Origin of the sequence: Metabacillus sp. 113a, assembly GCF_050107635.1 — a bacterium.
Lineage (GTDB): Bacteria > Bacillota > Bacilli > Bacillales > Bacillaceae > Metabacillus_B.
This window is the reverse complement of the sequence record NZ_JBNILJ010000008.1, coordinates 1-57,671: the sequence shown is the minus strand read 5'-3', so window position 1 is coordinate 57,671 and position 57,671 is coordinate 1. Positions and strand designations below refer to the sequence as shown.

The following is a 57,671-nucleotide window of genomic DNA, read 5'->3' as shown; positions in this document are numbered from 1 at the left end:
TGTTCGGTTTTTTTATTCTCGTCTACACCGGCATAGAAAGTCTCCTTCAGGCAAGGAAAAGCATGGAGCTGCGGAAGGCAAAGCCATGCTCTTTAAAAAAGTCCTATTTGACCGGTTTTTTCATGGCGCTGACCAATCCTCTAACGATCATGTTCTGGATTGGCATATATGGATCCGTTCTGGCAAAAACCGCTTCGGCCTATGAGAGTACAGAACTGCTCATATACAGTGGTTCCATTCTGCTGGGTTTGCTGTTATGGGACATTTCCATGGCTTTTTTTTCGAGCTTTGCACGTGGATTTTTGAATGACCGCACGCTACAGGCTATCACCTGCCTGTCCGGCTTATCTCTGATCGGATTCGGCCTTTATTTTGGCTATGAGGCCTTTATTCTTTTCACATAATATCGCCTCCCCCTGTCAAAAATACGAATAGACTGGGGGAATGAATATGGCAGAACAAAAGAAAGAAGAACAGCTTAAGTGGTGGCAGCTCTCCCTCATTGGGATCGGCTGCACAATCGGGACCGGATATTTTCTCGGCTCCGCCATCGGCATAAAAGCAACTGGTGCTTCAATTATCTTTTCGTTTCTTCTTGCGGCGCTCGGCACCTATATCGTTTATCATCTGCTTGCACAAATGACCGCACAGGATCCTCAAAAGGGATCGTTTTGCTATTACGCCGGGAAAGCGTTCGGCCGCTGGGCAGGCTTCAGCTGCGGCTGGAATTACTGGACGTCAAATATATTAATCATGGGCAGCCAGCTCACTGCCCTGTCCATCCTCTCCCGCTTCTGGTTCCCGAATGTCCCGATCTGGCTGTTCGCTTCCGGATATGCCATTCTCTCCATTCTTGTTGTGCTCGGAGGAACAAAGGGCTTTGACCGGGTGGAAAACATTATGGCCATTGCAAAAGTGGCAGCCATTATCATGTTCATCATTCTGGCGGCCGCCGCCATCGCCGGCTGGATTCCTGGCAATGCTCCTAATCCGTCGCTGCCGCTTTCGCAGGACCGGCTTTTTCCTGAGGGGTGGCAAGGCTTTGGATCGTCTCTCATCTATGCATTCTACGCTTTTGGAGGCATTGAAGTAATCGGGCTGATGGCTATGCAATTGAAGAAAAAAGAAGATGCCCCGAAAGCAGGCTCTGTGATGCTGATTTTGCTGACCGCTATTTATATAGCCTCTTTAGCACTCGCCGTCAGCATGGCATCTATAGGTGCCTTTAACGAAAAAGAGAGCCCGTTTGTGACGGCTCTCAGCGGCTACGATCTTTCCTTTTTCCCGCACGTTTTCAATGCAGCCATCATTATTGCGGGCTTTTCTACACTTACAGCCGCCCTGTTCGGCGTTACCACTCTGCTTGTAACGCTCGGAGAGGACGGGGATGCACCAAAGTTTTTTTCAAAAACAACGAAAGGCAAACGGAAATTGCCTGTCCCGTCTCTCGGGCTGGCCGTTGCCGGGATGCTCGCTTCCATCATTGCCTCCCTCCTCCTTCCGGGAAAAATTTATGAGTACATTACAACAGCGGCCGGGATTATGCTCCTTTACAACTGGTCATTCATTATCCTGTCGTCCTTAAAAATATTGAAGCTTTCCTTATGGGAAAAGCTGATCGCTGCAGCAGGCATCGTTTTGATAGCTGCCGCCGTCGCCGGAACCCTGCTTGAAAAAATCGGCCGCTCCGGATTTTTCATCAGTCTGCTTTTTGCCGTCATTATCGGTCTCATGTGTCTGGTGATGAGAAAGCATTGGAAAAAAGACCCCGCCTCCGGGTAAAAATTATTCGGCAGCTAATTAAAAGTGCCTTTCACCCTCTGCCCTGTCCTTTATAATGGAAAAAGGAGGGGGTTTTTGTGCATCCAATGGAGGTTCACAATCAACAATCAAAAACACAGCTGAACGCTACCGGACTCAGCTGTATGGTTTTACAGGAGAATAAAGTCGTTTATGAATCTTACAGCGGCATTCATGATTACGGACATCATTCCAGACCGGTGCAGCCGGATTCCCGGTTCAATATCGCCTCTATCCGAAAAGCTTATATAGGCTTTGCGCTCGCCTGGGCGTTATCGAAAGGGAAAATAAAACACATAGATCAGGAACTTGGCGGGTTTTTCCCTGATCTCCAAGCGGTGAAAGGCACCTCCATCCGGAACTTGGTTACCCATACCCACGGTCTCGCTGAAAAGGACAGCCGCATCGTTCGCACGTTTCTTCCCGGAGAAAGCTGGTCTTATAATAATACGGGAGTGGATTTATTAGTTAAGCTGATCCGTCTGACAACGGGGAAAACCATCGCCCAGATCCTTCATGATGAAGTGTTTTCGGTAACGGGGACCAAGGAAAGCGGATGGATAGCTGAAGAAGGGGACCGGGACGTATCCAACCCCATGAAAAATACGCAGCACAGCGTGACCGACGGCAGCCAAAGCAACCTGTATTGCAGTACACGGAACCTGGCCTGGTGGGGAAATCTGTTTTTAAACGAGGGAAATGCTCAAGGGAAGCAAATCCTGACCCCTGCTCTTTTTAAGCAGATGACAGCTGTCCAAAGTCCGGAAATACTTCCTGCAGGATTTGCGAGGCAAGGGTTTTTCTGGTGGGTGAAGGAGAAGGATTTCCCGGACCATGAACTTGGTTCCAATACTCCCGCCGGGTCCTATCAGCTGCTCGGCATCAGCGGCTGTATTTGTCTTGTCATGCCCAAATACAATGCGGTCGCGGTGCGGATGCTGAATCAGTCAGGGCAAAGCCCGGAGTTTGATTACCTCGCGGATGTAAGGGTATTTGGGGATTTGGCGGCTGGGATGGTTGAATGATTGGAAACAAAGAGGGAAGCACCATCTGGAAACCGGTATACTGAAGAAAATGATCTCTATGCGTAGAGGGGAGTTTATCGTATGTACGAACTTAAAACGAAAGAAACCAATAATAGCGTAATCGAGTTTATCGAAAATGTAGACAGTCCTAAAAAGCGTGAGGACGCCTTCAAATTACTGGACATCTTCACCGAAACGACCGGGTATGAAGGCAAGATGTGGGGCCCAAGCATCATCGGCTTCGGAGCCTATCATTACAAATATGCATCCGGGCATGAAGGCGATGCTCCCCTAGTCGGTTTCTCACCGAGAAAGGCAAAAATCAGCCTTTACTTTGCTACCGGGGATCCGAAAAGAGAAGAGCTGCTGAAAAGCTTTGGAAAGCATACATCTGGCAAAGCATGCGTCTACATCAACAAAATCGATGATATCCAAGTAGAGGTTTTAAAAAAGCTTATCTCTCAATCGGTTGATTTTTTAAAACAAACCTATCCCAATCCATAGAAAGGATTGGGCGTTAGCGATGCCATCATCGGAGTGATGTCCTTGATTATGAAAAAAAAGAAAGCAAAATACGTGCGGTTGTCAGGAGGAGATTCGTCTCCTCTTTTTTTATGGCTAAATTAACTGAAAATACTGTATGCTAATTTTAACAAAATCTGGAGGAGGAAACAGGATGAGAAAAGCAGTGACTGGAATGACCCAAGCACACAAGGGGGCCGGAATGCACTGACTCCCTTGCCTGTGCAGCCAGTGAAAATCTGCACACAAAAGGGGTAAAACCAATTGAATAACCGATTGAAGAAGTTTCTTTCTTATTACAAGCCTTATTGGCGTTTATTTACCACGGTAATGGTCTGTTCCGTTCTTGGATCCGCGATCTCCCTGGCCTATCCGCTTCTCACCCGATACATCACAAAGGATGTACTGGAAGGCATTGACGAAAATGCACTTCAGAACATCTGGCTTACAGGAGCAGTAATGCTTGTGCTGGCCGTCTTGCAAGCAGGCTTCAACTTTGTGATGGATTATCACGGGCACCGGATGGGAGCATTGATGGAGAGTGATTTGCGCTCTGAGCTGTTCAGTCATTATCAAAGCCTGTCCTTCCGGTTTTATGACCGGCAGAAAACCGGACAGCTGATGTCGAGTATAACGAACGACCTCTTCTGGTTATCGGAATTGTACCATCACGGACCGGAGGATATTCTGAAATACTCGGTAAAATTCATCGGATCCTTCGTCATTTTGCTGACAATCAACGCTTCATTGACGTTGGCTATTTTCGCCTTTTTGCCATTCATGGCTGTTTATGCGCTCTATTTTAACAAAAAAGTGAATCGGGCCTTAAAGCGGAACAAGCTCCGAATCAGTGACATAAACGCACAAGTCGAGGATAACCTTGCAGGAATCCGTGTCGTCCAATCGTACACTAATGAGAAACTTGAGCAGGAAAAATTCGAGTATGAGAATCTGCGCTTTCTGGAAAGCCGGAAAACCGGATACAGGTATGAAGCCTATTTCTTTAACGGTTTTGAACTGTTTATCCAGCTGATCAGCATCACAGTCATTGTGGCGGGAGGAACCGCTATTTTTCACTCCTCATTGGATCTCGCTGATTTAATCACGTTCCTGCTGTATGTCGGATTTCTGATTGAGCCGATTCAGAGGGTGACCCATGTGGCGGTTCTCTACCAGGAGGGCATGACAGGGTTTGAACGGTTTATGGAGATGATGGATAACAAGCCGGAGATTGAAGATTCCCCAGGGGCCGTTAAGCTTGAGCATGTAAGGGGAAGCATTGAATTCCGGAATGTCAGCTTCCGTTATGATAAAAACCAGCCAAACGTTATTGATGGACTTACGCTGCAAATTGCTGCAAGAGAATACACAGCACTCGTCGGCCCATCAGGGGCAGGCAAAACAACAATTTGTGCTCTCCTTCCCCGCTTTTATGACATTCAGTCAGGGTTAATTACAATTGACGGAATCAGCATTCAAGACATCACCCTTGCCTCTCTGCGCAAAAACATCGGCGTTGTCCAGCAGGATGTCTATCTTTTTGCCGGAACCGTGCTCGAAAACATTCGCTACGGGAACCGTGATGCGACAGATAAAGAAATTATCGAAGCCGCCAAAAACGCACATGCCCATGACTTCATCATGAAGCTGCAGAACGGATATGACACCGACATCGGCCAGCGCGGCGTAAGGCTTTCCGGCGGCCAGAAGCAACGGCTCAGCATCGCCCGCGTCTTCCTGAAAAACCCGCCAATCGTCATCTTCGACGAAGCGACAAGCGCCCTGGACAACGAAAGCGAAAAAGTAGTCAAAGACTCACTCGAACGGCTCGCTAAAAACCGCACTACCCTCGTCATCGCCCATAGGCTGTCGACCATCCGGAACGCAGAACGGATCATCGTGCTCAAGGAAAACGGAATCGCCGAACAAGGCACGCATGAGGAACTGCTGAAGCGGAATGGGGATTATGCGCGGCTGCAGGGAGTGCAGTAAAAAGGAGAAGAAATAATATGACAACATTGCCCGCCTGGGTATTCATCATCTATTATCTGTTCCTGCTCATCACACTTGGAACTGCCCTTTTCCGTCTGATACAGCGGAACGGCAAAGCATACTCCGCCTCAGCCTTCCTTGCAGCCATGACAATTCCGGCCATCGCTCTCCTCAACTCGATTGGACGGCTGGAAGGAATGAATGAAGGGCAGCATTTTATCAGCGCGCTTCAGACTGGTGCTCATTGGGCCGTTTATGTATTGGCCGGGTTTGTTTATTTGCTGGTTTGGTGGGTGCTGGTTTTTTCGAAGAGAAAAAACAGGCAGGTGGCCGTGCCTCAATAGGAGAAAGAGCGGACAGCTGGTGTCCGCTCTTTTTCCTGTTAATCTTATTCATTAAACAAACGGAGGAATCATTTAATGATTGAGATTAAATCAATAAAAGGTTTACTATTTACGAATCCTATAATAAAATATAGTCGTATTCAGATTGGATAGAATGAAGCAAACAAATAGAAGAGGTGCTTTTTGTGAGTGTGTATAGGTTCTAAATAGGAGAATTTAATGAATTGAATCTAGTGAAAAAACAGGGGATTCCTCCCTTTATTTTGCTGTGGGTTCATTTCAAACCTATGAAGATACCTGTACCTTTCATAAACAACGGACAGCACGGCAGGATCATGCCGTTTATTTGTCTGTACCTTGTGAAGGAAAAGCTGCGGGATCTCTGCAGCTTTTTTTGCGTTTAAAATTTGGCTTGTTCTTTCCATCTGACAAGGTATCTTCATTTGATTATAAAAATAATCATGAGGAGCTATAAAATGAATACAGAGACGTTTGATAAATTGCAATACAGCGAGTTAAAAGAAGTTATTAAATCCTATTGCACAAGTGGACTTGGCAAAAATTTGCTGGATAAGCTGGAGCCTGCCACAAGCATGAAAGTGGCTAAGACCCGGTTAAATGAAACATCCGAAGCCCGCTCGATTTTGGACGCGGACGGGCACGTTCCGTTCTCCGGTGTTACAAATATTGAAAGCCCTATCCAACAAGCAGAAAAGGGGATCATTTTAAACCCGGGTGAATTAATCAGCCTGTCTGACTTTTTAAGAGGATGCCGGAAATTAAAGAGGTTTATGCTGGAACGTGAATTTTTCGCGCCCGTGTTGTCTTCTTATGCACAATCCATGACTGAGTATAGGGAATCGGAAGAAGAAATCAACGGTGCGATCAAAAACGGAAGAGTTGATTCTTCTGCAAGCAGGAATTTAAGGAAAATCCGTGAGCAAATTGAGGAAAAAGAAGAGAAAATCAAAGCCCAGCTGACGAAATTTATGAACAGCAGTGAAAACAGGAAATACCTTCAGGATACCTTTATCAGCCGGAAAAACGACAGGTTCACCATTCCGGTAAAGGCTTCCTATAAAAATCAGGTGGCCGGTTCCATTGTAGAAGTTTCTTCTACAGGCTCCACCGTTTTTATGGAGCCGCACAGTGTGGCGAAGCTGAACGGCGAACTGGAACGGTTGAGGGCTGAAGAAGCAGTAGAGGAATATCAGATTCTGGCGACGCTCACCGGAATCATTATCGATCATCTTCCTGGCATCCGCATTAATATGGAGCTGATCAGCCAGTACGATATGGTGTTTGCAAAAGGGAAATACAGCCAGCAAATACGCGGGATTGAGCCGGAACTCAATGATACAGGCTTCATCAGGCTTGTACATTGCAAGCATCCGCTCCTGACCGGCCATGCCGTTCCGCTTGATTTTGAAATTGGGAACGGCTACCGCAGCCTGGTCATCACAGGACCTAATGCCGGCGGCAAAACCATCGTCCTGAAAACCATTGGACTGATCACCCTTGCCGTCGCTTCAGGATTTCATATTCCCGCACAAAGGGGTACAGCAATTTCAGTATTTGACAGGGTTTTTGCGGATATCGGCGATAATCAAAGCTTGGAAAATGCGCTGAGCACATTTTCCTCCCATATGAAAAATTTATCGGAAATCATGACCCAGTCCAATAATCATACCCTTCTCCTTTTCGATGAGATCGGCAGCGGAACCGAGCCGAATGAGGGGGCCGCCTTAGCCATCTCCATCTTGGAAGAGTTCTATCATATGGGCTGCATCACAGTGGCCACGACCCATTATGGTGAAATCAAACGCTTTTCCGAACTGCATCCGGACTTCATGAATGCTGCCATGCAGTTTAAACAGGAAACGCTCGAGCCCGCCTACCGGCTGATCATCGGGGAATCAGGAGACAGCAATGCCCTTTGGATCTCCAGGAAAATGAACATAAAAGATGCCGTTCTCAAACGAGCGAAAGCTTATATGGAAAATAAGGCATATCGACTTGATAAAGTGGATGACAACAAAATCAGGAAGCCAGCAAAAGCGGCCAGTCAGCTTCCTGAAGAGGTCATCGACTTTCAAAAGGGAGACAAAGTCACACTCCTTGAATACAACGACACCGGGATTGTTTACAAAGAGCGGAACAAATCCCGCAACGTGACTGTATTTTATAAGGGAGAAATGCATGAAATCCTTGATAAGCGCCTGAAGCTCAACTTCAAAGCGGCTGAACTGTATCCGGAAGGCTACGATTTGGATCAGCTGTTCACCGATTATCAGACGAGAAAGCTTGCCCATGATATTGAACGGGGATCAAAGAAAGCACTGAAGAAAATTCAAAAAGAGATGAAGAGGGATAAATAACAGGTTACAGAAGGGAATGGAAAAGAGCGGACATATTCAGTCCGCTCTTTTTGCTTTTTAAAACACACTCCTCACCAATCCTCCATCCGCTCTGAGTGCAGCTCCGTTAATCGCAGATGATAATGGACTCGCAAGAAATACCGTAAAATGGCCAATTTCCTCCGGCCGGATCAGCCTCTGAATAATTGAAGTCGGCCTGTTCTCCTTCATAAACTTTTCCTCTGCCTCCTGAACGGAGAGCCCTTCATCCGAATACAGGGATTCCAGCATGTTCTCGACCCCTGTTGTGAGGGTAGAGCCCGGCATGATGGTGTTAACCGTAGCATTCGTTCCCGCTGTTAATTCTGCGAGGCTCCTCGAAATGGAGAGCTGCATCGTTTTCGTCGCGCTGTAATGAGCCATTTCCTGTGACGGCATTACGGCTGCTTCACTGGCAATAAAAATGACACGCCCTTCTTTTTTAGCGATCATTTTCTCAAGGTATGTTCTGGTCAGCCGGACACCGCTCATAATGTTCACTTCAAAAAACTTCATCCATTCATCATCCGTAATATCAAAATACTCCTTCGGCTCAAATATCCCCAGATTATTAACGAGAATATCCACCTCCGGAAATTCCTCCATCAGCTTGCGGCACCCTTCCTCAGTCCCCAAATCCGCCACTCCCTTAAGAAAATCCCCTTCCGGAAGCTGCTTCTTCATCTGTTCAATCGTTTCCTCCACCCGGCTGCTGCTCCGCCCGCTGATGATGACGGAGGCACCCTCCTTTGCAAGAGCAAACGCGATTGCCCTTCCGATCCCGGATGTAGAGCCGGTAACTAACGCACGTTTTCCTGACAGCTGTGTGTCCAAATTGTATCCCTCCAGTTGTTTTTATTATTACTGTTATTCTTTCCCCCTAGGAGTAATTATTATTGGATCAGAGACCAATATAAACAAAAAAACCCCTCTAATATGTAAGAGAGGTCTAAGAAAAATAAATTTATTGTTCGATTTTTTCAACCGTCATACCCGGGATAGAGATATTTCCTCCCATTGTTGACTCGTAAGATAAAAGACCAGTAGATAGTCCCATAATGGTAATCGTGTCATCTTCAAGGACACGTGAAGTAACGATGGAAGAGTCAAATAGACCGAAGAGGATTGTATCGTAGTTATCATTAACAGCGAAACGAATTTGTGTATCTCCATCTCCTTCTATAACTTGTATTACTTTCCCTTTGAATTTAACTTTTTCACCCAGATAATCATCTGGTGTCCTCGCCAACTGATCATAGGTAATCCCTGTCTCATAGCCCTTCTTTTCTTCTGCTTCTAATCTTTTTTCTTCAGCTTCAGCAGCAGCTTTTTCTTCGGCTTCTCTTTTCGCTTTTTCTTCAGCTTCTTTTTCTTCTAAAACTGCAGCCTTAGCTTCAGCTTCTTTAATCTGATTATCCTGCTCTACTTTTGAAAGTTTAAAGAAAGGTGCTGCTTCATCTACTTTTGCTTGCAGTTGTTTGTTCTGTTCTTTTAACTCTGTAATTTGTTTATCTTTTGAAATTGACTGTTTTCCAAGATCTGTATTCTCAGCTTGAACCTCATTAAATTCTGTATCCGACGGCCCAACAGAACTTCCAATTACAAGCGCCACTACTGCTACCAAAATATAACGCCAGCGTTTTTTAATAAATTCTTTCACTGAATATTTCTCTCCTCAAATTAAAATAGGGACAGGAATTACTCCGGCCCTTAGAAATTATAACAATATAGGTTCTTTTTTACCACAACAAATTTCCTATAAGCAAAAAAACTTCCGGAGCAAAACACCCCGGAAGCTAATTTTTTATCGTTTATTGATTTCTTCCATGAGAAGCTTGTTGACCATCGGCGGGTTCGCCTGGCCTTTGGATGCTTTCATGATTTGGCCGACGAGGAAGCCGATAGCACGGTCCTTCCCGTTTTTGAAGTCTTCGATTGATTGCGGATTGGCATCGAGAGCGTCATTTACGAATTTACGGAGTGCGCCTTCGTCAGAGATTTGGACAAGTCCTTTGTCTTTAACGATTTTCTCAGCGTCGCCGCCGTTTTCGATAAGCTCTTTGAATACTTTTTTCGCGATTTTGGAAGAAATCGTACCTGCTTCGATCAGCTTGATCATGCCTGCCAGTCCTTCAGGAGTAAGAGCTGTATCTTCGAGCTCTTTGTTCTCTGCGTTCAGGTAAGCTGATACTTCTCCCATCAGCCAGTTGGATGCCTGTTTTGCATCAGCGCCTGTTTTGACGGTTGCTTCAAAGAAGTCGGACATTTCTTTCGTGAGTGTGAGGACCATTGCATCGTATGCAGGAAGTCCAAGGTCCGATACGTAGCGCGCTTTGCGCTCATCTGGAAGCTCAGGAATTTCAGCACGGATACGTTCTTTCCACTCTTCATCAATGTAAAGAGACACAAGATCCGGTTCCGGGAAGTAGCGGTAGTCATCGGATCCTTCTTTTACACGCATCAGGAGGGTTTTGCCAGTGGATTCATCAAAGCGGCGAGTTTCCTGCTCAATGATTCCGCCGGATAATAGCACCTCTGCCTGGCGTTTTTCCTCGTGCTCCAATCCTTTGCGGACGAAGTTGAAGGAGTTCAGGTTTTTCAGCTCGGCTTTCGTACCGAACTTCTCCTGACCGACTGGACGAAGGGAAATGTTCGCGTCACAGCGAAGAGAACCCTCTTCCATTTTACAGTCAGAAACACCTGTATATTGGATAATGGATTTTAATTTTTCAAGATACGCATACGCTTCTTCCGGCGTACGGATATCCGGCTCGGAAACGATCTCCACAAGCGGTGTACCCTGACGGTTGAAGTCAACCAGGGAGAAGCCGTCGCCCGTATGGTTCAGCTTACCCGCGTCCTCTTCAAGGTGAAGACGGGTAATTCCGATTTTCTTCTTTTGGCCGCCTACTTCAATTTCAATCCAGCCGTTTTCGCCGATTGGCTTATCAAATTGAGAGATTTGGTACGCTTTTGGATTATCCGGATAAAAATAGTTTTTACGGTCAAACTTCGTATCCGTTGCGATTTCACAGTTCAGCGCCATCGCAGCCTTCATCGCGAAGTTTACAGCTTCCTTATTCAGTACCGGAAGGACACCGGGGTATCCAAGGTCGATAACGGAAGTGTTCGTATTCGGATCCGCTCCGAAATGGTTCGGAGAAGCGGAAAAGATTTTTGAATTCGTTTTAAGCTCAACGTGGACTTCAAGTCCAATCACCGTTTCAAAGTTCATTCGTTTCTCACCCCTTACAGTTCAGGTTTTGCTTTATGATGGTCCGTCGCCTGCTCAAATACATGGGCAACACGGTAGATGGTGCTTTCGTCAAAGTGCTTGCCGATGATTTGAAGTCCGAGCGGAAGACCGTTTGAGAATCCGCAAGGGACGGAAATTCCAGGGACACCTGCAAGGTTAACCGGAATCGTTAAAATATCATTCGCATACATCGTAAGCGGATCGTCTGTTTTTTCACCGATTTTGAAAGCAGGAGTCGGAGTCGTCGGTCCAACAATGACATCGTACTTTTCAAAAACATCTTCGAAATCTTTTTTAATGAGCGTACGCACTTTTTGCGCCTTTTTATAGTACGCGTCATAGTAACCGGAGCTAAGAGCGAACGTTCCAAGCATGATCCGGCGCTTAACCTCGTTCCCGAAGCCTTCCGCACGGGTCTGCTTGTAAAGATCGATCAGGTTTTCCGCATTGTCTGTACGGTACCCGTAGCGGATTCCGTCAAAGCGGGAAAGGTTGGATGAAGCCTCTGAAGACGCTAAAAGGTAATAAGTCGCTAGCGCATATTTGGAATGCGGCAGCGATACTTCTTCCCACGTCGCTCCTTGCGCTTCCAAAACTTTAAGCGCTTCTAACACGGAGTTTTTCGCTTCTTCACTGACACCTTCGCCAAGGTATTCCTTTGGAACCGCGATTTTCAGGCCTTTAACATCGCCTGTTAAGGAAGAAACATAGTCTGGAACATCCACATTTGCAGAGGTCGTATCCATTTGGTCTCCGCCAGCGATTGCTTGAAGAAGATACGCATTGTCTTCAACGGTACGGGTAATCGGGCCGATTTGGTCCAAAGATGAAGCAAATGCCACAAGCCCATAACGGGAAACACGGCCATACGTAGGCTTTAATCCAACAACGCCGCAATATGCTGCCGGCTGACGGATCGAACCGCCTGTGTCAGATCCAAGGGAAAACGGAACCTCGCCTGCTGCAACAGATGCAGCGGAACCACCGCTTGATCCGCCTGGTACGGTTTCAAGATTCCACGGATTTCTTGTCGGCTTGAATCCAGAGTTCTCTGTGGAAGAACCCATCGCGAACTCATCCATGTTTAATTTTCCGATTGTAACGGATTCTGCCTGCTGAAGCTTTTGCACAACCGTTGCATTATAAATCGGCATGAAATTCTCTAAGATTTTACTGGAACACGTTGTACGAAGGTCCTTCGTCACGATGTTGTCCTTTACGCCGATCGGCATTCCAAAAAGGAGACCGAACTCATCGCGTGTACCGACTGCCTCATCCAATTGCTTTGCATAAGAACGCGCGCGCTCTTCATCAAGCGTCATGAACGCCTGTACTTTATCTTCTACTTCGTTAATCCGTTTATAGGACTCATCAACAAGGTCCGTAACGGTGATGTCTTTTTTATGTAAACGCTGCTTTAACTCGGAAATCTTATGGTCAAATAATGACACCTAGGTTTCCCTCCCTTATTCAAGAATGGTCGGAACGCGGATGTATCCGTCTTTCTGGTCCGGAGCGTTTTTCACAACGTCCTCAACCGGAAGACCTTTAGCCGGCTTGTCCTCTCTCATTACGTTTTTCATATCCAATACATGAGTCGTCGGCTCAACGTTATCCGTATCGAGCTCATTCAGCTGCTCTGCAAATGAAATAATGGCATCAAGCTGCTTCGAAAACATCTGAGCTTCCTCTTCTGTAATCGCAAGACGGGCAAGGTGCGCAACGTGCTTAACCTGATCAGTCGAAATGCGTGACATCAACTGTTCACCTCCAATAAAATCGTGCATACACAATACTCTGATGATAACAAAATTTAGTGCTATAAAGCAAGGCATTGCAGGGTCGGAACGAGGATATTGCGGGTGCCTGACGGCAGGACACGTGCCTGACCCGCTGTTCGCTAAAGGATAAAAGCTCCGGCACCGCCTCCGCAAACCCTTGATGCCTTTAGTTTCAGCATCCATCGTCTCTGTCCCCCGCTGCTTTAAAGGATGTGGGCCTGGCACGGTGCCGGACCCCACATCCTTTAAAGCAGAACGGGTCAGAGGCCAGTGCTTTTTTACCATTGCGGTACAAGGGATTGGAGAGATGGTGCCGGAGCTTTAGCGCTTTATCAGAGCGAGGGCCAGACCCCAAAAATAAAAAAACCAGGGGCAGAAGCTGCACCCCCGGTTTCCGTTATTTTTTGATTAAATGCTCGTCAATCACCCTGCCGTCACGGGCTTTCGCTACGATTTTGATGCCTTCTTCGCTTACCGTAACGCTTGAATAGATTTGTGTTTTTTCTTCAAAGTATACATCCATGTAATCCTGAGGGACGGCATCATAGAATTTGCCGCCTGTGGAACCGGCAATCAGGTAGGTGGTACCTTCTTGAGCCTGTTTGCCTTCCTTCAGTTTATGCGTCCGGACGTAGGCATGGTCATGGCCTGAGATGGCGAGATCGATGCCGGCCTCGTCAAACGCTTTCGGAAATACACTTTTGACTGCCTCTGCTCCGCCTTGCGGGTTGGAGTAGTATGGAGAGCGGTGGTAGGTGACAATTTTCCATTTCTTTTTCGATTTCGCCATGTCTTTGATGAGCCATTCAGCTTGTTTTTGCAGGCCGGCGGTGTCTGTTTCCGTGTTTAGAACAGCGAAGTGTGCGTCGCCGTAATCATAGGAATAGACGGTTCCTTCAAAGCCATCCGGCCCGTTGCCCGGCATGTTAAAGAGACTTTTGAAGGTTTGGACTCCGCTTCCGATGTTTTCGTGATTTCCAACAGTTGGCATGATCGCAGTGGATGGCGCAAGCATTGGATCCTTCATTGATTCGAAGAACGCGTTCCAGTGGGAGTAGAGATTGCCATCGTCAATCATGTCCCCGACATGCATCATGAAGGCGGCATCAGGATGTTCGGTTTTTGCTTTTTTGAACAGCTCAGTGTAGATGCCGAAGCCGGATTCGGTCTGGTTCGGCGGTGCTTGTGTATCCCCCATAAGCAGGAAGGTGAACGGACTTTTCACCATGTCTTTCGCAAAAATTTCTGCCGGTTCGCTCCAGCCTTCAGGCGTTCCGTCTCCGACTCTGTACATGTAAGTCTGTCCGGGTACGAGGCCCATAATTTCGGCTGTATGCACCTGCAGCTCACCTGCATCCATTGAAAGAGGCGCGCTTTTTGCATTTTTTCCAAGAAATCTTCTGCCGCTGAATCCGTCTTTCTCGTAATCTTCTTTTTTCGCGATTTGAACAACGGAGTCTTTAATCAGCGGTGAAGTTGTCCAAGTAACATTACGGCTGCCTGTTTTTCCATTAAAGGTGACATTCAGTCTTTCTGGTTTGCTGGTCCCAAGGTGGTTCAGAACGCTAATATCTTTTGTAAAACTGTAGCGGTCTTCCTTCGATGCCTGAATCACTGCTTTGCCGGGAATTAAGGTTAGCAGGCTCGTTTTCAGCGTTCCGTCCTCATTTGTTTCACCGAGTGTCCAGTCGCTGATCTCTGTATCTGACGCTTCGATCCAGCCTTCGATATCACCGGTTTTCACTTGAATCCATCCATTTTCTTCTTTCAAAACCAGAAGCTGGACCTTCTTGGAAACAGGAGCTGTCAGTTCAGATTCCACTCTCGGATCCTTCCTGATCTGCGCCATCTTCGTTTTAACTTTCGCAAGCTTGTAATCAGGAGACAGGACGCTTACTTCAGCGCCTTCGACTGCATTTCCGTTTTCATCTTTTACTGTCAGCTTAGAAGGAAAACCAACCGATGCACGGTCTGCTTCCACTGTAAAGTGCGCTTTTACGTCTTTTTCAATATTCGGGAGAAACAGCATGGTTTCTTCGCTGGTACCCGCTTTTTTCAAGCTGCCGGATAAAAATTCAACGGATGCTTTCCCTTTCGCAGTAACAGGAATGGATAACGGCAGGCTGCCAATCACCAGATCCCCATCCAGTTTGTTAAGACCTTTTAACTCAAGTTCAATCGTTCCGTCCTCAGAGATTTTATTTTTCAAGACCATATCGGATGTAATCGATTCAGACAGCTTCACTTTATTTTCGTCAGCCTGTAAGGATGTTTTCATTTTTACCTTCAGCGTATCCAGCTGCTCGGCTTTTTTTACTTCCAGTTTGACAGGAAACGCTGAACCGATATAAGCAGATTTCGGAGGGTCTGCTTTGAATCCTGCCTGACCGGCTTCTGTTTCAAATGTCCAGGATTTGTCCGCCTCGTTTCCAAAATTGTCCTGAACATTCAGCTCTGCTTTATGAAATCCATCAAGCATCGGAGCTTCAGGTTGATAAGAGATGGTTCCGGTCTTGGAATCGTATGCCGGCTGAACAGCCTTTCCATCTACCTTCATCGCGATGCGCTCAGGGTTGATCCCTGTGTCTTCATCCTTTGCAATGGCGGAAATCACAGGCTGGGCATCCTCCGTTTTCGTTCCGTCTGCAGGCTGAGCTGTGTCAATGACTGGGTTTACGAGATCATCATTTGTGTCGCCATATACAGCCCGGATGTTGTCCACATAAATGGTTCCTGCATCTTTGTTGGCGTCACTCGTTTCCATCAGTCTCACCGGCAGGTCCATTTTCAAAGGAAGCGCCTTGCCGGCCGGGATTTTCGCTTCAACGTACTTCCAACCGGTCCAGTTCATTTTTGAAGCAAAATCTAGCGCAAACGGGCTGTTGTTCGCATCCCTCATTTGAGCTCTGAGCCAGTGGTTGTTTCCGTCTCCATACACCCACATCCCTATAGACTCGGGATAGTCCTCAACTTGAATTGGCTGCTTTGGATGTGCGTATGCACCAGACGTTCCCGTTGTCCCGGTAAAGTCATAGTTCAGCTGCAGGGCATGGCTGCCGAACCGGGCGGGCTCAGGATAGGTTGTCTGTTTTATGGAAATGGAGTTGTATCGGGCACCGCTAAAGGTCCAATTAGAGAAATTCTTTTCAAAATCCTCCAGAATAATCGGCAATTTCCCTACCTGGATTGTCATCGAATCTGAAATCCCTCCGTGTGATACGGTGATTTTTCCCGATGCTGTTTTGCTGGAAGCTTTGAACTGTCCATTTTGATCAATGCTCCCAACTCCGCCTTCAATTTTCCATTCAAAAAGAGAAGGGTCGGCATCGACGTTTTTCCCGTCCAATAAGGCTTTCGGAGCAAGATTGATTTCATCCCCTTTTTTCAGCGTAAGGGCATCCTGGGGAAGCTTGATTTCGGTCAGCTTGTCTGTAACGGTGATGGCAGCTGTTCCGCTCGCTCCATCCTTCCCTGCCCGTACCGTTCCTTTCCCGGGTGTATTTCCTGCTGTAAACAACCCTTCTTCATCTACTGTCCCAAGTGAGGAATCCGAGACAGACCAATCCGGTTCTCCATTAAGCGGCTTAGGAAAGTATCCGGCGTCCATTCCTTTAGCATCCAGGTCCTCACGGCTTCCTTTCAGCATCAGCAGGCGGTCAGGCTGCATGGCGAGCTGGCTGAGTGCTCCCGGCTCAGCGGAAGTCGTAATTAAAAAAGAGTTAGCAACAGAGCGTTCAAAACCATCGGACGGCCGGTTTACAATACTCAGACCTTCCTCCCCCGGCTGCCGTGCCGCAAAAGTAGAGGAACCTCCCCCATCCAGGTTCAGTGCTTCCACCGCGCCAAGCTCAGCCATCATGTCACGTAATTCGAAGACGGTGATCCCTTCTGAATATCCAGGTGCCCGTCCATCAATGACCACAAAGAAAATCTCACCTTCTGCGTTCATGCCGACTGCGGTTCTTGGAGCCACTGCAGTCGTAAAATTGTCTGAAGGCAAATTGACCTTCTGACCTTTTTGAATGAGCTTATAATTTCCGCTTAGCCCTTCCTCCGCGTCCAGCCATTGCGGGGAAATCTGGGTTTCAATCTCCACTTCCTGTCCAGGCTTCAGTGACTTGACAATCTCACGGCCAGTTCCATGACCGGATAAAATAAGATTTCCGTTCTCGATCGCCTGATTTCCTTTGCCATCAATCAGCTCTTCAACTACCGCTTTCATTTTTCCCGGCTTATGTACATCTCCGGATACAACACTTAGCACTGCCTCTGTTCCGGATGTGTTTGTCCCTGTTGATTTAAGCGGAGCAGCGTATAAGGCAAGATGATTCGTTCCCCTGGCCCCATTCAGCTGGGCAATGTGATGGGTGGCACCATCGTCATGAAGCTTAAACTGGACACCTGGAATACCAAAGATCGGAGTCCCGTCTTTTTTCACGCCAAACGATTCCTTGTACCCTGACTTTAGAATTCTGCCATCATGAATAACCGTTCCATTTGGAATCCCTGTTGAGGTATTATAAAAATCACCGTTAAATGCTCCAATAACGACTTGGCCAGGCTTTGAAACGGCTGCTGCCTGCTGGCGGACCGGCTGCATGCCAAGGTCTTTGCCATTTGGCAGACCTACGTCAATGCCAAGCTCATCCTCATCCAGATCAACGTTCATGACGAAGGCTTCCTGTCGTCCGCGATTGCTTGCAAGTGTTACTGTCTCCTGCTCAACTCCCGGAGCAATATCTTTCTCCCATTGATCAATGACCGTCCCAAGTGAATAAGGCGCCTCCTCCGCTGAGACAGTGCCTGCCGGCAAAACCAGGCCTGCAGCTGCCGTCTGCATAACCAAAACAAAGGCAAATACAGCAGATAGAAACGTTTTTGGTTTTCTCATTGCTTCCCCTCTTTTCAAATAAATTCAGCTGAATAGCTGCCGTTCTGCTCCAAACGTATCACCTGAATTTAAGGCTTCCAGCAGACTTTCTTAAATTTTTTGTAAACTAATGAAAAATAAGGATATTAGACCAGAAAATTGTCATTGTGTTTGTCGAAAAACCAGGCCGTTTCCATCTTGAAACCAACGGAATACTTCGTTTTAATTTTTCAGAATTATTTTACTTTTATTTTTAAAAGAAATCGCTTACACTGACGTAAGGCTTATGGTCCTGCGGATTTTTCCAAATTCCGACACGTTTCAACTGCTTGAATAATGGGGATAATTTTGATAGGTTAAGAAACCGTAGGCTGCGAACGGTGCTCGACGCCATTTCACACTATTTAAGATTCAGCGATTTCTCCTTTCTTGATCAATTCCTTCCCGGAAAAAAGACCCGGATTTATCTAACAGCATGTTCGTTATGACCCATCTGGACTTCCAGATGATAAATCTGCGCTAATTTTCCTGAAGGTATGCCGGGTCAGCCGGCGGAAAGGACTGAATTCTTAATAGGGGTGAGCAGGTTCACTTTCCTTGCTCAATTGAAATGACGCCAAAAGATGGATGCCCGCTTTCCTATAAGCGGAAACAGCGTATGTCTGGATTCAGCGTGCGGAGGGATGGTTCATCCCGTGTGGAAGGTTCTGAGCGGTTTGCTCGTTGGCAAAGGTAGTCGCAAAAAAATGACAAGATAGGAGAGATATTGTGGAATTTGAAGTTTATATATCCTTAGCTCTCTACTTCATCATGATGCTTGGGATCGGTTATTATGCGTTTAAGCAATCAACCGGCGATGTAGAAGGCTATATGCTTGGAGGCCGCGGGCTTGGCCCGGCTGTAACAGCATTATCCGCCGGAGCTTCAGATATGAGCGGATGGATGCTGATGGGTCTGCCGGGGGAAATGTATTCGACAGGACTCGCCGCCATGTGGATCGCAATCGGCCTGACATTGGGAGCATATGCAAACTATTTAATCCTTGCACCAAGACTTAGAACTTATACAATTGTAGCGAATAATTCGATTACAATTCCGGATTATTTTGAAAATCGTTTTCACGATAAATCCAAAATGCTCCGCCTTTTTTCTGGAATTGTCATCGTGATATTCTTTACCCTTTACTGTTCAGCGGGTATGGTATCAGGAGGAACGCTTTTTGAATCCTCCTTCGGTCTGAATTATACGACCGGCCTTTTTATTACAGCGGGTGTAGTCATTGCCTATACGCTGTTTGGAGGATTCCTTGCAGTCAGCCTCACAGATTTCGTACAGGGTGTCATTATGTTCCTTGCTCTCATCTTAGTTCCCGTCGTGGCACTGATTGATTTAGGCGGTTTTGGAACCACAGTGGATCAGGTAAGAGCAATCGATCCGAAATTGTTTGATGTATTCCGCGGTACAACGGTTCTTGGAATCATCGGATTTCTTGCATGGGGTCTTGGTTACTTCGGCCAGCCGCATATCATTGTACGTTTTATGGCCATTAATTCCATTAAGGAATTAAAACCGGCACGCCGGATCGGGATGGGCTGGATGATCGTTTCCATCGTTGGAGCGCTGATGACTGGTCTTGTTGGGATTGCCTATGTAAATGCTAATGAGATTAACCTGAACAATCCGGAAACCATTTTCATTAAATTTGCCGATGTACTTTTCCATCCGCTAATTACCGGTTTCCTTCTATCCGCTATCCTTGCAGCAATTATGAGTACAATTTCTTCTCAGCTGCTCGTTACGTCCAGTGCGCTGACAGAAGACTTTTATAAAACATTCTTTAAAAGAAATGCGTCGGATAAAGAATTGGTCCTAATCGGCCGTCTGGCTGTCCTCGTGGTAGCCATCATCTCCATTCTGCTCTCGCTTAAACCAAGCGGAACCATTCTTGACCTGGTCGGGAACGCATGGGCCGGTTTCGGTTCTGCATTTGGGCCAGCGATCTTGCTCAGCTTGTATTGGAGACGCATGACGAAATGGGGAGCTCTTGCCGGAATGATCACCGGTGCAGGAGTGGTTCTTATCTGGCTGACTATCCCAGGTCTGACAGACGTCCTGTATGAGATGATTCCAGGCTTCTTCATGAGTTTGATTGCCGTTATCGTGGTCAGCCTCATGACTGCCAAACCGTCTGAAAAAGTAATAGACAGCTTTACCGAAATGGAAACAGTACTGGCCAGAGAAACTAAATAAACGTATGTTTAAAAGCCATTCACCTGCACAGTGAATGGCTTTTTTGCAAAGAAAGAGCCCGGCTCATTGAACCGGGCTCTTAAGTCTGGAAAATAAATTAAAGCATTTCAGAGGTAGTCTTGGCTTGCATATGAAGGACAAGATAGTCAGGTCCGCCTGCTTTTGAGTCGGTTCCGGACATGTTAAATCCTCCAAATGGCTGATAGCCTACAATCGCCCCTGTACATCCGCGGTTGAAGTAAAGGTTTCCTACATGGAAATCTTCTCTCGCCTGCTCGATATGGTCACGGTTATTTGTAATGACCGCGCCAGTCAAACCGTACTCGGTGTTGTTCGCAATTTCAAGCGCTTCGTTGAAATCCTTCGCTTTCGCAATGGCTACGAATGGACCGAAGATTTCTTCCTGCATAATGCGCGATTTCGGATCGGCATCCGCCACAACCGTCGGCTGAATGAAGTATCCGGTGGAGCTGTCTCCTTCTCCGCCTGAAAGAAGACGCCCTTCGCCTCGTCCGATTTCTACGTACTCCATGATTTTGTCAAATGCAGACTGATCAATGACAGGGCCCATGAATGCTGTACCGTCAGTAGTATCCCCGACCTTTAGTTCCTTTGTCAATTCAACGACGCGGTCTACGACTTGATCATAAACATCCTCGACGATGACTGCACGGGAGCATGCAGAGCATTTTTGTCCGGAGAACCCAAAAGCAGACTTCACGATCGATTGGGCTGCCAATTCAAGATCCGCCTCTTTATCCACAACTATCGTGTCCTTTCCGCCCATCTCAGCAATCACCCGCTTCAGCCAGGTTTGGCCTTCGCTCAGCTTGGATGCACGTTCATAAATACGCAAGCCGACATCACGGGACCCTGTGAAGGAAATAAAACGCGTGCGCGGGTGATCGACCAAATAGTCTCCAACCTCGGCTCCGCTTCCAGGGATGTAGTTGACTGCACCTTTCGGAAGACCTGCTTCTTCCAGAACTTCTATGAATTTAGCTGCCACAACCGGGGTCGTGGAAGCTGGTTTTAATAGCACCGTGTTGCCCGTTACAAGAGCCGCTACCGTCGTACCCGCCATAATGGCAAAGGCAAAGTTCCATGGAGAGATGACAACACCTACACCCAGAGGGATATAGCTGTAGCGGTTGTATTCGCCCGGACGGCTTTCCACCGGCTGGCCGTCTTTCAGCTTCAGCATTTGACGTGCATAATACTCCATAAAATCAATGGCTTCAGCCGTATCAGCATCCGCTTCATTCCATGGCTTTCCTGCTTCTTTTAATAAAAGCGCTGAAAACTCATGTTTGCGGCGGCGTACAATGGCAGCAGCACGGAAAAGAATGTCTGCACGCACTTCCGGCTTCGTCTTGCGCCATGTTTTAAACGCTTCATCAGCAGCCTGCATCGCTTTCTCGGCGATGTCGCGGTTTGCTTTTGAAACCCGTCCGATTACCTCATCTTTTTTTGCTGGATTTATCGAAACGATTTTCTCATCTGTGGAGATGCGCTCCCCATTCACAATCAAATCGTAATCTTTCCCAAGATAGGATTCTACTGTTGCCAATCCTTCCTCGAATCCGCGTTTATTCGAATCTACCGAAAAATCTGTAAACGGTTCATGCTTGTAAGGTAATACCATTGAAATACGCCTCCTTATTAAAATAAAACGGTTACAAATCTATTTTAACTGATAATTCCTAACCATACAAACATAGAAAGGATTCTATCAATTTTATTTTACTGGAAAACTGCAGCTGATAGGCAGGATATCTTTAAAGGCATCTGAATTGGCTGATCGTTTCGTTAAATGATGCTCCTTCGTTCAGCAGCATGCACGGTGGTTTTGACTCGCCTGGCGGTTTATAGTCAAGGGCAGCCGCCGCGGACAAAGAGAGATTGATTCTTGCAGCCGGACACAATCATCAGACAGAACCTTCGCGGAGAGACGAAAGATCATGTGAAGCGGATCCCCGCCCGGACGCCCTGAATCTTTGTGCCAACCATGTCGAATCTTCCCGAAAAATCGATATCCGTTTCGTTTCCGTCGATATAGTGGTGAAATCCACCGATATATCTCAAATAGCACCGATATATCTCAAATAGCACCGATATAATCAAAAAATGGATCGATATAACCAATCCAAGAAGACCGCCTAAGCATTTACTAAGTGGACTCGCCTGTTTTACCCCTTTGCCATACCAGAATGGCTGCTCATTTCACTAAATCGAGGCCTAAAACGGAAAATTTAACTCATAAACTGCCTGCAAAGAGCGCTTTTATAAATCTTAACTAGCTAGAGATGAGTTTGGTTATCAAACACATACTGAATTGGTCATTTTCCATGTAAAAATTCCAGAGCGAATCTGACAGATGTGGGCGAGCAAGGGAACGAGTCTAAGGAATTCAAAAAAGCTTTTACGCATGAGCTTTAACTATATTAAGTTTAATAAATAAAGAGGATAGCAGCCCCCAAAAAATAGCCTAGGAAAAATCGGTCAGGCTTACTGTTCCATCAGCGCCACCTGCATCACGACTCGAGGATTGTTCGGAAATCCCCCCCCCTATAACCATCGCAAAGGAGTAAGACTTAACAGCCTCTTTACATGGAGCTGTTCAAGCAGGCCGGATACTCCTCCTTCAGGATGCTCATTCGAAGCCTATCGATGAATACCCCATTTCTTAGGCGGTCCTGCCTTAATATCCCTTCCTCTTTATAGCCCATTCTCTTATAGGATTTGATAGCCCTAAAGTTGTCTGCTTCTACTCTAAGCCATACTTTGTTCAGCTTTAGCTCATAAAATCCGTATTCAAGCATCTCTTTCATAGCCGCTAATCCGTAGCCCTTCCCCCAGCAGCCTTTGTCTCCGATGGCGATCCCCAGCTCTGCATGGCGATTGAGAGCATCGATATGTTTAAAGTCTATCCAGCCAATGTGTTTGCCTGATACTGTGATAATGGCCTTTTGGTCATAGCCATTTGTTTTGGTGATGCAGAGCCTGATCCATTCCTCTGTCTCCTTTTTGCTGAACGGCGGATACCGGTCCGGCATATTCAAATAGGCTGTTACTTCCTGATCGAGGCACCATTGATAGCGGTCCTCCGCATCTTCAGGTTCCAGTTCTCTAAGCTTGACACCAGGCAGTTGAGCATCCATTGTTCCATCCCCTTTCTTAATGGTAAAAAAAGGACCAAATCCCGGTGGATCTGGTCCTTTCCTCTTTAATAGAAAACTTTAGTGATTACTTAAAAATATGCGTAACTGGCTTCTCATCCCCGGCCTTTCGGACAATCAGGGCTTCCTGGCCGCTGGTGGAGGTGATGTTAACTTCCAGATCAATGTAGTCCTGCGGAAAGTATTGGCTGATTTTTTGATTCACGAATTGAGTGAGGGCGATCACTTCAGCTTTCCCATAAAATTGCATAGGAATTTCAATTTTGAGTGATTTCATTTCATCATCTTTGTAATGAGCTTTGCCGATTACACCTGTGTAATTTGGAAAGTAATCTCCTATATCTTCTTTAAAGCGCTCGAACGTATCTGCATCCTCCGGCTTTTGCTGGTTGGCTTCAGGTGATGGGAAGAATTGATAGCTTTCATTAATGTCTTTCCACCCCTCCAGGCTGCTGCTTCCGGCTTTCGCTTCGGTTTGCGCGATAAATTCTCCCGGAACAATTGAGGATTTTGGTGCCTGCTTATACAGGGCCACCCGGATCGGAACGTCTGCGATTTCCTTATTTTCTCTGGCCTGCTTGACAATCTCTGCAGCAATTCTCTCGCCTTCCTGACGGATTTTCGCATCATCAAGGGCTGTTTCCCTGGCGTAATCATTTTCCTTGTAATAGTGGACGGAATTAAGCGCCACGCCTATAACAACGCCGCTGATTTTAACCGTTTTCTCATCCACTTTTTTCAGGTAATTCTGCTCGAGTACGCTCGCAAGGTATTTAGGTGTATCTGTTGCGTTAAGATCCGTGATCGCAGGGTTCAAGCCAGTATTTTTATACTCTTGCTTATTTTTCTTTGCTTCATCCTGCTTCGTTTTAAGCGCGGCTCCATCATATTTATACCGAAGCCAGCCGCGCACCTGATCCTCCGTCAAATACTGGCCTTCCTGGTAATAAAAATCCTGGTCAGAGGGAAACGATTCCTGGGCAAAATCCATCAGCCCGGTTTCAAATTTATCCAGATCAAGCCTTGTATTCAAATTGTCAGCTGTCAGACCTCTTGCCTTCCCTGGTTCAAAGGGCAATATCACACTGTAGTCCGAGTCCGATGTACTTTTAGGAATAATCGCCTTTTTTTCCTGGCTGTCCGTTTCCTGAACGACTTCGTTATCATCGCCAAAGCTGGGGGCGCATGCACTTAGCATGCTGCACGCCACCAGTACGGCTATCCATTTTTTCAAATAATGCCACTCCCTGCTCTCCTATTTCTTTAGTGCTTCTATCATTTTTGATTCATCCCAGACCTCTATGCCGAGCTCTTCCGCTTTTGACAGCTTGCTTCCGGCCGCTTCCCCTGCAATGACAAGATCTGTGCTTTTGCTTACGCTTCCGGTTACTTTTCCGCCCAATGCTTCAATCTCAGCTTTCGCGTCATTTCGGCTTAGCTGTTCAAGCTTTCCTGTAAGAACAACGGTTTTGCCCGCAAAGTAAGAGTCCATTTCTTCCGGTGCTGCAAGCTTCGGCCCTTTATAGGCCATGTTCACCTCATGGCTTTTCAGCTCGTCCATAAGCTGAATGACCTCAGGTTTTTCAAAATAGGTGACAACGGCATCCGCCATTTTATCGCCAATTTCATTAATGGCGAGCAGATCTTCCCGGCTTGCTTCCATAAGACGGTCCATGCTTTCAAAGTGTTGAGCCAGGGTTTTCGCCGCCTTGGAACCTACGTGGCGGATCCCGAGCCCGAATAAAAGCTTTTCAAGCGAATTTTCTTTTGATTTGGCAATGGCTTTCAGCAGATTTTCGGTGGATTTTTCCCCCATCCGTTCAAGTGCAAGAAGCTGATCCCTTGTCAGCTCATACAAATCGGCTACATCGGTAATCAAGCCTTCCTTGAAAAGCTGGGCAATGACCCGCTCCCCGAGTCCGTCAATGTTCATGGCATTCCTTGAAACAAAATGGATGAGCCCTTCTCTCAGCTGGGCCGGGCACATCGGGTTGATGCACCTTAGCGCCACTTCCCCTTCCATTCGGACAAGCCCGCTTCCGCATTCCGGACATTCCTTTGGCATCAGGAACTCTTCTTCATCACCCGTGCGCTGATCGGCCAGAACATTGACCACTTCAGGAATAATGTCGCCTGCCTTTTTCACAATCACATAATCTCCAAGCCGGATATCCTTTTCCCTGATTAAATCCTCATTATGAAGGGATGCACGCTGAACAGTGGTCCCGGCTACACGGACCGGTTCCAGAATGGCTGTCGGTGTTATGACTCCCGTCCGGCCTACATTCAGCTCAATATCAAGAAGCTTTGTCATCACTTCTTCGGCAGGAAATTTATAGGCAATCGCCCAGCGGGGACTTTTGGATGTAAAGCCAAGCTGCTGCTGCTGGCTGATTGCATCGACTTTAATGACCACCCCATCGATTTCATAGGGCAGAGAGCTGCGCTGCTCCTGTATGGCATGAAGAAGATCAATGGCTTCATCGATGCTTCCGCAGTTTTTTCTTTCATGGTTTGTTTTGAACCCAAGTTCATCGAGCAGATCGAGACCTTCGCTTTGTCTTTCCACACCGATTTCTTCAAGCTCTCCAATACCATAGACGAAAATATCAAGATTTCGTTTCGCTGCAATTTTCGGGTCAAGCTGTCTCAGAGAGCCTGCTGCTGCATTGCGCGGGTTTGCAAACGGTTCTTCCTGCAGCTCGATTTTTTTCTCATTGAGGCGTTCGAATGATCTTTTGGGCATAAATGCTTCACCTCTGACCTCAATGGAGAGGGCTTTGCTGAGTCTGAGAGGAATGGAGCGGATCGTCCGGAGATTATCTGTTATATCTTCTCCGATTGAGCCGTCCCCTCTGGTTGCGCCCTGAACAAAAACGCCGTTTTCGTAGCGGAGTGAGACGGCCAGACCATCAATCTTTAATTCCACTACATATTGAACGTCATCCCCTGCGCTTTGGCGGACACGCCGGTCATAATCCCGTAGATCCTGGTCATTAAACGCATTGCCGAGGCTCAGCATCGGTGTTTTATGTTCAACCTTGCTGAAGCCCTCTAAAATATCTCCCCCAACCCGCTGGGTAGGTGAATCAGGCGTTTTCAGCTCCGGATGCTGCTCCTCCAGATGAATGAGCTCATGAAGGCGCTCATCATATTCCGCATCAGGCACACTTGGCTTGTCCAGAACGTGGTATTCATAATTGTACCGGTTTAAAAGCTCATGCAGCTCCTGAACCCTTTTCTGGGATGATTGATAATCGGTCATAATCCCAACCCTTTCCTAAAGCATCCTGATTACACTTTTTTGATCGGTGCGAATGCCGCCAGCAGACGTTTGATGCCGACAGGACTCGGAAATGCAATATCAAGCTCCTTGCTGTCTCCATCCCCTTTTACGCTGACAACTGTACCGGTGCCCCACTTTTTGTGCTCGGCTTTATCCCCGACACCCCAGGCGAAGCCTTCTCCGCCTGTGGAGGCCTTAACCGGCTGCTTGACCTGGGCCATACGCTGGCGGTCCCGCTTTGTGTTTCCAAACGGTGTCGTCATCGCTTTTATGTTCTCGTTTAGGTTTTCCAATAATTCCTCAGGTATTTCCGCAATAAAGCGGGATTCCGGATTCATGTTTGTCCGGCCGAAAAGTGTACGCATTTGCGCGTTCGTCAAATACAGTTCCTCTTCCGCTCTCGTGATCCCTACGTAGGCGAGACGGCGCTCTTCCTCCATCTCCCCTTCTTCCATTAGAGAACGGCTGTGAGGGAACACCCCCTCCTCCATTCCCATCAGGAATACAACAGGAAATTCAAGCCCTTTTGCGGAGTGAAGAGTCATGAGAACAACAGCATCCTGCTGCTCCTGTTCCTCTTCGCTGAGCGAGTCGATATCAGCGATCAGAGCAAGGTCGGTCAGGAAAGAAACAAGACTTTTATCCTCATTGTTTTTCTCGAAATTCTGGGTAACCGACAGGAACTCATCGATATTTTCCAGACGGCTTTGCGCTTCGATGCTTTTTTCCGTCTTCAGCATTTCTCTATAACCGGATCTTTCGAGGATTTCTTCCGTCAGCTCTGTAACTGACAGATAGTCCTGCATGCCGGAAAGATTTCGGATCAAGTCTCTGAACTCCGCCAGAGCATTGGCCGCCTTAGCCGGAAGTCCGATAAAATCTGCTTCATGTGATGCCTGGTACATAGAGAGGTCATTATTGGCTGCATAAGCGGCTACCCGATCCAGGGAGGTCGCGCCAATTCCCCTTTTCGGTACATTCACAATCCTTGCGAAACTGATCTCATCATCTGGATTGGCGATCATTCTTAAATAGGCCAGCAAGTCCTTAATCTCTTTTCTGTCATAGAACTTGATGCCTCCGACAATTTGGTATTGAATGTTTGATTTTAGGAGGATTTCCTCCATGACCCGGGACTGGGCATTTGTCCTGTAAAGAATGGCACAGTCGGAAAACTTTCTCTTCCCCTGATCGTAGAGTTCCTTTATTTTCCCGGCTACAAACTGTCCTTCGGCAGACTCGCTGTCAGCCCGGTAGTATACGAGCTTGGGCCCATCCTGATTTTCGGTCCACAGGTTCTTCGGCTTCCGGTTGGAATTGTTCTGAATCACTTCGTTGGCGGCATTCAGTATCCGCTTCGTGGAACGGTAATTCTGCTCAAGCATAATGACTTCCGCATTCGGATAATCTTTTTCAAAGGAAAGGATGTTTGAAATATCCGCACCGCGCCATGCATAGATCGACTGATCGGAATCCCCTACCACACAAAGATTCCGGAAGCGCGACGCCATCATTTTCACAAGCAGATACTGTGCCCTGTTCGTATCCTGATACTCATCCACGTGAATGAATTGAAATTTCCGCTGATAAAACTCAAGCACCTCCGGAACCCTTTCAAACAGCCGGATGGTTGTCATAATCAGGTCATCAAAATCAAGCGACTGATTCTTAAGGAGCTTTTTCTGATAATCACTGTATATATCGCTTACGATCTGCTCAAATATGCCGCCTGTCTGGGACTTTGCATATTCTTCCGCATCAATCAATTCATTTTTCGCACTGGAAATGGATCCGAGAATCGCTCTGGGGTCATATTTCTTCGGGTCAAGATTCCGCTCTTTAAGAATGGATTTCACGACCGATAATTGATCCGCCGAGTCCAGAATTGAAAAATTCCGGTTGACTCCGATCCGGTCAATATCTCTCCTTAAAATCCTTACGCACATAGAGTGAAAGGTCGAGATCCAAATATCATCTGCTCCTGGACCAAGCAGACGGCCGATCCGGTCTTTCATTTCCCGCGCTGCCTTATTCGTAAATGTAAGGGCAAGAATGTTCCATGGCGCAACCCGTTTTTCGGCCATTAAATAGGCGATCCGATGGGTGAGCACCCTTGTTTTTCCGCTTCCCGCACCTGCCATAATCAAAAGCGGGCCATCTGTTGCTTTTACAGCTCTCGCTTGCTCTTCATTTAATCCATTTACTAGCTGCTGTGCTATAAAATCCACTTTTTCCACCGCCTAACCAAACGTATGTTCTTTCTACTATAGTATCGATAACCTGTCCTTTTTGCAATCAGCTTTTTACAGCACCGACTGTTAGCAGGGCCGCTTTTAAATCATCATAAATGACATTTCCTACAATGATTGTATCTGCAAATTGTGCCATTTCAGAAGCTTTTTCAGGAGTCGTAATTCCTCCGCCGTAAAATAGCTTCGTGGTGCCGAGCACAGAGCGTACCTCCCGGACCCATTCCGGATCCCCGTAAGCTCCGCTGTATTCCATGTAAAAGACCGGCAGATGGAACATATTCTCTGCCATTCTCGCGTACGCCTTTACATCCTCAAGCCCGATGGACGCATCTGCATCAGCAACCTCTGCGGCCTTACAGGCAGGATTTAAGATGCAGTAGCCTTCCACCAGCATTTCATTCCAGTCCATCAGCTCGCCAAATTCCTTAACAGCCTCTTTGTGCAGATTGACAATCCACTTCGGATCGCGGCTGTTAAAAACCGTCGGGATAAAATAAAGATCAAATCCCGGAACGATTGCTTCCAAGGAGGAAACCTCCAGCACACAAGGCACGAGATATCTTCTTACCCGCGCCATTAAATTCAGGATTTCTTCCTCTTCCAATGAATCGCTTCCGCCAATAATGACCGCATCCGTCCCTGATTCGCAGATCTTCTCCAATGCCTCGTCCGAGATTTGCTTTTCCGGGTCCAGCTTAAACGCGTGGCGCCATTCTTTTACATCGTACATCATGTACGCCTCCCTTTTAACCATTTCATTATTATATCAAAATTACCATGGATGAACACCTATCGGAAGGGACTCCCCGTACACTCTTGCAGGCCAGGTTAGACGCTCACGTTTTTGAAAACCGAAACTCAGGCACGGCGCCAGGAAAGTGTCTGTCCTTCTCATAAGCAGTAAAGCCCCTGCAAGCAAAAAAGACACCTCAGCGGGTGTCTTTTATGATTCGTTCGGTTGTTTATGGATGCGCTCAAGCGCCATTGTGTACGCGTCGTTCCCGTAATTCAGGCAGCGCTTTACACGTGAAATCGTTGCCGTGCTCGCTCCTGTTTCTGTCTCAATTTTATGATACGTAAATCCCTCACGAAGCATCCTTGCGACTTCCAGCCGCTGGGCAAGAGACTGAATTTCATTTACGGTGCACAGATCATCAAAAAAGCGGTAGCACTCGTCCATGTTTTTCAGGGAGAGCACTGATTCAAATAATTGGTCAAGCTCTTTGCCGCGCAGTTTATCAATTTGCATGCAGTCATTCTCCTTTTTAAGAAATTATCTATGGCATTGTCATGTGTAAGGTTTTTTTAGAAAAACAGTCGACTTATAACATTATTCGTTTCACTTTCTTATTTTAACGCATTATCGACGGAAAGAGTATCGTTTTTTTCTTCACATCAAAAATCCCGCGCGGTGTAATCCGCACATACGGCAAATGGGTCGATGAGAGGAAAAACAGGGTATAGACCGGGTCTTCAAACGGATAGCCTCTTTCTTTAAGGCATTCATGAAATTCTGTATATTGGCGGGCCATTTCCGGCAGCGGGGCAACGGAGGCTGTTCCGTTTAATTCCAGCGGCATTTCAAAAACCGTCCGGCCGTTCTCAAACACCGTAATCCCCCCGCCGATTTCGACCATCTGCTTCCAGGCGGCAATCATGTCTTCTTTATTTTTTCCAATCAGCAAAATATCCCCTGTTGCGGAAAATGAGCTTGCGAGCCCCTTTACATTTCCAAACCCTTTCAAAACGGTGTTGATTCTCCAGTTTCCTTCCCTGTCAATCAATGCAAGGAAAGCTTCGTCCTGATTATCCGGCAATTCGTCTGCAGCCAGATCCAGGCTGACGGAGTATGGCTGGATAATCACTCCGTTAACCATGTGAAGCCCAAGCGGCATGGAAAACTGGAGGTCATCCATCGTCAGACCCCAGTTGGCTGTGAGAGGGGCAAACCCCAGATCCTGCCATGGCAAATCCGTTTTATCTTTTTGCAGATCCGCGTTTTCCCACTTAAGCCACTCGCCCTTTGCCATTACATGGACCGGATTCGGCTCTGCCGGATCTTCCAAAAAGTTCAAGGTTGCATACCGGCCGGCTGTCACGGAACCGAGTAAATGGTCCAAACCATAATAACGGGCAATGTTAAAGCTTGCCATATGATACGCGTCAATCGGGTCTATACCTTCTTCAAGAGCCATTTTTATTAATGGATTGGTCACGCCGTCCGTGTAAAATGCAGGTGTCGCTCCATCAGTTGTGAAAAATAAGTGATCATAGGAAGCGATCGGCAGCTCCTTTATTTCTTTTAGAAGCTTTGGCAAATCAGGACGGATGGACGAGTGCCTTAAGGCAACCGTATATCCGGCAAGCAGCCTTGAATAAACCTCTTTTCCGGACATCGCCTCATGGTCGGCATCCACTCCGAACAGCTTCATTTTCGTCAGCGTCTGTTCAGATGCTCCCGGGAAATGCCCTTCCACCCGCTTGCGTTTCTTTTTCGCCTCCTGAATCCGGTCGAGCATCAAATCATCACCTGCAGCGAGGGACGGCCATCCCGTCAGCTCCCCTCCCTGTAAGACACAGTCTTGGTCGAGCCAATCGGAAACCCGGTCAGGGGAAAGAATGAAATCCTCCTCCGCCACTTCAGATTGCAGATCAAAGCGGGCCCACCAATAATGATGGTAAGGCTGATGGTGGAAGTGCTTCAGCAAAGTAAGCGCTTTCTTTTGGTCTTTTTGAAAAAGCAGATTTAAATTATCGCTAATTAGAGCGGTTGTCCCATACTGGGCCGCATAGCGTGACAGGGTCTGGGGATTATATAACTGAAAAGGATGGGCATGCGGCTCTATGTATCCAGGAACAATGTAAAGCCCGCTGCACTCCGTAACTTCTGTCTGATCGATTCTTTCAGGCATCCTGTCTCCTATATAAACAATGCGGTCATCATAAATCCAGATGTTTCCCCGGATCCATTGTTTGAGGTAGGAATGTAAGATCGAAGCGTTTTTTAAAAGCTTCGTCGGTGCAGCCAACCCGTCTATGACATCTACATGCATTCGGATTTGGTGGTTCTTCCATACAGACCTATTTTCCGGCATCGATGAATCCTCCTTCTGGAACGATTAGGCAAACGCTTTCATAATTAGCTGGGTGCGCTCTTAATTTCCCTTTTCATGTTAACACAATTAGCACGTTACTGCATGAAAGAACCAGACATTTTAAAAACTTTCCACAATTTAAGGAGGACTCCAGTTGATCAGACCCAATATCGGCATTGTCAATGCCCTCGTCCGCATTACTGTTGGTTTAACACTTGTAGCCATTGCTTCCGCGAAATTCTCGAAAAAGCCTTGGAGAGAATCCCTCATCCTGCTGATTATGCTCGGCGCTATGAAGGTGGGCGAAGGAATTTTGCGATTCTGCCCCCTTACCCTTCTATACGACCAAGCGAAAGAAAATACCAGCAGCCAGGATGGGGAAGCGGATACGTACAACCCTTCCTGAGTTTAGGCCCTTTCTGCATTGAGGTGATCAATTATGAATTTTTTCCTGGAATATATAAGGGACATGTTTTTTGTCTATGCTTCCGTCATTGGAGGAATTGTAGCGCTTGTGTTTGTTTTTGTACGGCGGAAGCGGCGGGTTAGGTGAAAACCTATAAAACCATTTTTTTAAAAAACGAAGGGAATTTAATCCTTCGTTTTTTTGCATAATAGGTCGAGAGTTACAGCTTCTTTTACACAGACAACTGGAGAAAATTATTTTATCAGAACTTCCCTTTATCCTATTAAAGAGCAATTATTTTAGTCCGATATACCTATTATATAACCAGGTATTTAGAGGGGGTTTTACGTATGGCGATTAAACAGGTTTTAAGTGCACATGCAGTCTTAACTGCTTTAGAAACACATTTGGCCATGATTGAATTTAATCTGGAGAAAGAAGTGATCTGGGTGAACAGCAGCTTTGCTTCGGCACTCGGTTATTTGCCTGAAGAGATGACCGGAATGAAGCACATGCAATTTTGCACGGCAGACTTTCACAGCAGTCAGGAGTATGAGGGATTATGGGCGAATTTAAAAAAGGGGGTAAAGTTCCAGGAAAAGATTGAGCGGGTAAGCAAGAACGGCAGCCTTCTATGGTTTGAGGCAACGTATATCCCAGTTGCAAACGAAGATGGTGACGTCACAGCTGTTTTAAAAATAGCAACAGATATTACTGAACAGGAAAACAAGACCGTAAAGATTATTACGGATTTGAAGAGGATGCCGGAGGAGCTGGTAGATCTGGTCGTTGCTAATACAAATCAAAGCATTGAGGCTGTGCAGGCTCTGAAAAAGCAAACACACTTAATCAGCGAGACCTCCAAAACCATCAGCCATATTTCATCTCAGACCAATATGGTTGCTTTGAACGCGGCGATTGAAGCAGCACGCGTCGGCCAGCATGGAAAGGGCTTTAAAGTAGTGGCAGATGAAATTCGCAGACTGTCTACAAATGTGGATGAAGCCATCGGAAAAGTGAATGCAAACGTGGAACACATCACAAGTGAAACAGAAAAAGTCAGCGGCATCGCAGACAGCCTTCAAGAGATTATTAAGGAAACGAAAACGAAATTTTCCGCAACCATTAGTCAATTCGAAGGAACGGCTTAATAGAAAAGTTTATTCTGGCATCAGTTGAATTTTGCTGGACTGCTGCTGCCCAACTTTTTTCTGCGATGAAAAAAGGGTGAATTGAATGCGGTTCTTTACCTATAAAAGAAATAACGGAGGCTTTATCCCCCCTATCCTTTTCAGCCTGCAAGTTAACATTAACAAACACATTACAGGATTTACCACACCTGAGCCTTTCCTCCAAACTAACCACCTCGGTTAATTGTTAATAGAACAGAAAAGAAGTGCTCAGAGCAATGCTCTGGGCACTTCTTTCTCCGTACCTTTTTTGGAGATTCCTTTTGTCGGTTGCCCGGCTTTGCCTCCGTCCCCCGCTCTGCTAAAGCACTAAATCTCTGACCCCACTCTGCATGGCACCTTGCAGGGGAAAGGATTGCAGGCTCCCGCCTCCGTCCCTGATTTTGCTGAAAATAAATGGGGTCGGAGGAAGGGATAGGCACCTAACCTAACCCGGCATCACTGCCCCGCCTAAAAAATTTAAAACGCGATTACCCAATCCGACTTTGAAGCCCCTCAGCTGGATGAAACCTCTGCAAAGGAAGCGAGCGGATTGCTGACTTTTCCGAATTCCGAAGCATGCGGCCGGTCTTCTCCGTCTGCATACCCGTAATCCACCATCCTGTTCCGGTTGAGGCAGAGCTTGGTCAGCGCCGGTGTGAAAAAGTTAAACAGCCGGAACCGTTCCTCGAGCTGGGGAAATTTCTTTTGGTAGTCTTGAATAGCTTTTGCGAGAAGCGCCCAGAATTCGTGTTCACTGATCAGCTCCCGTTTGACCATTGCATTCGAAACGTAGCGCAGATGGCAGACGAATAACCCTGTAAAAATGAACTGGGTCAGTCCCTCCGGCGGCTCGCTTCTCAGCACCTTTTTCAGTTCTCCTGAAAGGGCTGCAAGCTCTGGAAATGGCTGGTCGCTGATATTTACATCATCTACAAAATCTTTAACAGCCAGACGATGAGGTGCATAGTCCTTCAAAACGAGAATCGTATTCTGGCCGTGCGGAGAAAAGACCGTTCCATACTGATACAAATAGTGAAGCAGCGGAGGCATGACGGTCTGATAAAATTGATCCAGCCATTGCGCCGGCTGCAATCCCGATTTTTGGATCAGACTTTCGATAAATGGCTTCCCGTTTTCATCTTCATAAGTCAGGGCTGCAAGGGTAATGGCACGTTCGTCCTTTTCAAGGTATGTGTAAATACTCTCCCGCCAAATCGTGCCAAGCATTTCGAGATACTGATACGGGGCTTTTTCCAGCCTGCTGTAGAGACTGTGATCGACATTGATGCTTGCAATCTCCCCCGGAAGGATGACTCGGCATTCGTCCCGCAAAAAGGGATCGCGGTCAGCAATTCCTTTTATATGCTCCGTAATTTCTGGAGCAATGACGGTTCTTTCAGCCGGAAGCCCTCTGTAAACAAGCGTGTTCAGGATGCTCATCGGCAGTTTTACATGGTGCCGGCGCTGATCCGTTGTGTTCGAAAACGTTCGGATGGACTGCTGCGGCAAATACGTGTCCGTTCCTTCCCCGAGAAAGACAATCTGATTGAATGCTAAATCTTCTGCGAATTGCTGAATAATCACATTATTCCATTGCCATTCATGTACCGGCATATAGAAGTACTGACAAGACTCAAGCCCTTTTTCAGCCAGATGCTGATGAAATTTCTGCCACACAGCCTCATCCAGCTCTTGTTCAAGCAGCCGGCTGCAGTTTAAGCCTTCCACCGCCTGGAAGCGGGCTCTTGTTTTCCGAACAGCGATCCATAATAGCTTTGTTTCCCGCTTCTGCTCGGGAGCATATTTCAAGTAATCTTCATAATCAAAGCCAATTCTTCCTTTATTGTATGTAATCCACGGATGCCCTGTCATTTCGCCCTCCAGCTCTTCGTACGGAAGCTCTGTCAGCTCATCGGATGTTTTCGCTTGGGCTAAAAGGTGAACATCGGCCAGAAGCGTGCTCTGGAATTCCTTGATAAGGTGTCCACACGTTTCTGCAGACATCCCGATAAGAGGCTTTAAATCCAGCAAAAGCTCTGTGGCACTAACCTTTTCCCCACCCCCGTTCCCGCAATGGACCTCTATTGAATCCGCCTGGATGTCATAGCTGTCGAAAAGGCGCTGATACCCGGTAAAGCGATAGAATTTCGTTTCAGAAACCGGCAGCTTAAAGAGCAGCTTTCCTTCTTTTTCTTCCTGTTCAGGCTGTATCATGTCTTCGTACATATACTCCGCAAACATTTTTGCCGCAAGACGTTTATTCACCTTTTCCCAGGCGTCTCTATGCAGGACTTTTTCCATTGAAATCTCCTCCTCTTCAAATTTGCGGGGAAAAGGATTGAAACACATTCCTTTCCTGTAGGGGATAGATTTCTTTCCCCGCTATTTTATTGATAATCACTGCATTCCGATAGGCTCCGAGACCGAGATCGGGAGCCCCGACGCCGTGCGTATGGATTTCGCCATTCTGTATGAAGATTTCATTCCTGCCCGTTTCTGAAGTTTGCAGGCAATAGTCTCTGGAGATTTTCAGCTGCCCCAGATGATCCCGGTCAATCAATTCATCGATTCCTTTTAAAAAGGCAGGAGGTGCCGGTTTATATCCGGTTCCAAAGATGACATATTCACTCTCCAGCTCTGACTCCTCCCCCGTTACTGTATGGCGGCAGCGCAGTCTCCAATTGCCGCCGGCTCCCTCCATGCTGAAAAGCTCCTGCATCGCATGCAGGGAGAGAAGCGGATCCTTGCCGCCGATCGTCTCCTCATAAATGGCTCCATAAATATCCGAAATGGTTTCAGCGCTGATTCCTTTATAAAGCAGGTCCTGTTTTTCAAGAAGCCTGCCCTTTTGATCCCCGGGAAGCTGATAAAAGAAATCGATGTAATCGGGAGAGAAATATTCCAGTCCAAGCTTGGAGTACTCCATTGGGAAAAAGCCCTTGGATCTTGTCAGCCACCTCAGCTTTGTTCCGGGTCTACGGTTTTTCAGCAGATCATAAAACACCTCCGCTGCACTCTGGCCTGACCCTAAGACTGTGACGGTATCTGCGCTGCTGGCGCCCGTTCTCTCTTTCAGATAATCCGAAGTATGAAAAACGGTCCCTCCTTCGTTCTCACGGAAGGCTTTTGGGACGGCAGGCTTTGTGCCGATCCCCACCACCAAATGACGGGCAGTATAAACGGAGGACTCGCCAGTATTCAGATCCTTTACCCAAACCTCATAGGCTCCGTCTATATGACGCACGTTCTCCACCTTCGTGCCAAAGCGGCATTGCGGAAGCTTTTCCGCTGCCCACCTGCAGTAAAGGCTGTACTCCTTCCGCGGTATATGAAACGACTCCAGAAAATAAAACTGGTACAGCCTGCCCTGCTCCTGCAAATAGCGAAGAAAGCTGAACGGGCTTGAGGCGTCAGCCATGGTGACAAGGTCGGCCAAAAATGGCACCTGCAACGTCGTCCCCTCGAGCAGCATGCCTTCATGCCAGGTGAATCCATTTTTCTGATCAAAAAACATCGATGTCAGGCCGCTTCCTTCTGATAGTGCAGCGAGCCCAAGGTTAAACGGACCGATGCCGATGCCAATAAAATCAAGCTTTGACATGGTTCCACCTCCTTTCAAACTCTTCTCTACTGCAGAACATCAGGAGACCGGTTTTATCCGGAAGCTGAATCGGACCGACGGCTTCAAAGCCGCACTTTTCAAAGATATGAATCATCTTCTCGTTGCGGATATCCGGTTCTGCAATGATTTTTCCCGTTTCCGGCACCTCAAGCAGACGGGCAGCGGCTGCCCGGAGCATGGGAAGCGCCAGCCCCTTCCCGAGGTATTTTTCCTCGCCGATCAACAGGTGCACACCCTGATCCCATTCCTCATATTCGTAGGTTTTGCCCACGGCATCCCCTTTTACCCAATACGTTTCCCAATAGCTAACGGGCTCCCCATTCAGCATCCCGATGGACAGGGTCTGATGTCTGTCAGAAAGTGCCTGCTGCAGATGCTTCCGAAAATCCTCCTCAGGCATATTGAGTTTCCAATAAGGGATCACATGCTCCTTGTGCATCCATTTAAATATCCGCTGAAAATCTCTTTTGTACTCCACAGGGCGAAATGAGATTTCCCTGTTATCACACCGGGTCATAGATACTCCCCTCCGAATGGAAGATCGGGTTCGGCACTTTTGTATAGACAGATTGGGCGGCCATCTCTCCGACGAGCTCGTCCATATCATGAAACCGCGTAAGCAAATTTGCTTTGCAAGGCAACTCTCTTTCACTTAAAAAACCGGCAAGGATTTTGGAGGTTTTCCCGCTGCTGGCATACCATTCTTCCATTCTTGTTTTCAGGAACTGCAGCAGCCGGCTCTCCGGTATCAGGCCCGCTGTCCCGAAGGCGTTGATGACTCCAAACAAATGATTGTAGAAAAAATAATAGCGCAGGCGTTCATCAGCGACCTTCTCTTCACAGATTGTTTCGCTTTTTTCGCTTAGGTCCGGCAGCCACTGCTTCAGCTTATGTGCTTTTGATTGGCTGTAATAATAGCCCTGGTTATCGCGGTAATAGAAATGCTCAGGATATCCATCCTTCAGCCGGACGACTCCGTTCTGCTGATGGGCCTCGAGTGCGAGTCCGTATGTTTCATAGAGCCACATAACCGGATCAAACGTAATCATTAAATAGCGGGAAAACCAGTCCAGACTGACCTCCTCCAAAGTCCTGTTTTCTGCGGAAGCCGCTTTGCGGATAATGGATGCGAGACGGCTGTTTCCACCGTAGGCATGATCCTGGCAAAGTCCTGCAACAACTGCCGCTCCTTTTTCATTTCCTTCAAAGAACGGATTTTCCCTGATGACTACTTCAAATCCCGACTCTGCTTCGCCATTGCCGATCGTTATATACGCCGGGTCACGGAGAATTGAGAACCCGGGGAATAGATCGGCGAGCTCCTTCCCAAGACCCGCATCCAGAAGCCGTGAAATTTCGACCCCGCGGTGAAGCTCTTTCCTCTTGCTGACCCGAAGGGAATTGGTCAGCTTTACCGGTACGGAAAATTTATACATCCATTTAGAGTGCGGGCTGTAAACCGTCCTCAGTGAGGAGGTGGCGGTGAACTTGCTTCCCAGTTCACCGAGATCGGTTAAATCCCCCGATTTGATAAGCTCTTTTACCGACTCCCGTCCAAGAAGCTCCTTTGCCTGCAAAGGGTGGACAGGGAGCAGCACCCTTCCTTCAGGAACTTCAACTCCTCTGTTTACAAGCTCTTGTTTCAGGATGTCAGCAGCTGGCACATCCATGCTGGAATCCTGCTGGATGATTTCAGGTGCAGCTGAGAAATAATGAAGAGGGAACTCGCCCTTCAATTCCGGGGAATAAAGGCCTTCCTCTTCCTCCGTTATCCCTTGTTTGCTTTTCGGAACCGGATGAAGGAGGTGGCCGAAAAGCAGGGATTGCTCCGCTTCAATATAGGAGAAGTCATCGCTTTCAAGCTGTCCGCTGTCAGTCTCCCGCTCCTCCACGTAGCGCTTCACGTTCCTTGCGCTCAAAATCGCACGGAGCATAAACTCATCCTCGGCGTCCTCTCTGCCGTTTTCAAGGAGCCACTCCTTCGTGATCAAACTGATGAAGGTCACGTAATCGAGGGGAATACCCCCCTGCTGCTGCTCGCATTGGATTGGAAAATGAAACAGATGCCGCTGTGTTTCCGACCAGTACTTTACATCCGCGGTGATTTTCAGCTGCTGATGCTTCAACGGAATCGCGACGGCAGCATCCTGAGATCCTTCATAATTGCCGGTTTCTCTCATATAGCAATTCAAAACGCCTTGTATAGCCGCTTCTTCTGCAATTTGTTTGCTGGTTTTCAAGCCTTTCCCTCCCTGAATGCTTTTATTTTGGAAAGGACGTATTCAATGTCCTCTTTTCCGGAAGCCGGATTTAAAATGGTAAATTTAAGATGGGTGCTGCCTTGAACCTGTGTTTTTGCTAAAACCGCATCCCCCTCATTGAGCAAGGATTGATGAATGGTATAGTTGAGCCCGCCGACCTGTTCCTCCGGGTATCCTTCGGGACGATACTGAAACACAACAGCCGTAAGCTCAGGCTTCGGATTGACGGCTTTAAAATCCGGATCGTTTTCCAGCCGCTCTGCCGTCCAGCCAGCCAGTTCAGCTGCTCCATCAATCAAGCGGGCAAACCCTTCTGTACCCACCACCCTTAAGCTCATATAAAGCTTCAGTACATCAAACCTCCTTGTTGTCTGGATGGATTTTCCGACAAGATGCGGAAGTCCTGCTGCTTCATCCTCCTCAGGATTCAAATAATCTGCATGGTGCTGAATCAACCGAAAATGCTGTTTGTTTTTCAACAAAAATGCCCCGCAGCTGATGGGCTGGTAAAACAGCTTGTGAAAATCGACCGTAACCGAGTCTGAGAGCTCGATTCCCTCAAGTTTGTTACGCTGCAGGCTGCTCAGAATCAGCGCTCCTCCATATGCAGCATCGGTATGGAGCCAGATTTGGTGCTCCCTTGCCACCCGCGCAAGCTCCGGCAATGGATCAATGCTGCCGAAATCCGTCGTTCCGCATGTAGCGACGATGGCAAAGGGCAGCTCCCCTTTTTCTTTCAGCTGCCGAAGGATTTTTTCCAGCCTCCCCATGTCTATTTTTTTTCGGTCATCCACCGGAACCGTCACAACGGACTGTTCTCCCAGACCGAGCTGGGAAGCCGATTTCTTCACTGTAAAATGAGCAGCCTCCGAGCAAAGGATCTTCATTTTTGAAAAATGCGGCGGGAGTCCGTTTTGCTGGACATTCCAGTTCCACCGGCGCCTGCAAAACTCATCCCGCGCCAGAAGGAGCCCCATATAGTTAGACTGCGTCCCCCCGCTTGTAAATGTTCCGCCAGCTTCCTCCCCAAGCCCATAGCGTTCTGTGAGCCAATCCAGCATGTATTCCTCTGCATGGGAAGCCGTCCCGCTCTGATCCCATGAATCCATTGACAGGTTCATGGCGCTGACCAGCATGTCCGCAGCAAGCGCCGGAACGAGCGGAGGACAGTGGAGGTGGGCGAGTGTTCTCGGATGCTCCACCTTAATCCGGTTTTTCTCAATCGTATCCTTCACTTCCTTCAGAGCCTTCTCAAAAGAAATCCCTTCTTTTTCAGCAATTGGATGCCGGCGGCTTTCTTTCAATGAATCCTCAGCAGCAATTCCGCTGAAGGGCTTTTGTATTTCTTCCTGCCACCCGCCGATCAGCCGGATTATCTCCATGCACATTTTTTTGTATTGCTGAAAGCCTTCCGGATGGGTGAGAAATAAGGACTTTTTATCCATCACTGCAAGCCTGCCACAGCTTCTTTAATGGCGGCTTTCATAATGGCGGTCACTTCAGCGGCTTCCTGTTCATTCATGATGAGCGGAGGAAGAAGTCTGACCACACTGCCATGCCGGCCCCCCACTTCAAGGATCAGGCCTCTCTCAAAGCAAGCTTTTTGAATGGCCGAAGCAAGCTCAGGCCAAGCAGGCATGCTTCCGCTGCTTGCTCTCTTTCCTGCCGGATTAACTATTTCCACTCCGATCATCATGCCTCTTCCCCGCACATCGCCAATCTCGGGTGCGGCCTTTTGGAATGCTTTCAGCTCATCCATCAGAAGGGAGCCAATCCGTTCAGCATGTTCTTCAAGCCTGCTTTCTTTTATGTATCGCAATACAGCCGTTCCCGCTGCCATGGCCATCTGATTTCCCCTGAACGTTCCGATGTGGGCACCGGGTCCCCACTGATCGAGGCCTTCTTTGTACACAACCACTGAAAGAGGGAGACTGCCTCCAATTGCTTTGGACAGGACCAGGATATCCGGAATGATGCCTGCATGCTCGAAGGCAAACAGTTTTCCTGTTCTTCCAATTCCGGTTTGAACCTCATCAATAATGAGCGGAATGCTTCTTTCCTCTGTAATGCGCCGCATCTCACGCAGCCATTCTGCAGGTGCAGGAATGGAACCGCCTTCCCCCTGAACCACTTCCAGAATCATAGCTGCAGGAGGCAAAATTCCGCTTTCCGGGTCATCCAGCAGATTTTCAATGTATCGGGCACTGATTTCATGGCACGCATCTCCGCCTATACCAAACGGACAGCGATATTGATATGGATAAGGGAGGAAGTGAACATCCGGAATTAATCCCTGTACTTTTTCTTTTGGAGCCAGATTTCCACTGATGGACATCGTTCCGTGGGTAGCCCCATGGTATCCCCCCTGGAAAGTAAGGATGCTTCTTCTTCCTGTCGCGGTTTTGGCAAGCTTTAATGCGGCTTCAATTGCATCTCCGCCAGTCGGTCCGCAAAACTGGATTTTAGCCTGGGCTGAAAATTCTGCGGGAAGTGCCCCAAACAGTTCATCCACAAACTCTTCCTTTACCGGTGTCGTCAAATCTAATGTATGGAGCGGCCGTTTATCCGCCAGCACTTTTTCAATTGCCTGAATGACAGCCGGATGATTATGTCCAAGAGCAAGGGTTCCCGCACCGGCAAGACAGTCATAATAAACCTTTCCATCTGAATCCTTCACCCGGATTCCTTCTGCTTCTTCAATTGCAATAGGGATGCGCCTCGGATAAGATCTTGCATTGGATTCCCGTTTTTCCTGCTGATTTAAATATTTCTGATTACCTGAAAGCTGCATAACGCTCATCTATGTAAACCTCCTGTAATTGAAAATGATTATCAGTTTCTCTAATGCAATCTTAGTTGAGAATGAGTATCATTGTCAATGATACTCCTTTCCTATAGTTCGATCCTGCGAAAATGAAGACTCTAGGGATATCGCATTAAGCCAATTAAAAAAAGACCTGCAGCTGAGGTCTTGTTCGCGGACACATGCTTTCTATAGGAAAAGCTAGCTTTAATCCTGGCGCACCGGCTATCGAACGGTGCGGTTAAATCGATATCACCCTGTTTTCGCTGATAATCTTTCGCCGATATATTAAAATTTCCACTGATAAAAACAAAAACCCCCGGCGGACGGGGGTTTTTCTACTGAGCTCTGACTCCAATATCTGTCCTGTAAAAAACGCCGGTTCCTGCGAAAAAGCGAATGGATTCATACGCTTTTCGCCGGGCTTCCCGAATGCTTCCGCCGCTTGCGGATACAGCGAGGATCCGCCCGCCGTCCGTAACGAAATTTCCTTCGTCAAGTTGGGTTCCGGCATGGAATACTACCGCACCTTGCCCGGCTTCAGCAAAGCCGCTCAAAACAGTGCCTTTTCTGTACGCCTCCGGATATCCTTCCGACGCCAGTACAACGGCAACCGCAGCTTCATCACTCCATTGAATGTTGAAATCCCGTCCTTCCATCACTGCTTCAAGTACGTCCACCAGGTCGCTCTCCATCCTCGGAAGGACAGCCTGTGTTTCGGGATCTCCGAAGCGCGCGTTAAATTCAATGACTTTCGGACCATCTCCGGTCAGCATCAGGCCGGCGTATAAAATCCCGGTAAAAGGGGTTCCTTCCTGTGCAAGCCCTTTTGCAGCCGGCTCAAGCACAGTGCGAATGGCTTCCTGAACGGCTGCATCAGGTATTTGCGGTACAGGTGAGTAAGCCCCCATCCCGCCTGTGTTCGGCCCTTGATCACCGTCGAAGGCCCGTTTATGATCCTGGGCGATCACCATCGGGTATACGTTTTCACCATTCACAAACGCCATAAGGGAAAACTCTTCTCCCTCCAAAAAATCCTCGATGACTACAGATTTGCTGGCTTCGCCGAATTTTTCATCGAGCAGAAAATCCCTCAGGCACTGAAGGGCCTCCTCCATTGTCAGAGCAACCGTTACCCCTTTTCCGGCTGCCAGTCCGTCCGCTTTGATCACAATCGGAACCCCGTTTTTCTCCACATACGCCCTTGCTTCTTCAAAGGAGGTGAAAGCCGCGTATCCCGCTGTCGGAATGCGGTATTTCTCCATCAGCTCTTTGGCGAACTGCTTGCTGCCTTCCACCATCGCAGCCTGGCTTGACGGTCCAAATATCCGCAGCCCTTCTTTTTCAAAAGCTTCCACGATGCCCTCAAGCAATGGAACTTCGGGACCAACCACCGTTAATCCGACTTCATTCTCCTTCGCAAACGCAAGGAGCCCGGCAAAATCCAGTTCATCGACCGGGACCCTTACTGCACAATCGGTCATACCGTCATTTCCCGGTGCCGCAAATACGTTTTCCACTCTGCCGGATTGCGCAAGCTTCCATGCGATGGCATGCTCCCGGCCTCCGCGTCCGATGACGAGTACGTTCAAATGGATCGCTCTCCCTTCCTAATGCTTGAAATGGCGGATACCTGTGAAGACCATCGTGATGCCGTGCTCATCTGCAGCGCGGATGGATTCTTCATCTTTGATGGAGCCCCCAGGCTGAATGATGGCGGTAACGCCGGCTTTTGCTGCGGCTTCTACTGTGTCTCCCATCGGGAAAAACGCGTCGGAGCCCATCGCACTTCCTTCTGCTTTGGCTCCTGCCTGTTCAATGGCAATTTTTGCAGAGCCGACACGGTTCATCTGTCCTGCGCCGATTCCGATCGTCATCTCATCCTTTGCCAATACGATCGCGTTGGATTTCACATGCTTGACCACTTTCCAGGCAAGCTTCAGATCCTTCCATTCCTGCTCGGTCGGTTCGCGTGTTGTCGGGATGGAAACGACGGCATCGTCAAATGTCAATGCATCCTCGTCCTGAATCAGCATACCGCCTGCAACGGACACAAGCTGCTTGGCTGCCGCTCCTTTTTCCTCCTGTTCAATTGTCAGGAGACGAAGGTTCTTTTTGGACGTCAGTATTTCCAATGCCTCCTTTGAAAACGAAGGAGCAATAATAATCTCAAGGAAAATTTCATGCAGCTTCTCTGCAGTAGCGGCATCCACTTCTCTGTTCAGCGCAATGATTCCGCCAAAAATAGACGTTGGATCGGCTTCAAAAGCTCGTTGATACGCTTGTTCAATAGTATCGGCTGTCCCGACTCCGCATGGATTCATATGCTTAACAGCAACAGCAGCCGGCGCTTTGAATTCACGTACAATCTGAAGGGCAGCGTCTGCATCTTTAATATTGTTATAGGAAAGCTCCTTGCCGTGAAGCTGCTTCGCTTCCGCAATAGATGCCTTCCGTTTAAGCGGCGTTTGATAGAATACAGCCTGCTGATGCGGATTTTCTCCGTAGCGCAAATCCTGCTTCTTTTCGTATGTAACAGTCAGGGTATCCGGGTTTTCCTCTCCGGTAATCGATGTCATGTATTCTGCAATCAGGGCATCATAGGCAGCTGTGTGTCTGAACACTTTTGCCGCAAGCCTGCGTCTGAATTCAAACTCCGTTTGTCCATCTTTTTCAATTTGTGCAAGAACGGTATCATAATCAGCCGGGTCTACGATCACCGTAACATCCCCGTGATTTTTTGCTGAAGCGCGAAGCATGCCCGGACCGCCGATATCAATGTTCTCAACGGCTTCATCGAATGTGAAATCCGGTTTGGAAATCGTTTCTTTGAACGGATATAGATTCACGACAACTAAGTCGATTGGCTGAATGCCGTTCTCTTTCAGCTGGTTCATATGATTCTCGTTGTCTCTTACGGCAAGCAGTCCGCCGTGAATAGAAGGGTGAAGCGTTTTGACGCGGCCATCCATGATTTCAGGAAACCCCGTTACCTCTGAAATTCCAATTGCGTTTACACCAGCTTCCTGAAGCATTCTTTTCGTTCCGCCGGTTGAGATCACTTCGATCCCAAGTTCGCCGAGCCGCTTTGCGAATGGAACAAGATTTTCTTTATTGGATACGCTGATCAGCGCTCGTTTAATCGTCATGATTGCTTCACCTCTGTCTTGATTTTCAGTACATGCTGAAGGACGGCGGGGAAAAACATATGCTCGGCCTTATGAATGTTTGTTTTCAGCTGTTCCAGCGTCTTTGGAATTGCTACGGTCATCTGGTCGATAATGGGACCGGTGTCCATTCCTTCATCGACATAATGAATGGTAATACCGGTCTCCGCATCTCCTGATTCGAAGGCGCGTTCGATTGCATCCTTCCCTGGGTATTTCGGAAGCAGCGAAGGATGGAGATTAATAATTTTGGTTGGAAAAGCATCCAGGAGAACAGGTCCGATCAGACGCATATAGCCTGCCAGAATGAGCCACTCTGCCCCCTTGTCCTGAAGGTTTGAGAGAACTTCAGCTTCATAGGCAGCTTTGTTTTCAAATGTTTTAGGCGATAGCGCTAAAACCGGGACTTCTGCTAATCTTGCTTTTTCTATTACAGGGGCGCCTGGTCTGTCGCAAACGAGAAGGACAATTTCTGCATCAAGTGTGCTGTTTTTGATATGATCGGCAATGGCTTGAAAATTAGTCCCGCTCCCGGAGGCAAAGACAGCGATTTTTTGCTTGTTCATCATAGAACGGCACCGCCGAATACAACGCCGGAGCCTTCTTTTACCCGCCCGATGATGTAGGCTTTTTCCCCGTGCTCCTCCAGGATTCCAATCGCATCGTGGATTCGTTCGGGACTGATGGCCAGTACAAAGCCAATCCCCATATTAAAAATGTTGAACATTTCTTCCCTGTTCAGATTCCCTTTTTCCTCAAGGAGGTCAAAAATCTTCGGAATCGGCCAGGAGCCGAAATCAACCTCTGCACACAGTCCAGCTGGCAGCATCCTTGGAATGTTTTCGATAAAACCGCCGCCGGTAATGTGCGCCATGCCATCAACTTTTACCTTCTTCAAAACTTTCAACACTGGCCTCACATAGATCCGGGTCGGTGTTAACAGCTCCTGATCGAGAGGTTTCTCCAATGGCTGAACGGTTTCATTCAGTTCAAAGCCGCTGTCCTGCAGAAGAATTTTCCGGACGAGCGAAAATCCGTTGCTGTGGAGTCCGCTCGATGTGAGCCCGATCAGCACATGACCCGGTTTGATCGCTTGCCCGGTCACTAGCTCATCCTTTTCCGCTCCGCCTACGCTAAAGCCGGCGACATCGTATTCACCGTCAGCGTACAAACCCGGCATCTCAGCCGTCTCTCCGCCAATCAGTGCGCAGCCTGCTTCCTCGCAGCCGTCTGCAATCCCTTTGACAATCTGCTCAATTTTTTCAGGGTCTGCTATTCCAAGGGCTAAATAATCAAGGAAAAAAAGCGGCTCCGCCCCTTGAGCCAGTATATCGTTCACGCACATCGCCACCGCATCTATTCCAATTGTATCATGACGGTCCGCCATAAAAGCGAGCTTAAGCTTCGTTCCGACCCCGTCCGTTCCGGATACAAGAACAGGCTTCCGGTAATTCAGCTCCGACAGGTCGAAAACGCCCCCAAAGCCGCCGAGCAGACCGATAGCACCCTCGCGTTTTGTACGCTCAACGTGTTTTTTCATTCTGGAAACTGCTTCGTAGCCAGCTTCTATGTTCACTCCTGCATCCTGATAGGCTTTTGACATGTCCGTTCCTCCTTATCGTGCACCTGTTTTCGCTTCTTTTTCGTGAGGGAGCAGCGTGTCGGCATAGATTTCCGTCGGATATCGGCCGGTAAAGCATGCCATGCATTGGCCTCTCGTTTCTCCTTCATACGGACGGCCGATCCCATCCAGCAAGCCTTCCGGACTGATGAATGCGATGGAGTCTGCGCCGATCAATTCCCTAATTTCTTCTGGACTGTGGGAAGACGCAATCAGCTCCTCATGGGTAGATGTATCAATCCCGTAAAAGCACGGATGCGCGATCGGCGGTGAACTGATGCGGACGTGGACCTCGGTCGCTCCTGCTTCCTTCAGCATCTGCACGATCCGTTTGCTCGTCGTTCCGCGCACAATCGAATCATCGACCATTACAACCCGCTTGCCCTCTACAACCCCGCGGACGGCGGAAAGCTTCATTTTTACCCCTTGCTCACGGAGGGACTGGGACGGCTGGATAAATGTCCGGCCGACATAGCGGTTCTTTATTAGACCGAGCTCATACGGAATGCCGGATGCTTCTGCATAGCCGATCGCTGCTGAAATAGAGGAATCAGGCACCCCTGTCACTACGTCCGCTTCCACCGCTGCTTCCTGCGCCAAACGCTTGCCCAGGTTTTTGCGGGCAGTATGGACATTGATTCCGTCAATGTTGCTGTCGGGTCTCGAAAAATAAATGTATTCCATGCTGCAGATGGATCGGTTGCTGTTCATGGAAAACCGTTCAGATTGCATACCGTTGTCGTTAATAATAATCAGTTCACCCGGCTGGACCTCGCGAAGGTAGTCGGCGCCAACAATATCAAAGGCGCAGGTTTCGGATGCAACGACATACGCATCGCCAAGCAAGCCGATTGAAAGCGGGCGCAGGCTGTTCGGATCAAGGGCCACCATCATTTCCGTTTCCGTTAAAATCACAAAGGCGTAAGCCCCTTTAATCATGGATAAAGCGTTTTTTACTTTTTCTTTTAATGTAAAATGGCCGCTTCGTTTAATCAAATGAGCCAGCACTTCCGTATCGGACGTTGTCTGAAAAATGCTTCCCTGGCTCTCAAGCTGGTGCTTTAAATGGTTGGCATTGACGAGGTTTCCGTTGTGGGCAAGGGCCAGACCTCCGTTTTGAGACCGGAACATGAGCGGCTGAACATTTTCATAGCCCCCTCCTCCCGCTGTCGCATACCGGACATGTCCGATCGCTGCTTTCCCTTCCATTTCTCCAAGCTGGCCTTTGTTGAAAACATCCGTGATCAGGCCAAGCCCTTTTTCACAGTCCATCGTCTTGCCGTCTGTCGTTACAATGCCCGCCCCCTCCTGGCCGCGGTGCTGCAGACTGTGCAAGCCGTAGTACGTAATTTGGGCGGAATCCGGATGGCCCCAAATTCCAAATACGCCGCATTCCTCATTTAATCCTTTGATCTCAGCAAGCATGGGATGGCTCCTCTCCAGGCGTCTTCAAGCTTCTCGATGCTTAAATCCACCCACTGTTCCCCTTGGCTTCCGCGAATGGTTAGTTTTCCGTTATCCGTTACTTGGCCAATTCCTGCAGCATTTGTTAGCTCCTCGAAACGCTCTTTATTTTCAGGGCGTACTGTCAGGATGTATCGGGATTGGGTTTCGCTGAAAAGCGCCGTTACCGCATCACCGGTTAGTTCAACATCTGCACCTAGTCCTTTTCCTGAAAAAGCCGACTCAGCAAGTGCTACAGCGAGCCCGCCTTCTGCTGCATCATGCGCGGATTGAACCAATCCTTCACGGATTGCCTGTAATAAAAGGCTCATACGCGCTTTTTCAACCTCCAAATCAAGAGCCGGTGCTTTTCCGGAAATTTCGCCGTTCACAAGCTTTTGCAGCTCGCTTCCGCCGAATTCAGGCTTTGTTTCCCCAAGCAGATAAATATAATCGCCTGCTTCTTTAAAGTCCTGAGTTGTGATGCAGTCCGTATCCTCAATCAGACCGACCATTCCGATGACCGGTGTCGGATAGATCGCCGTTCCGTTCGTTTCGTTGTAAAGAGAAACGTTGCCTCCTATAACCGGAGCACCGAGAACTGTACATGCCTCGCTCATCCCGTCCGCTGCCTTTTCAAGCTGCCAGAAAATCTCCGCCTTTTCCGGATTCCCGAAGTTTAAACAGTCCGTGATGGCAAGCGGTGTCCCCCCCGAGCAAACGATGTTCCGGGCTGCTTCTGCCACAGCAATTTTCCCGCCCGTTTCCGGATCAAGGTACAGATAGCGGGAGTTGCAGTCTGTCGTCATTGCAAGGGCCTTTTTCGTTCCGCGGATGCGCAGCACCGCCGCATCCGATCCCGGTGCCACGACCGTATTCGTACGGACCATGTAATCATACTGATTGTAAACCCATTCCTTGCTCGCAATCGTCGGCTGCTTAAGGAGGCTGATCAGCGTCTCTTCAAGGTTTTCAACCGCTGGCACCGTCTCCTCCATTTGCTGGAACTCACGGAAATAAGCTGGCTCTGCAGAAGGCTTATGATAAACCGGCGCCTCCTCAGCTAATGCATCTACTGGAATTTCTACGACGACCTCTCCTTTGTGAACAAGGCGGAGCATTTTATCATTCGTTACCGTCCCGACTGACACGGCTTCCAGATCGTATTTTGCAAAAATCGCTTCAATCTCATGCTCACGGCCTTTTTCAATCACAAGCAGCATCCGCTCCTGGGATTCGGACAGCATCATTTCATACGGTGTCATTCCGTATTCGCGCTGCGGAATCAAATCCAGGTTCATTTCGATTCCCGAGCCTGCCTTGCTAGCCATTTCAGCAGACGAACTTGTAAGTCCCGCCGCCCCCATATCCTGAATGCCGACAAGCGCATCATTCTGGATCACTTCAAGACACGCTTCAAGAAGAAGCTTTTCCATAAACGGATCCCCCACTTGAACGGCCGGGCGCTTTTCATCGGATTTTTCGTTCAGTTCCTCTGAAGCGAATGTCGCTCCATGAATTCCATCGCGGCCTGTTTTCGCGCCGACATACATGACCGTATTGCCGACTCCCTTCGCCTGGCCTTTCTTTATATCCTTGTGGTCAATGAGCCCGACACACATCGCGTTCACAAGCGGATTTCCTTCATAGGAGGCATCAAACTGGATTTCTCCGCCAACGGTAGGGATCCCGATGCAGTTTCCGTAACCCGCAATTCCTGCTACTACTTCTTCAAACAAATACTTCACGCGCGGTGACTTCAGTTCACCGAATCTCAGCGAGTTTAATAGAGCGATTGGGCGTGCCCCCATGGAGAATACATCGCGGATAATGCCTCCGACACCCGTTGCCGCGCCTTGATAAGGCTCCACAGCAGATGGGTGGTTGTGGCTCTCAATCTTAAAAACAACCGCCTGGTTATCGCCGATATCGACAATCCCCGCTCCCTCGCCGGGCCCCTGAAGAACGTGCTCGCCTGTGACAGGGAACTTTTTCAGAACCGGCTTGGAGTTTTTATAGCTGCAATGCTCAGACCACATTACGGAGAAAATTCCCGTTTCCGTATAATTGGGAAGGCGCCCGAGAATGGATTGTACCATCACAAATTCTTCGTCGCTGATTCCCATTTGCTGATACACTTTTTCTGCTTTGATTTGTTCAGCATTTGGCTCAAGAAGTAGTGACATGTGCTTCCCTCCAGTTTTTTACGATCGATTGAAACAGTGCGAGGCCGTCCGCACTTCCAAGCATAGTATCCACAGCGCGCTCGGGGTGAGGCATCATGCCGAGCACATTGCCGCGTTCATTGACGATCCCTGCAATATCCTCCAGGCTTCCGTTCGGATTTTCGCTGTACGTGAAAACGATTTGATTATTCTCCTTCAGACTCTTTAACGTCAGGTCGTCGCAGAAATAGTTTCCTTCCCCGTGAGCAATCGGTACAGAGATGACCTGGTTTTCAGTATAGCCGGATGTGAAAGGAGTATCGGCATTGACCACCTTCAAAGAGGCAGGAGCGCACTTGAATTTCAGCCCTTCATTCCGTTTCATCGCACCCGGAAGCAATCCTGCTTCAAGGAGAATTTGAAATCCGTTGCAGACCCCAAGCACCGGCTTTCCTTGTTCCGCCGCTTTTTTCACTTCAGCCATAACATTTGAAAAATGCGCAATGGAACCGGAGCGCAGATAATCTCCGTAAGAGAATCCTCCCGGCAGAAGAATGCCGTCAAATCCGCTTAAATCGTTTTCATCGTGCCACACATACTCTGCTTCTTCACCAAGCTCATCCTTGATTGCATGATACATATCCACATCACAGTTGGAGCCGGGGAAAACAATCACAGCGAATTTCACTGAACGACAACCTCCTCTGCTTCAAAGCGGTAATCTTCAATAACTGTGTTTGCCAAAAGCTTTTCACACATTTCCTTAACGGTTTCCTCGAGTGGACGGTCGGTTTTCTCAATCATCAGCTCCATGTATTTCCCGATGCGGACAGCCTGAACTTCACTATAGGACATGCTGTGCAGCGCATTCTTCACGGCGTTCCCCTGCGGATCCAAAATGCTTTCTCTTAAACTGACATACACCTTCACTTTATACATGTGCGGGTCCTCCCAATCGTTTTAAGATTTCTTCGTACGCTTCAGTCAAACTGCCAAGATCACGGCGAAAAACGTCTTTATCAAACTTTTCGTTTGTCTCTTTATCCCACAGGCGGCACGTATCAGGGGAAATTTCATCTGCCAGCAATATCGTTCCATCTTTCCGGAGGCCGAATTCAAGCTTGAAGTCTATCAGTCTTACATTTCTCTCTGCAAAATACGGAATGAGCACTTCATTTACTTGGAGGGCTTTTGTTTTCAGTTCTTCGGTTTGTTCCGGCGATGCCGCATTCAGCAGCTTGATATGTGATTCGGTTATAAGCGGATCTCCGAGCGCATCATCCTTGTAGTAAAACTCAACAATCGGTTCAGGGATTGGTGTTCCTTCCTCGATGCCGAGACGCTTTGCCATACTTCCGGCGACCGTATTCCGTACAACGACTTCAAGCGGAATAATCGTGACTTCCTCGACCAGCTGCTCCGTTTCAGAAACTTTCCGGATCAAGTGGTTGGCAATTCCTGCTTCTTTGAGCTTTTCAAAAATCAGAACGGAAATCTCGTTATTCAATCGGCCTTTTCCGGTTATCTCTGTTTTTTTCTCTCCGTTAAATGCCGTAGCGGAGTCTTTATAGGAAACAAGAAATTCTCCCTCACGCTCTGTTCTGTAAATGCGCTTTGCTTTTCCCTCATAAAGCAATTCCATTGATTTCGCCCTCCCGCAGTCGGAATATTAGGAATCTTAAGATTGGAAAGAGGCAAAGTTTTGCTTTGCCCCTTCAGTTTGAATGTTCTTGCAAACTTCGCTGGTAAGAAAAGGGTTGGATATGGTTGATCTCCGCTCCAGGATGCTCACTTTCCGCGGGGCGGACGGTGAACATCCTCGGTGCGTAGCGCCTGCGGGGTCTCACCTGTCCCGCCGCTCCCACAGGAGTCCCGCACTTCTGCGAAACCCGGGACTAATAAAAATTTATAAACCGAGCCTGTTAAAAATGGCATCTACATTTTTCAAATGGTAGTTGTAATCGAAGCAGTCATCGATTACAGCTGGTGTTAACCGTTCGGTAACAGCCGGATCCGCTTCCACTAATGTGCGGAAGTGGACTTGTGTTTCCCAGGCCTCCATGGCTTTCGGCTGAACAAGATCGTACGCTGCTTCACGCGCCATGCCGGAATCGATGAGAGCAAGCAGAACGCGCTGGGAGTAAATCAGGCCATGAGTCCGGTCCATATTGCGCTTCATATTTTCCGGGAACACGGTCAGGTTTTTGATGATGTTTCCGAAGCGGTTCAGCATATAATTCAGCGCAATCGTTGCATCCGGCAAAATGACCCGTTCAGCAGAGGAGTGGGAAATATCACGTTCATGCCATAGCGGAACATTTTCATAGGCCGTCATCATGTAACCGCGGATGACACGGGCAAGTCCTGTCATGTTTTCCGATCCGATTGGATTGCGTTTATGCGGCATCGCTGATGAACCTTTTTGTCCTTTTGCGAAAAATTCCTCGACCTCGCGCGTCTCACTCTTTTGAAGTCCCCGTACTTCTACAGCGAACTTTTCAATGGATGTTGCAATTAAGGCAAGGGTGCTCATGTAGTCAGCGTGGCGGTCGCGCTGAAGGGTTTGCGTTGAGATCGGTGCTGCCTGAAGACCGAGCTTTTCGCACACATACTGTTCAACAAACGGATCGATGTTGGCATACGTTCCAACCGCGCCTGACATTTTTCCAAATTCAATGCCTTCCGCAGAACGGTTAAACCGCTCCAGGTTCCGCTTCATTTCCTCATACCACAGGCCGAGCTTCAGGCCGAATGTTGTCGGCTCTGCATGGACCCCGTGCGTACGGCCCATCATAACCGTATATTTGTGTTCAATTGCTTTATTTTTAAGAATTTCAACAAAACGCTCAATGTCGGCTCTTAAAATATCATTCGCCTGCTTCAAAAGGTAGGATAGCGCTGTATCTACGACATCTGTAGAAGTAAGACCGTAATGGACCCATTTCCGCTCTTCGCCAAGCGTTTCAGAAACCGCTCTTGTAAAGGCAACAACATCATGTCTTGTTTCCTCTTCAATCTCTTTTATCCGGTTGACGTCAAAGGACGCATTCTTGCGCAGCTGCACAGTATCTTCCTTAGGGATGACCCCAAGCTCTGCCCATGCTTCACATGCAAGAATTTCTACCTCAAGCCATGCCTGGAAACGGTTCTCCTCTGTCCAGATGGCCCCCATTTCCGGCCTTGTATAACGTTCAATCATTGTAAATCCTCCGTTCTCCTATTGACCCCACTGATTTGATATTTTCTCCATCGTTTCTTCAATGACGTCCGTTTTAAAGGTAACATGCCCCATTTTTCTCTTTGGCTTGTTTTCCTTTTTACCGTACAAGTATAACGCAGCTTCATCCAAAAACGAAAGATTATTCAAAACCGCTTCGAGATGTTCGCCTAATACGTTCACCATCAGCCCTTTTTTCAATAAATCCGTCCTTCCGAGAGGCAAATTGCAAACGGAACGGACATGCTGCTCAAACTGAGAGGTTTCGCATAAATCCATCGTGTAATGACCTGAATTGTGCGGCCTTGGCGCCAATTCATTGATGAAAATCTCGCCGTCCTCTGTCAAAAACATTTCAACAGCCAGTGTACCGACCAATTCAAAGCGTTCAGCGAGCTTTAATGCTGCCGCTTTGGCCCTTTTCTCAGTGTCCGCTGTGATTCTTGCCGGAACAATACTTAAATGAAGAATGTTTTCACGGTGTACATTCTCAGCTGCCGGAAAGACCTTCACATCCCCACTCGGGTTCCTTGTGACAATGATGGAGAGCTCTCTCTCAAAGGGAACCCATTTTTCAAGAATGCATTTACCTGTGTTCAGCAGTGCTTCTGCCTCTCCTATATCAGCCGGGCTTTTGATGACCGCCTGCCCTTTGCCATCGTAGCCTCCTCTGCACGTTTTCAGTACAGCAGGGAAGCCGATGTCCTCAAGCGCATCTTCAAGGCCGTTGCCATTTTCAAGAATGCTGTAGGGCGCCACTTGGCAGCCTGTTTCCTGAATGGCTTCTTTTTCTGTCTGCCTGTCCTGGGTCAGGGAGAGCAGCCGGCTTCCCTGCGGAAGGTAGGCGTTGTTCTCAAGCCACAAAAGAGCATCATAATCAATGTTTTCAAATTCATATGTGATGACATCACTCACAGAGGCAAGCTGCTTAATGGCATCAAGATCATTATAAGCCGCGGTGATTTCAATGTCGGCGACCTGACCGCACGGACAATCAGGCGTCGGATCAAGCACAGCAATCCGGTAGCCCATATTCTTCGCATCCAGTGCCATCATTCGGCCAAGCTGTCCTCCGCCGATGATTCCAATGGTTTGGCCTGGTGCGATTTGCTTAAACAAGGGCATCACTGCTTTCAAGAACTGCCTGGCGGGTATCCTCTCTCCGTTTGGCAAGAGCTGCTTCAATCCTGCCGTCTGTAATGGAGAGGATCTGTGCCGCAAGCAGGGCCGCATTCACAGCACCAGCTTTACCTATTGCTACCGTGGCAACCGGTACGCCTCCCGGCATTTGCACAATGGAAAGCAGTGAATCAAGTCCGTTAAGAGCCTTCGACTGAACCGGTACGCCAATTACCGGCAAGGTTGTCTTTGCCGCAACCATCCCTGGAAGGTGCGCCGCACCCCCTGCACCGGCAATAATGACTTTAAGTCCCCGTTCTCTCGCTGATTCTGCATATTCAAACATGAGCTCGGGCGTCCGGTGAGCAGATACAACTCTTTTTTCATAAAAAATCTCAAGTTCATCCAGCAGTTCGCACGCGTGCCTCATCGTTTCCCAATCTGACTGGCTTCCCATAATGACTCCAACCTGTTCGATCACAGCGCTCTCCCCCGCTCTTTTTAAAATAAAGGCTTTTTAAAAACATAGCTGTTCATTGCAGCCAGCAGGCATTTGCTGATCCACGGCGGGAGGCGAGCCCCCATTTTGCTGGAAATCTCACCTGTGCTCTTAGTTCGGAATCTCCCGCTTCCCGCTCTGTAAAACAGCTGCTATCAACTTTGCCTAATCGAAAAAAGCCCGGCCGTATGCTTAAGAGAAAGCAATACGAACCGGGCATAGTATGTAATTCCACTACGCTGGTTAATCCACTTTCCCTCATAGTCCGGTCATTTACGGTGTCCGGGTAGAAACTCTTGGGCCATATCCCCAACTTTATATGAAGGCTTCGTTGTTATGTTCATCTATATCATAACAAGAGATTTTGTACCATGTCAACACAAAATATCGAACATTAGTTTAAAATTATGGTATATCGTTCGGATTTAGAGTAATTTCCCCTCGAATACGATCTTTCTTCCGGCTGGTTTTATCTCTGTCCTCCCATTTTCCTTTACCTCCTGAAAAATAGGCTCCTCCATTCGGCGGACAGGAGCATATCCTTCTTCTTTCATACGGTCGAGAACAGTACCGATGCTTTCGTTCTCAGCGACCTCAAATTTCTTTTTTGCTGGTTTATCTGACATGTGTTGATCCCTCTTTTATTCTGACAGTAAATTTAGGCTTTAGTTGGCCTTGCGTCATTTCCTGAAAGCTAAATTAAGCAAGACCGTCTTTCGTAATTAAAATAACCTTATGCTCCTAGACGATTTCCTTTGCAACCTGAATTAATTCCCTGTTTTATTTGTTGATGAATGGATGCATTGACTCTGTTTTTTCTATTATAATAGGTAATTGTTTTGTGGACAAATTGGGAGCTGGGGTGTTTTGACGATGGATGGGCTAAAAGGGGAGCTGAGAAGGCATTTGATCTAAGAAGAGGCAGGACGTGCACATTTTTGCGTTTTTTATATCTAAAAAATAGATCAGGTGGAAGATTAAAGGTTTTTGTAAATTTTTCAAGGGATTGAAAAGGCAGATGTTCAAAATTGGTATCGATTTTGGGGTTTTTGCACTTGGGCCTTTGCAAATGAGAAAGGATATCGGCGGTATTTTCATTATATCGGCTATTATTGAAATATATCGGCTATTTTTCCTATATATCGGCTATTATTTCATTTTATCGACCGAAGCGGGGCGGATATCGACTTTTCGGGAGGATTCGACAAAGATGGCACCACCCGCACCCGGCAGCCATGCTCCAGGTGGCGTTCCCACCATCATCGGGCAAGGCGGTTTCGGGTATCCGCCTCGCCCTTTTCCCTACTGTAATTCCTGGTGTATGATGGCGAAGGTTGCGAAGTCACTGATCATACTGCGTTTTTTCTGTCTAAATTAAATCAAATAACAGATTTAACAAAGGTTTTACGGAGATTTTCTTTTATTGGAAAGGAGGAGAATGGCAGATGGCTAGAATTTTAAGAGGCTGAACCATAGGATTCTTCAAGTGAGAAGGGTTATCGACGGTATTTTCATTATATCGGCTATTATTGAAAGATATCGGCTATTTTTCCAATATATCGGCTATTATTTCATTTTATCGACCGAAACGGGGCGGATATCGACTTTTCGGGAGGATTCGACAAAGTTGCTACCCTCCGCACCCGGCAGCCAGGCTCCAGGTGGCGTTCCCACCAGCATCGTCCAAGGCGGTTTCGGGTATCCGCCTCGCCCTCATCCCTCCCGCCATTCCAGGCGTATCCGTCCCCTTCCATCCAAACCCAAACAAAAAAAGGACCCCCCATTAAAAACGGGCGGATCCTTTTCACTTGTACCTGGCAACATCCTACTCTCGCAGGGGGAAACCCCCAACTACCATCGGCGCTGAAGAGCTTAACTTCCGTGTTCGGTATGGGAACGGGTGTGACCTCTTTGCCATAATCACCAGATATAAGGTTGAAAGATTGCTCTTTCAAAACTAGATAACGATATTGGTTCACGAGTCAAACGCCTTACGTAATATGGTTAAGTCCTCGACCGATTAGTATCCGTCAGCTGCACATGTCGCCACGCTTCCACCTCGGACCTATCAACCTGGTCATCTTCCAGGGGTCTTACTTCAAAGAATGGGAAATCTCATCTTGAGGGG

Annotated in this window: 45 protein-coding genes, 2 rRNA genes and 1 riboswitch (1 of these 48 running past the window's edge); of the genes, 12 read left to right on the top strand and 35 right to left on the bottom strand. The window is 47.8% G+C overall.

The annotated features are described in order from the left end of the window. From ACQCVE_RS12940 to ACQCVE_RS12910, 7 genes are all read left to right on the top strand, one after another. On the top strand, positions 1 to 404 hold the 3' portion of the coding sequence (locus ACQCVE_RS12940) for a LysE family transporter (RefSeq protein ID WP_426844856.1). It extends 220 nt beyond the left edge of the window; 404 of the gene's 624 nt are visible here — the last part of the coding sequence; the start codon falls outside the window, past its left edge; it ends in the stop codon at positions 402 to 404. A gap of 40 nt (positions 405 to 444) precedes the next feature. After that, the gene (locus ACQCVE_RS12935; protein ID WP_426863057.1) at positions 445 to 1,782 is read left to right on the top strand and encodes an amino acid permease; all 1,338 of its coding nucleotides are present in this window, start codon (positions 445 to 447) and stop codon (positions 1,780 to 1,782) included. Positions 1,783 to 1,868: 86 nt separating this feature from the next. Beyond that, positions 1,869 to 2,825 carry a serine hydrolase domain-containing protein gene (locus ACQCVE_RS12930; protein WP_426863093.1) on the top strand — a complete coding sequence of 319 codons (957 nt, stop codon included), beginning with the start codon at positions 1,869 to 1,871 and terminating at the stop codon, positions 2,823 to 2,825. An 81-nt stretch (positions 2,826 to 2,906) separates the two neighbouring features. Then, the gene (locus tag ACQCVE_RS12925) at positions 2,907 to 3,329 is read left to right on the top strand and encodes a DUF1801 domain-containing protein (RefSeq protein WP_426844858.1); all 423 of its coding nucleotides are present in this window, start codon (positions 2,907 to 2,909) and stop codon (positions 3,327 to 3,329) included. Positions 3,330 to 3,611: 282 nt separating this feature from the next. Further along, positions 3,612 to 5,339: an ABC transporter ATP-binding protein gene (locus ACQCVE_RS12920; RefSeq protein WP_426863056.1), complete on the top strand. Its 1,728-nt coding sequence runs from the start codon at positions 3,612 to 3,614 to the stop codon at positions 5,337 to 5,339. Positions 5,340 to 5,356: 17 nt separating this feature from the next. Further along, the gene (locus tag ACQCVE_RS12915; protein ID WP_426844860.1) at positions 5,357 to 5,683 is read left to right on the top strand and encodes a hypothetical protein; all 327 of its coding nucleotides are present in this window, start codon (positions 5,357 to 5,359) and stop codon (positions 5,681 to 5,683) included. A 476-nt stretch (positions 5,684 to 6,159) separates the two neighbouring features. Continuing rightward, positions 6,160 to 8,061: an endonuclease MutS2 gene (locus tag ACQCVE_RS12910; RefSeq protein ID WP_426844861.1), complete on the top strand. Its 1,902-nt coding sequence runs from the start codon at positions 6,160 to 6,162 to the stop codon at positions 8,059 to 8,061. Between the two features lie 57 nt (positions 8,062 to 8,118). Here ACQCVE_RS12910 and ACQCVE_RS12905 read toward each other — a convergent pair whose 3' ends face one another. The 6 genes from ACQCVE_RS12905 to ACQCVE_RS12880 form a co-directional block, all read right to left on the bottom strand. Further along, complete coding sequence (locus tag ACQCVE_RS12905) at positions 8,119 to 8,913, bottom strand: SDR family NAD(P)-dependent oxidoreductase (protein ID WP_426863055.1); 795 nt, start codon at positions 8,911 to 8,913, stop codon at positions 8,119 to 8,121. A gap of 130 nt (positions 8,914 to 9,043) precedes the next feature. Beyond that, on the bottom strand, positions 9,044 to 9,739 hold the full coding sequence (locus tag ACQCVE_RS12900; protein WP_426863054.1) for a toxin regulator: 696 nt from the start codon (positions 9,737 to 9,739) through the stop codon (positions 9,044 to 9,046). Between the two features lie 144 nt (positions 9,740 to 9,883). Then, positions 9,884 to 11,314 (bottom strand): Asp-tRNA(Asn)/Glu-tRNA(Gln) amidotransferase subunit GatB, encoded by a 1,431-nt coding sequence (gene gatB, locus ACQCVE_RS12895; protein WP_426844864.1) that lies wholly within the window; start codon positions 11,312 to 11,314, stop codon positions 9,884 to 9,886. A 14-nt stretch (positions 11,315 to 11,328) separates the two neighbouring features. Next, a complete protein-coding gene (gene gatA / locus ACQCVE_RS12890) occupies positions 11,329 to 12,786 on the bottom strand; it encodes an Asp-tRNA(Asn)/Glu-tRNA(Gln) amidotransferase subunit GatA (RefSeq protein WP_426844865.1) in 1,458 nt (485 codons plus the stop codon). Positions 12,787 to 12,801: 15 nt separating this feature from the next. Next, complete coding sequence (gatC, locus tag ACQCVE_RS12885; protein ID WP_035407683.1) at positions 12,802 to 13,092, bottom strand: Asp-tRNA(Asn)/Glu-tRNA(Gln) amidotransferase subunit GatC; 291 nt, start codon at positions 13,090 to 13,092, stop codon at positions 12,802 to 12,804. A gap of 421 nt (positions 13,093 to 13,513) precedes the next feature. Further along, on the bottom strand, positions 13,514 to 18,007 hold the full coding sequence (locus tag ACQCVE_RS12880; protein WP_426863053.1) for a phosphodiester glycosidase family protein: 4,494 nt from the start codon (positions 18,005 to 18,007) through the stop codon (positions 13,514 to 13,516). A gap of 747 nt (positions 18,008 to 18,754) precedes the next feature. On the opposite strand from ACQCVE_RS12880, the gene putP reads away from it, so the two are divergent. Further along, a complete protein-coding gene (gene putP, locus ACQCVE_RS12875; RefSeq protein ID WP_426844867.1) occupies positions 18,755 to 20,236 on the top strand; it encodes a sodium/proline symporter PutP in 1,482 nt (493 codons plus the stop codon). 97 nt (positions 20,237 to 20,333) lie between these two features. Here putP and pruA read toward each other — a convergent pair whose 3' ends face one another. The 8 genes from pruA to ACQCVE_RS12835 form a co-directional block, all read right to left on the bottom strand. Next, positions 20,334 to 21,881: an L-glutamate gamma-semialdehyde dehydrogenase gene (gene pruA / locus ACQCVE_RS12870; protein WP_426844868.1), complete on the bottom strand. Its 1,548-nt coding sequence runs from the start codon at positions 21,879 to 21,881 to the stop codon at positions 20,334 to 20,336. A 961-nt stretch (positions 21,882 to 22,842) separates the two neighbouring features. After that, a complete protein-coding gene (locus ACQCVE_RS12865; RefSeq protein WP_426863052.1) occupies positions 22,843 to 23,397 on the bottom strand; it encodes a GNAT family N-acetyltransferase in 555 nt (184 codons plus the stop codon). Between the two features lie 85 nt (positions 23,398 to 23,482). Next, positions 23,483 to 24,613: a CamS family sex pheromone protein gene (locus tag ACQCVE_RS12860; RefSeq protein WP_426844910.1), complete on the bottom strand. Its 1,131-nt coding sequence runs from the start codon at positions 24,611 to 24,613 to the stop codon at positions 23,483 to 23,485. A 57-nt stretch (positions 24,614 to 24,670) separates the two neighbouring features. Next, positions 24,671 to 26,680 (bottom strand): NAD-dependent DNA ligase LigA, encoded by a 2,010-nt coding sequence (gene ligA / locus ACQCVE_RS12855; protein WP_426844870.1) that lies wholly within the window; start codon positions 26,678 to 26,680, stop codon positions 24,671 to 24,673. Between the two features lie 29 nt (positions 26,681 to 26,709). After that, positions 26,710 to 28,929, bottom strand: coding sequence for a DNA helicase PcrA (gene pcrA / locus ACQCVE_RS12850; protein WP_426863051.1), 2,220 nt, complete (start codon positions 28,927 to 28,929; stop codon positions 26,710 to 26,712). A gap of 67 nt (positions 28,930 to 28,996) precedes the next feature. Continuing rightward, entirely contained in the window at positions 28,997 to 29,683 is a 687-nt protein-coding gene (locus ACQCVE_RS12845) for a heptaprenylglyceryl phosphate synthase (protein ID WP_426844911.1), read from the bottom strand. 213 nt (positions 29,684 to 29,896) lie between these two features. Continuing rightward, positions 29,897 to 30,202, bottom strand: a complete 306-nt coding sequence (locus ACQCVE_RS12840) for a YerC/YecD family TrpR-related protein (protein WP_426844872.1) — start codon at positions 30,200 to 30,202, stop codon at positions 29,897 to 29,899. Between the two features lie 103 nt (positions 30,203 to 30,305). Then, positions 30,306 to 32,048 carry an adenine deaminase C-terminal domain-containing protein gene (locus ACQCVE_RS12835; protein WP_426863050.1) on the bottom strand — a complete coding sequence of 581 codons (1,743 nt, stop codon included), beginning with the start codon at positions 32,046 to 32,048 and terminating at the stop codon, positions 30,306 to 30,308. Between the two features lie 154 nt (positions 32,049 to 32,202). On the opposite strand from ACQCVE_RS12835, the gene ACQCVE_RS12830 reads away from it, so the two are divergent. The 3 genes from ACQCVE_RS12830 (at position 32,203) to ACQCVE_RS12820 (ending at position 33,605) form a co-directional block, all read left to right on the top strand. After that, positions 32,203 to 32,454, top strand: coding sequence for a YgaP family membrane protein (locus ACQCVE_RS12830; protein ID WP_426844874.1), 252 nt, complete (start codon positions 32,203 to 32,205; stop codon positions 32,452 to 32,454). A gap of 33 nt (positions 32,455 to 32,487) precedes the next feature. Further along, positions 32,488 to 32,601 (top strand): EYxxD motif small membrane protein, encoded by a 114-nt coding sequence (locus ACQCVE_RS12825; protein WP_426844875.1) that lies wholly within the window; start codon positions 32,488 to 32,490, stop codon positions 32,599 to 32,601. A 203-nt stretch (positions 32,602 to 32,804) separates the two neighbouring features. Continuing rightward, entirely contained in the window at positions 32,805 to 33,605 is an 801-nt protein-coding gene (locus tag ACQCVE_RS12820; RefSeq protein ID WP_426863049.1) for a methyl-accepting chemotaxis protein, read from the top strand. A gap of 534 nt (positions 33,606 to 34,139) precedes the next feature. On the opposite strand, the gene ACQCVE_RS12815 is transcribed toward ACQCVE_RS12820, so the two are convergent. From ACQCVE_RS12815 to ACQCVE_RS12725, 19 genes are all read right to left on the bottom strand, one after another. Beyond that, complete coding sequence (locus ACQCVE_RS12815; RefSeq protein WP_426863048.1) at positions 34,140 to 35,927, bottom strand: IucA/IucC family protein; 1,788 nt, start codon at positions 35,925 to 35,927, stop codon at positions 34,140 to 34,142. 16 nt (positions 35,928 to 35,943) lie between these two features. After that, positions 35,944 to 37,227 (bottom strand): lysine N(6)-hydroxylase/L-ornithine N(5)-oxygenase family protein, encoded by a 1,284-nt coding sequence (locus ACQCVE_RS12810; RefSeq protein WP_426863047.1) that lies wholly within the window; start codon positions 37,225 to 37,227, stop codon positions 35,944 to 35,946. Beyond that, the gene (locus tag ACQCVE_RS12805) at positions 37,214 to 37,765 is read right to left on the bottom strand and encodes a GNAT family N-acetyltransferase (protein WP_426863046.1); all 552 of its coding nucleotides are present in this window, start codon (positions 37,763 to 37,765) and stop codon (positions 37,214 to 37,216) included. Before ACQCVE_RS12805 ends, ACQCVE_RS12810 begins: the two co-directional genes overlap by 14 nt. Next, on the bottom strand, positions 37,752 to 39,428 hold the full coding sequence (locus tag ACQCVE_RS12800) for an IucA/IucC family protein (RefSeq protein WP_426863092.1): 1,677 nt from the start codon (positions 39,426 to 39,428) through the stop codon (positions 37,752 to 37,754). The genes ACQCVE_RS12805 and ACQCVE_RS12800 overlap by 14 nt, the downstream gene beginning before the upstream one ends. Positions 39,429 to 39,484: 56 nt before the next feature. Then, complete coding sequence (locus tag ACQCVE_RS12795) at positions 39,485 to 40,954, bottom strand: pyridoxal phosphate-dependent decarboxylase family protein (RefSeq protein ID WP_426863045.1); 1,470 nt, start codon at positions 40,952 to 40,954, stop codon at positions 39,485 to 39,487. Then, a complete protein-coding gene (locus ACQCVE_RS12790; protein ID WP_426863044.1) occupies positions 40,954 to 42,309 on the bottom strand; it encodes an aspartate aminotransferase family protein in 1,356 nt (451 codons plus the stop codon). The genes ACQCVE_RS12795 and ACQCVE_RS12790 overlap by 1 nt, the downstream gene beginning before the upstream one ends. A gap of 341 nt (positions 42,310 to 42,650) precedes the next feature. Next, entirely contained in the window at positions 42,651 to 43,904 is a 1,254-nt protein-coding gene (purD, locus tag ACQCVE_RS12785; protein WP_426863043.1) for a phosphoribosylamine--glycine ligase, read from the bottom strand. A gap of 18 nt (positions 43,905 to 43,922) precedes the next feature. Then, positions 43,923 to 45,461: a bifunctional phosphoribosylaminoimidazolecarboxamide formyltransferase/IMP cyclohydrolase gene (gene purH / locus ACQCVE_RS12780; RefSeq protein WP_426863042.1), complete on the bottom strand. Its 1,539-nt coding sequence runs from the start codon at positions 45,459 to 45,461 to the stop codon at positions 43,923 to 43,925. Further along, positions 45,458 to 46,045: a phosphoribosylglycinamide formyltransferase gene (gene purN, locus ACQCVE_RS12775; protein ID WP_426863041.1), complete on the bottom strand. Its 588-nt coding sequence runs from the start codon at positions 46,043 to 46,045 to the stop codon at positions 45,458 to 45,460. Before purN ends, purH begins: the two co-directional genes overlap by 4 nt. Further along, complete coding sequence (gene purM, locus ACQCVE_RS12770; protein WP_426863040.1) at positions 46,045 to 47,082, bottom strand: phosphoribosylformylglycinamidine cyclo-ligase; 1,038 nt, start codon at positions 47,080 to 47,082, stop codon at positions 46,045 to 46,047. The genes purN and purM overlap by 1 nt, the downstream gene beginning before the upstream one ends. A gap of 12 nt (positions 47,083 to 47,094) precedes the next feature. Continuing rightward, positions 47,095 to 48,525 carry an amidophosphoribosyltransferase gene (gene purF, locus ACQCVE_RS12765; protein ID WP_426844888.1) on the bottom strand — a complete coding sequence of 477 codons (1,431 nt, stop codon included), beginning with the start codon at positions 48,523 to 48,525 and terminating at the stop codon, positions 47,095 to 47,097. Next, a complete protein-coding gene (gene purL / locus ACQCVE_RS12760; protein WP_426863039.1) occupies positions 48,501 to 50,729 on the bottom strand; it encodes a phosphoribosylformylglycinamidine synthase subunit PurL in 2,229 nt (742 codons plus the stop codon). Before purL ends, purF begins: the two co-directional genes overlap by 25 nt. Continuing rightward, on the bottom strand, positions 50,713 to 51,396 hold the full coding sequence (gene purQ / locus ACQCVE_RS12755; protein WP_426844890.1) for a phosphoribosylformylglycinamidine synthase subunit PurQ: 684 nt from the start codon (positions 51,394 to 51,396) through the stop codon (positions 50,713 to 50,715). Before purQ ends, purL begins: the two co-directional genes overlap by 17 nt. Continuing rightward, a complete protein-coding gene (gene purS / locus ACQCVE_RS12750; RefSeq protein ID WP_426844891.1) occupies positions 51,393 to 51,647 on the bottom strand; it encodes a phosphoribosylformylglycinamidine synthase subunit PurS in 255 nt (84 codons plus the stop codon). The genes purQ and purS overlap by 4 nt, the downstream gene beginning before the upstream one ends. After that, entirely contained in the window at positions 51,640 to 52,350 is a 711-nt protein-coding gene (purC, locus tag ACQCVE_RS12745) for a phosphoribosylaminoimidazolesuccinocarboxamide synthase (RefSeq protein WP_426844892.1), read from the bottom strand. Before purC ends, purS begins: the two co-directional genes overlap by 8 nt. Before the next feature lie 264 nt (positions 52,351 to 52,614). After that, positions 52,615 to 53,907, bottom strand: a complete 1,293-nt coding sequence (gene purB / locus ACQCVE_RS12740) for an adenylosuccinate lyase (RefSeq protein ID WP_426863038.1) — start codon at positions 53,905 to 53,907, stop codon at positions 52,615 to 52,617. An 18-nt stretch (positions 53,908 to 53,925) separates the two neighbouring features. Next, entirely contained in the window at positions 53,926 to 55,050 is a 1,125-nt protein-coding gene (gene purK, locus ACQCVE_RS12735; protein WP_426863091.1) for a 5-(carboxyamino)imidazole ribonucleotide synthase, read from the bottom strand. Beyond that, positions 55,037 to 55,501 carry a 5-(carboxyamino)imidazole ribonucleotide mutase gene (gene purE, locus ACQCVE_RS12730; protein ID WP_426844913.1) on the bottom strand — a complete coding sequence of 155 codons (465 nt, stop codon included), beginning with the start codon at positions 55,499 to 55,501 and terminating at the stop codon, positions 55,037 to 55,039. Before purE ends, purK begins: the two co-directional genes overlap by 14 nt. Before the next feature lie 283 nt (positions 55,502 to 55,784). Further along, a riboswitch (purine riboswitch) is annotated at positions 55,785 to 55,886 on the bottom strand. A gap of 82 nt (positions 55,887 to 55,968) precedes the next feature. Further along, entirely contained in the window at positions 55,969 to 56,169 is a 201-nt protein-coding gene (locus ACQCVE_RS12725) for an NETI motif-containing protein (RefSeq protein WP_426844894.1), read from the bottom strand. Positions 56,170 to 56,561: 392 nt separating this feature from the next. On the opposite strand from ACQCVE_RS12725, the gene ACQCVE_RS12720 reads away from it, so the two are divergent. Further along, the gene (locus tag ACQCVE_RS12720; protein WP_426863037.1) at positions 56,562 to 56,921 is read left to right on the top strand and encodes a hypothetical protein; all 360 of its coding nucleotides are present in this window, start codon (positions 56,562 to 56,564) and stop codon (positions 56,919 to 56,921) included. Between the two features lie 434 nt (positions 56,922 to 57,355). On the opposite strand, the gene rrf is transcribed toward ACQCVE_RS12720, so the two are convergent. Next, positions 57,356 to 57,471 (bottom strand): 5S ribosomal RNA (gene rrf / locus ACQCVE_RS12715). Positions 57,472 to 57,543: 72 nt separating this feature from the next. Then, a 23S ribosomal RNA gene (locus ACQCVE_RS12710) occupies positions 57,544 to 57,671 on the bottom strand; the annotation flags it as partial.

What these genes read in the sequence shown, in the direction of transcription:
- ACQCVE_RS12935 (WP_426863057.1), top strand. Translation starts at nt 445, where the DNA reads ATGAATATGGCAGAACAAAAGAAAGAAGAACAGCTTAAGTGGTGGCAG.
- ACQCVE_RS12930 (WP_426863093.1), top strand. Translation starts at nt 1,869, where the DNA reads ATGGAGGTTCACAATCAACAATCAAAAACACAGCTGAACGCTACCGGA.
- ACQCVE_RS12925 (WP_426844858.1), top strand. Translation starts at nt 2,907, where the DNA reads ATGTACGAACTTAAAACGAAAGAAACCAATAATAGCGTAATCGAGTTT.
- ACQCVE_RS12915 (WP_426844860.1), top strand. Translation starts at nt 5,357, where the DNA reads ATGACAACATTGCCCGCCTGGGTATTCATCATCTATTATCTGTTCCTG.
- ACQCVE_RS12910 (WP_426844861.1), top strand. Translation starts at nt 6,160, where the DNA reads ATGAATACAGAGACGTTTGATAAATTGCAATACAGCGAGTTAAAAGAA.
- gatB (WP_426844864.1), bottom strand. Translation starts at nt 11,314, where the DNA reads ATGAACTTTGAAACGGTGATTGGACTTGAAGTCCACGTTGAGCTTAAA.
- gatC (WP_035407683.1), bottom strand. Translation starts at nt 13,092, where the DNA reads ATGTCACGCATTTCGACTGATCAGGTTAAGCACGTTGCGCACCTTGCC.
- ACQCVE_RS12880 (WP_426863053.1), bottom strand. Translation starts at nt 18,007, where the DNA reads ATGAGAAAACCAAAAACGTTTCTATCTGCTGTATTTGCCTTTGTTTTG.
- pruA (WP_426844868.1), bottom strand. Translation starts at nt 21,881, where the DNA reads ATGGTATTACCTTACAAGCATGAACCGTTTACAGATTTTTCGGTAGAT.
- ACQCVE_RS12865 (WP_426863052.1), bottom strand. Translation starts at nt 23,397, where the DNA reads ATGGATGCTCAACTGCCTGGTGTCAAGCTTAGAGAACTGGAACCTGAA.
- ACQCVE_RS12860 (WP_426844910.1), bottom strand. Translation starts at nt 24,613, where the DNA reads ATGCTAAGTGCATGCGCCCCCAGCTTTGGCGATGATAACGAAGTCGTT.
- ligA (WP_426844870.1), bottom strand. Translation starts at nt 26,680, where the DNA reads ATGACCGATTATCAATCATCCCAGAAAAGGGTTCAGGAGCTGCATGAG.
- ACQCVE_RS12845 (WP_426844911.1), bottom strand. Translation starts at nt 29,683, where the DNA reads ATGTACGATGTAAAAGAATGGCGCCACGCGTTTAAGCTGGACCCGGAA.
- ACQCVE_RS12840 (WP_426844872.1), bottom strand. Translation starts at nt 30,202, where the DNA reads ATGCAAATTGATAAACTGCGCGGCAAAGAGCTTGACCAATTATTTGAA.
- ACQCVE_RS12835 (WP_426863050.1), bottom strand. Translation starts at nt 32,048, where the DNA reads ATGCCGGAAAATAGGTCTGTATGGAAGAACCACCAAATCCGAATGCAT.
- ACQCVE_RS12825 (WP_426844875.1), top strand. Translation starts at nt 32,488, where the DNA reads ATGAATTTTTTCCTGGAATATATAAGGGACATGTTTTTTGTCTATGCT.
- ACQCVE_RS12820 (WP_426863049.1), top strand. Translation starts at nt 32,805, where the DNA reads ATGGCGATTAAACAGGTTTTAAGTGCACATGCAGTCTTAACTGCTTTA.
- ACQCVE_RS12815 (WP_426863048.1), bottom strand. Translation starts at nt 35,927, where the DNA reads ATGGAAAAAGTCCTGCATAGAGACGCCTGGGAAAAGGTGAATAAACGT.
- ACQCVE_RS12810 (WP_426863047.1), bottom strand. Translation starts at nt 37,227, where the DNA reads ATGTCAAAGCTTGATTTTATTGGCATCGGCATCGGTCCGTTTAACCTT.
- ACQCVE_RS12805 (WP_426863046.1), bottom strand. Translation starts at nt 37,765, where the DNA reads ATGACCCGGTGTGATAACAGGGAAATCTCATTTCGCCCTGTGGAGTAC.
- ACQCVE_RS12800 (WP_426863092.1), bottom strand. Translation starts at nt 39,428, where the DNA reads ATGAGAGAAACCGGCAATTATGAAGGATCTCAGGATGCTGCCGTCGCG.
- ACQCVE_RS12795 (WP_426863045.1), bottom strand. Translation starts at nt 40,954, where the DNA reads ATGGATAAAAAGTCCTTATTTCTCACCCATCCGGAAGGCTTTCAGCAA.
- ACQCVE_RS12790 (WP_426863044.1), bottom strand. Translation starts at nt 42,309, where the DNA reads ATGAGCGTTATGCAGCTTTCAGGTAATCAGAAATATTTAAATCAGCAG.
- purH (WP_426863042.1), bottom strand. Translation starts at nt 45,461, where the DNA reads ATGACGATTAAACGAGCGCTGATCAGCGTATCCAATAAAGAAAATCTT.
- purN (WP_426863041.1), bottom strand. Translation starts at nt 46,045, where the DNA reads ATGAACAAGCAAAAAATCGCTGTCTTTGCCTCCGGGAGCGGGACTAAT.
- purM (WP_426863040.1), bottom strand. Translation starts at nt 47,082, where the DNA reads ATGTCAAAAGCCTATCAGGATGCAGGAGTGAACATAGAAGCTGGCTAC.
- purF (WP_426844888.1), bottom strand. Translation starts at nt 48,525, where the DNA reads ATGCTTGCTGAGATCAAAGGATTAAATGAGGAATGCGGCGTATTTGGA.
- purL (WP_426863039.1), bottom strand. Translation starts at nt 50,729, where the DNA reads ATGTCACTACTTCTTGAGCCAAATGCTGAACAAATCAAAGCAGAAAAA.
- purS (WP_426844891.1), bottom strand. Translation starts at nt 51,647, where the DNA reads ATGTATAAAGTGAAGGTGTATGTCAGTTTAAGAGAAAGCATTTTGGAT.
- purC (WP_426844892.1), bottom strand. Translation starts at nt 52,350, where the DNA reads ATGGAATTGCTTTATGAGGGAAAAGCAAAGCGCATTTACAGAACAGAG.
- purB (WP_426863038.1), bottom strand. Translation starts at nt 53,907, where the DNA reads ATGATTGAACGTTATACAAGGCCGGAAATGGGGGCCATCTGGACAGAG.
- purK (WP_426863091.1), bottom strand. Translation starts at nt 55,050, where the DNA reads ATGCCCTTGTTTAAGCAAATCGCACCAGGCCAAACCATTGGAATCATC.
- purE (WP_426844913.1), bottom strand. Translation starts at nt 55,501, where the DNA reads ATGGGAAGCCAGTCAGATTGGGAAACGATGAGGCACGCGTGCGAACTG.
- ACQCVE_RS12725 (WP_426844894.1), bottom strand. Translation starts at nt 56,169, where the DNA reads ATGTCAGATAAACCAGCAAAAAAGAAATTTGAGGTCGCTGAGAACGAA.
- ACQCVE_RS12720 (WP_426863037.1), top strand. Translation starts at nt 56,562, where the DNA reads ATGTTCAAAATTGGTATCGATTTTGGGGTTTTTGCACTTGGGCCTTTG.